This window comes from Methylobacterium phyllosphaerae, assembly GCF_001936175.1.
Taxonomy (GTDB): domain Bacteria; phylum Pseudomonadota; class Alphaproteobacteria; order Rhizobiales; family Beijerinckiaceae; genus Methylobacterium; species Methylobacterium fujisawaense.
Map to the genome: position 1 here is coordinate 334193 of NZ_CP015367.1, position 55026 is coordinate 389218.

Sequence of the window (55026 nt, forward strand, 5' to 3'; positions counted from 1 at the left end):
CGCGCAGGCGCTGGAACACGATGAAGTCGTCGACGCCCGCGATCACGATCTGCGACCCGCGCAGCCGCACCGCCTTTCCGAGTCGGGCCTCCACGAAGGCGCTCATGCTTTCGGGCGTCACGGTGGTGCGGCGCCGGAACTCCGCCTTGGCGGCCGCGAAGGCGTCGACCACCGGATCGTCCTCGATGTCGGGCAGGGGCTCCATGTCGATCGCGGCCTTGCGGGCCCGCGGCGCCTGGAGATGCGCGTGCCCGATGGGCGGCCGCAGCAGCGAGACGTCGCCCGGCACGTCGGGGGCGATCTCCGACCCGCCGACGGCGCGCAGCATCGCGGCCACGCGCTCGACGCCGCTCGGATCCGGGCGGTCCATCACGTGCAGGGCGGAGGCGATCCGGCGCTCCAGACGCGCCACCACGGCGTCGACGGCATCGAGATGGTTGTCGAGCCCCTCGAACACCGCGAGAATCTGGGCGAGATCCGTCCGGACGGCCCGCTGCGCCGCCTCGAGATCGGCGCTCCGCCCCTCCCGGATGAGGCCCTCGGCCAGGGCCCGGACGGTGAGGGCGTCGCGCAGCGCCCGGCCGGCCTCGCGCACCACGCTGGCGCGGAAGCGGAACGGGTTGAAGCGGGTGTGGAGCGTCCGGTAGTCGCTGATCAGGTGGCGCTCGACGAAATCCTCGAAGAACAGCCGGAAGGTCTTGGCGCGGTCGGGCTCGCGCAGGATGCGCTCCTCGACCTTGCGCATGCCGGCCGCGAGCCCGCGCACGTGCGACAGGAAGGCGGCCGCGCCCCGGGCGGCGTTGGAGAGAGCCTCGGAGCGGTTCGCCGGATCCGACAGGGCGCTCTCGAGGCCACCCAGAACCTCCAGCACGGCCCCGCCGTAGGAGCGGGTCTCGCCCCGTTCCAGCCGGGACAGCTCCTCCAGGAGGAGCCGCGCCTCGGGGTCGAACTCCGCGACCGGAACGTAGCGCTCGCGGCGCTCGATCAGCCAGCCGGTGTCGAGGAGGCGCCGGTAAAGCGCCGTGCGGCGCTCGGTCGGATCGGCGGAGATCGGCTCGTCGCCGCTGACCTCGGGATCGCTCCAGCCGGCGGCGAAGTCGCCGATCTCGGCCAGAAGCTCGGCCTTGCGCACCGGCTCGGCCCCGAGGACGCGCCGGTGCAGATGCAGGAGCAGGGCCGCGTTGAAGCTGCGGCTCGGCGAAGCCAGCGGCTTGAACAGCTCGTCGGACAGCTGCGCGAACAGCATGGTTCTGGAAACTCTCGCCGTCGCGCAGCCGTGCCGCTTACTTCGCGCCGAGGAGTTCGACGTCGAAGATCAGGGTGGCGTTCGGCGGGATCACGCCGCCGGCGCCCCGGGCGCCGTAGCCGAGCTGCGGCGGGATGATCAGGGTGCGCTTGCCGCCGGTCTTCATGGTGGCGACGCCCTCGTCCCAGCCCTTGATCACCTGGCCGGCGCCGAGGGGGAAGCTGAAGGGCTGGTTGCGGTCGCGGGACGAATCGAACTTCTTGCCCTTCTTGCCGCCCTCGTCGAGCCAGCCGGTGTACTGGACGGTGACCTGCTGGCCGGCCTTCGGCTCAGGCCCGGTGCCGACGACCTCGTCCTGATACTTGAGGCCGGAGGGCGTGGTCACGGTCTCGGCATTGGCGGCTGTGGTCATGGCGATCAACGCGGCTCCGAAGAGGGGGGACAGGCGAGGCATGGTTTCTCCCTGGAGCCGGCGCCGTGCGCGCCGGCCATCGGGAGGCCTTCTATCGCCTCGGACCCGTCCAGGCCAGGGAGCCCGGTCGCCCGAGCCTCCGGGACCGTTCAGGCGGCGCGGACGCTGTCCAGGAACCGGTCGACCTCGGCGGTCAGATGCGCGGACTGGGCCGACAGGGCAGCGGCCGCGGCCAGAACTTCCCCCGCCGCCGCCTCGGTCGCGCTCGAGGCTTCAGCGACGCCGGCGATATGGCCGGTGACCGCGGCCGCGCCCTGCGCCGCCTGTCCGACGTTGCGGACGATCTCCTGAGTGGCCGCGCCCTGCTGCTCCACCGCCGCGGCGATCGAGGTCGCCACGCCGTCGATCTCGCGGATCCGGGCCGTGATCGTCCCGATCGCCGCGACGGCCTCGCCCGTCGAGGCCTGAACCCGCCCGATCTGGCCCGAGATCTCGTCCGTAGCGCGGGCGGTCTGAACGGCCAGCGCCTTCACTTCGGCGGCGACGACCGCGAAGCCGCGACCGGCGGCGCCCGCCCGCGCCGCCTCGATCGTGGCGTTCAACGCCAGCAGGTTCGTCTGGCCCGCGATGGTCGCGATCAGCCCGACGACGTCGCCGATCCGCGACACGGCCTCGCTCAGGTCCCGGACCAGCGCGCCGGTTTGATCGGCCTCCGCGACGGCCGCACGCGCGAGATTGGCCGAGCCGTCGACCTGCCGGCCGATTTCCTGCACGGAGGTGCCGAGTTCCTCGGCAGCCGCCGCCACGGTGTTGACGTTGCTCGCCGCCTGCTCGGCGGCGGCAGCGACGGTTGTCGACTGCCCGGCACTCTCGGCCGCGGTCTCCGTCATGCTCCCGGCCGTGGCCTGCAGGGCCGTGGCCGAGGCCGAGACCTGGGCGATGACGCCGCCGACCGCCCGCTCGAAGCGCTCGGCCATCGCGCGCAGTCCGCTGCGGCGCCGCGCCTCGGCGGCCTGCCGGGCCTCTTCGGCCTCGGCTTCGAGGCGACGGGACCGGATCAAATTGTCCTTGAAGACCTGCACGGCCCGGACCATGGCGCCGATCTCGTTGCGCCGGTCCAGGCTTGGGACCACGACGTCGGCATCGCCGGCCGCCAGGGCCTCCATCGTCGCGGTGATCGCCCGGATCGGCCGCAGCACCCCGCGGAAGAGCACGATCAGGGCGAGCGCGACCAGGAGCAGGGTTGCCAGCAGGGCCGCCCCGTCGCGCAGCAGGACGCGCCGGGCCGCGCCGGACAGGGTCTCGGCCCGCGCGATCATCTCGTCGAGGCAGACGAAGGCGAGGTCGACGAGAGTGACCTGCTCGGGCGTATCGAGCTTGCGCGCCTGCGCGAGCGTCAGACCCGGCGGCGTGCCGCGGCTCAGCGCGGTCGCCACTGCGGACCGGCGGGCCAGGGATGGGCCCTCGAAATTGTTCTCCCGGGCCCGGCGGAACGCCGCGCGAACCGTCTCGGACATCTCCGAAGCGGCCTCGATGGCCGATCTCCAGGCCGCGTCGAGACGTCCCCGCTCCTCGGCAGCCGCCACGGTCTCGTCCAGCGACCAGGCCGTCCCGGCCGCCAGGGACGTCTGCACCCGCAGGGCGACGGCTCCGTTGGCCATGCGCGTCGACCAGGCCGCCCGCTTGAGGGCGAGATCGCGTCGGAGGATCCCGTCGGACAGCGGGATCGCGGCATCCACGGCATCGCTCGTGGCGATCAGGGCATCGAGCATCTCCTGGAAGGCGGCCTTCGCCTCGGTCGTCACCGCGCCATCCCGCTGGGATCTCGACAGCTTCAGGGCCGCGTCGACCCGCGGCCGGAGGCGTTCGACGCGTCCGCCGGCAGCCCGCAGGGGGCCGAGGGTCGCAGTCACGGCGGGGAGACCCAGCCCGTCGAGGAGGGGCTGTGCTTCGGCCAGCCCGGCGATCACCCGCTGCCGGTCCGCGTAGAGCGACGCGCGGGTTTCGGCCTCGACGGGCTCGGCGGCGGCGAGGAATTGCAGCGTCGCCCCCCGTTCGAACCGGGCCACGTTCAGGGTCTGGAGAAGGGCGCGGCTCGCCCGCACCAGGGTGATGACCTGCTCGGCCTCCGCCGCCTGCTCCTGCGCCTCCCGCACGGCGCCCGTCGCGAAGGCCAGCATGATCGTCGCCATGGCGACGAGGACGAGACACATGGTCGTCCGGATCGACAGGTCCCGCACCCGCATCATGCTTCACCTCCGACGGCCCGACAGATCGAGCGTATCGCAGGATCATAACAAGTTTTTCTCAAGCACAATCAAAAAATCTGATGTATTTCTATGGTCGTTCGACCGCGTATAGCCTCATTCGAAATGTGATTTGAGGAAATTTCCGGCATTTACCGAATGACACCGCGAATAATCGCGAAAATCACCTCCTCCAAAATACAAATATCTCAGGACCGTCTCTCACCCGTCTGCGCGCGATCGACGTCACCGCCGGGGTGCGGGCCGACGAAGCACCTTCGAAGCACCTTCGCGGGGCAGGGAGGCGGGCTCGCAGCGGCCCCGTCGCGTCAGCCGGTCAGAAGCCCCGCGACATGGGCCACGAGCCGCCGGGCGACTTCCTCCTTGCCGAGGCGCGGCCAGGTTTCCACCGCACCGTCCCGTCGGATCAGGTGAACCGTATTGTCGGTACCGCCCATGACGCCGCCCTCGGCCGACACGTCGTTGGCCACGATCAGGTCGCAGCCCTTCCGGGCAATCTTCGCCCGGGCGTGCTCGACGACCGTGTCGGTCTCGGCGGCGAACCCGACCACGAGGGGCGGGCGTCCCACCGGCAGGCGCGCGATCGTGGCGAGGATGTCGGGATTCTCCACCAGCGGCATCGGCGCCGGGCCGGTGCCGTCCTTCTTGATCTTCTTGCTGCCGGCCTCCTGCTCCGGACGCCAGTCGGCGACCGCGGCGGCGAAGACCGCGATGTCGGCTGGCAGCGCCGCCTCGACGGCTTCCAGCATCTGCCGGGCGGTCTCGACCCGGACGACGGCGACGCCCGGCGGATCGGGGAGCGCCACGGGCCCGGAGACCAGGGTCACGGCGGCACCGGCCGCAGCGGCGGCCGCCGCGATGGCGTGGCCCTGGCGGCCGGAGGAGCGGTTGGCGATGTAGCGGACCGGATCGATCGGCTCGTGGGTGGGACCGGAGGTCACGAGCACGCGCCGACCGGCCAGGGGCCTGTCCCCGGCCTGCTGGCCGAGCATCCGTTCCAGCGCATCGGCGATCTCGTTGGGCTCGGCCATGCGGCCGGGGCCGGATTCGGGCTCCGCCATCCGGCCAGCATTCGGCCCCACGATCCGGACGCCGTCGCCCTCCAGGACCGCGCGGTTCCGGCGGGTGGCCGGATGCGCCCACATCTGGACGTTCATGGCCGGCGCGATCAGGATCGGAAGGGTCGTCGCCAGCAGGACCGTGGTCGCGAGGTCGGCCGCGTGACCGCCGGCCATGCGGGCCATCAGGTTGGCGGTCGCGGGCGCCACCACCACGGCATCCGCCTGACGGGCGAGCTTGATGTGGCCGATCTCGGCCTCGGAAGCCCGGTCGAACAGGTCGGTATGGGCCCGCTCGCCGGCGAGCGCGGCGGCGGCAAGGGGCGTCACGAATTCCTGCGCCCCCGCGGTCAGCACCGGGCAGACGCTGGCGCCGCGCTCGCGCAGGCGCCGGATCAGGTCGAGGGCCTTGTAGGCCGCGATGCCGCCGCCGATGACGAGAAGGACGCGGCGCTGGGCGAGGGTCTCGGTCATGCCGAGAACCCTCTGCGCGCCGGTGCGCGCCCGTCAAGCGGCCTCAGGCCGCGGCCGGGACTGCCGGAGCCTTCAGCCCGCCGAACCGGCGCTCGCGGCGGCCGAACTCGGCGACCGCCTCGGCCAGGTCCTCGGGACCGAACTCGGGCCACATCCGCTCTGTGAAATGCAACTCGGCATAGGCCGCCTCCCACAGCATGAAGTCGGAGAGACGCCGCTCGCCGCCGGTGCGGATCAGCAGGTCGACATCGACGGGGGAGCCGTGCATCGGGCCGGCCACCAGCTTGCCGAAGCTCTCGCGGGTCGGATCTTCGCCCTGGAGGCGCTGCGCCGCGGCGATGATCGCGTCGCGGGCCGAGTAGTCGACGCAGATCCGGAGATGCAGCCGGGTCCCCGCCGCCGTGGCGGCTTCCGCCGCGGCGATCGCCTCGGGGATGCCGTCCGGCAGACGGTCGCGCCGGCCGACGACGCTGAGGCGCGTGCCGGTCCGGGCGAGGCGCTGGGTCTCGTTGCGCAGGTAGGAGCGCAGGAGCCGCATCAGGCCGCCGACCTCTTCGGCGGGGCGCTGCCAGTTATCCGCCGAGAAGGCGTAGAGCGTGAGCGTGCCGATGCCGAGATCCGGACAGGCCTCGGCGGTGCGCCGGATCGACTCCACGCCGCGGTGGTGGCCGGCCAGCCGCGGCAGGCCGCGCTGCGTGGCCCAGCGCCCGTTACCGTCCATGATGATCGCGGCGTGCAGGGGACCCGGCACCGCTTCGCTTTGCATCGTAAAGTCTCCCGGCATGGGCGTGGCGTTCAGGTCTATCGAGACGGGATTAACATTCCCGGCGGGACGGGGCGGTCTCACGCCGTTTTCGTGGCCGGATCGAGGCCGCGGACACCGGATTCGGGGCCGCGCTCGGCGGCCTGCGCGGCGTCGCGCACCACCTGCTCGAGCACGCCGAGATAGCCGATGAAGCGCTGGCGCCCGGTGACGGTGAGGCGGCAGACTGTCTGCGACCGGTTGTGCGCGAAGCCCTTCTCGAGGCTCACCAGATCGGCCTCGCTCAGCACGGCGAGGTGGCGGCTCAGGTTGCCGTCGGTGAGCCCGCACAGGCGCTTGAGATCCGGGAAGGGCAGGCCCTTCGGATGCGCCACCAGGGAGGTCAGCACGCTGAGGCGCGCCCGCTCGTGGATGATCCTGTCGAGCCCCTCGTAAGAAAAGCGCCCGTCGGAACGGTCAGCGGTCGTCATCGAAGGCCCGGGCCGCGTGATGGATGATCCCGGCCAGCCACGCTTGACCGAGCAGGAAGGGCAGGCCCATCGTCCAGGGAGACAGGGCCCGGGTCTCGGCCGAGACCGCCAGCACGGCGAGCCCGGCGAGCAGGTACCAGGCGCCGACGCCCTGGACAGCCCGCGGCAGGATCCGGGACGAGGCGAACAGGCCGAGGCCGACCAGCACCTGCCAGAGACCCGGCAGCATCCAGACCTCGTCGGGTGCGAAGCGGGCGACGACCAGGGCGAGGCAGGCCCCCGCGCCCGCGGCCGGCAGGAACACCTCGATGGCGTTCCAAACCATGGCGTCGGCGAGGCCGGAATGCAGGCGCCGGCTGCGCCGGACCGCCTCGACGCCGATCATCATGAAAGCCGCGAGGGCGGCCGCGATCCAGAGGCCGAAGAACAGGCCCGGCCGCGCCGCGGGATCGCCAAGCCAAAGGGCCTGCCCCGCCGCGCAGGCCAGCGCGAGGAAGCCGGTGCCGGCGACCGTCGCCGCCCCCAAACCCCGGAACGCCGTGTCGCGGGCGATCTGCGAGCGGATCGCCACGATGTCGGCCAGCGCCTTGTCCAGGTCCTGCATGTGCCTCAAGCCCCCGGCTGCAGCATGCTTCGCACCGCGCTTTGCATCGCAAAGTATCGACAGGATGGGCTTTCCGCAAGCCGCCTGTCCCACTCCGCGGATGCGGATCTTCTCAGCATCCGAGCCCGAGGTCGAGATCGGCACCCCGTGAATTCTACTTAATGGCTGTATTCGCTACGCCTTCTCCAGTGGAAAGGGGTCTCGCCCACCCGCCGGTCCGAGGCGCGGGCGGCCTCCCACGGAAGTTGTCAAACTGCACCCGTGCAGGGTTCCTCGGAGCGGGGTCCAGGCCCATATTGTTCTCATGCCAGCACCGAAGAAACCGCGCGCCGCTTCCGTTTCGGCGTCGTCCGCCAAGGCGTCGAAGCCCGAGCTCAAGCCGCTCGACACCTATCTGGCCGAGCTCCTGAACCCGGCACTCAACCGGAACCGGCCGGCCGCCGTCGAGCCGCCCCCCGAGCCGCCCGCGCGGCCGGGCAAGCCGAAAGGACGAGCCGGCAAGGACGGCACCAAGGCCGCCGCGCGCCGGGGCGCGATCGCCCGCGACGGCTTCGCGGAGGCTCCGCAGGCCGGCTACGCCCTCGGCGACGCGGCCGATGTCGATCCGCGCCTCGCCCAAGCGCTCGGCCTGACGCCGCCGGAGGACGGTCCGGTGCCCGAGGGCGCCGACCTGCCGGATCCCGGCGACGACGGCGGCGCCTCCGCGACGGTGTCGGCCCTGGAGCGGCTGCTCACCGAGGGCAACCCGCTGTTCAAGGACGGCCAGACCTGGGTCCCGCACCGCCCGGAGCGACCGAAGAAATCCGAGGGTGGCGTCCGGTTCACGCTGAAATCCGAGTTCAAGCCCGCCGGTGACCAGCCGAAAGCGATCGCCGAACTCGTCGGCGGCGTGCAGGGACTCGAGCGCGATCAGGTGCTGCTCGGCGTCACCGGCTCGGGCAAGACCTTCACGATGGCCAAGATCATCGAGGAGACCCAGCGCCCGGCCCTGATCCTGGCGCCCAACAAGACGCTGGCCGCGCAGCTCTACGGGGAGTTCAAGGCGTTCTTCCCGGACAACGCCGTCGAGTACTTCGTCTCCTACTACGACTATTACCAGCCCGAGGCTTACGTCCCGCGCTCCGACACGTTCATCGAGAAGGAATCCTCGATCAACGAGCAGATCGACCGGATGCGCCACGCCGCCACCCGCGCCCTGCTGGAGCGGGACGACGTCATCATCGTCGCCTCGGTCTCGTGCATCTACGGCATCGGCTCGGTCGAGACCTACACGGCGATGTCCTTCACCGTCTCGCTCGGCGAGCGGATCGAGCAGCGCCAGCTCATCGCCGACCTCGTGGCCCTGCAGTACAAGCGGATCCAGTCGGATTTCGCCCGCGGCACCTTCCGGGTGCGCGGCGATTCCATCGAGCTGTGGCCCGCCCACTTGGAAGACCGCGGCTGGCGCATCGGCCTGTTCGGCGACGAGGTCGAGAGCATCGTCGAGTTCGATCCGCTCACCGGCAAGACGATCTCCGAACTGAAGTTCGTGAAGGTCTACGCCAACTCGCACTACGTGACGCCGCGCCCGACGCTGCAGCAGGCGATCAAGGGCATCAAGAACGAGCTGAACGGCCGGATCGAGGAGCTTACCAAGATGGGCCGCCTCATCGAGGCGCAGCGCATCGACCAGCGCTGCACCTTCGACATCGAGATGATCGAGGCCACCGGCGCCTGCAACGGCATCGAGAACTATTCCCGCTACCTCACCGGCCGGAAGCCCGGCGAGCCGCCGCCGACCCTGTTCGAGTACCTGCCCGACAACGCCCTGGTCTTCACCGACGAGAGCCACGTCACGGTGCCGCAGATCGGCGGCATGTACCGGGGCGACTTCCGCCGGAAGGCGACGCTCGCCGAATACGGCTTCCGGCTGCCTTCCTGCCTCGACAACCGCCCCCTGCGCTTCGAGGAATGGGACGCGATGCGCCCGCAGACGGTCCACGTCTCGGCGACGCCGGGCAAGTGGGAGATGGAGCAGACGGGGGGCGTCTTCGCCGAGCAGGTGATCCGCCCGACGGGGCTCGTGGATCCGGTGATCGAGATCCGCCCGGCCCGCAGCCAAGTGGACGACCTGCTGGGCGAGGTCCGCGAAGTCGCGCAGGCCGGCTACCGGACTCTCGTGACCACGCTCACCAAGCGCATGGCCGAGGACCTCACCGAGTATCTCCACGAGAACAGCGTGCGGGTGCGCTACATGCACTCCGACATCGACACGCTGGAGCGCATCGAGATCATCCGCGACCTGCGGCTCGGTGCCTTCGACGTGCTGATCGGCATCAACCTCCTGCGCGAGGGCCTCGACATCCCGGAATGCGCCCTGGTGGCGATCCTCGACGCCGACAAGGAGGGCTTCCTCCGCTCGGAGACCTCTCTGATCCAGACCATCGGCCGCGCCGCCCGCAACGCCGACGCGCGCTGCATCCTGTACGCGGACAACATCACCGGCTCGATGGAGCGGGCGATGGCCGAGACCGAGCGGCGCCGCACCAAGCAGCTCGCCTACAACGAAGAGCACGGGATCACGCCGCAGAGCGTGAAGCGCGGCATCGCCGACATCCTGAGCAGCGTGTTCGAGCGCGACCACGTCCAGGTCGATACCGGGCTGGCCAAGGACGCGATCACGGTGGGCCACAACCTCAAGGCCGTGATGGCGGATCTGGAGAAGCGCATGCGCGCCGCCGCCGCCGATCTCGACTTCGAGGAGGCAGCCCGCCTGCGCGACGAGCTGAAGCGGCTCCAGGCCACCGAGCTTCTGGTCTCGGACGACCCGATGGCACGACAGAGCGACGTGGAGCGCGAGGCCGGAAAGTTCGGCCGGAAGGCGCCGCGCGGGGCAGGGGGCGCAGGCGGAGGCGGCAGCCGCATCGCCAAGCCCGACCTCGACAATATGGGCCCCGGCACGGACCGGGAGCTTCCGGTGGGCGGCCTCGCGCCGGCTTGGCAGGAGCGGCCGAAGCCGCGCTCGACGCAGGGGCTCGGCGGGCAGAAGCCCAAATACAAGGGCGGCGGCGGACGGCGGCGGGGCTGACCGGCCGCCGCTGGCTCAGGCGGCCTCGTGATCCCGGCCATGCGCCGTCGCGGCCTCGCCGGCATCGACGATGGCCTGGGCGATCCGGACGGCGAGGGCGTTGCAGGCCTCGTCGTAGGCGTGGGGATCGGCCTGTACGGCCGCCTGTGCGACCGCGCCTGCGCGCTCCCGGACGATGTCGCGCGCGGTGCGCAAGGCGTCGGCGAAGGGCTCGAAGGGTCGGGGCATCGGCGCGCTCCGGAAGCGTCGGGCCTTTGGCCCGGATTGGCGGCTGGAACGAGCAGCGCCCCGAAACTGTTCCCGCCGCCGCTGGACGTGGACGCCGGACCGGCCCAGATCAGCGGCCAGAAGAGACGAGCACGCGATGGCCTCAGAGACGAACACGCCCCCGACCCTCGATGACGAAACCCTGGCCTTCGCCGCCCGCGTCTTCCAGTACGCGCGGATGGGCCATGCGGAGGATCTCGCCGACCTGTTCGGGCAGGGGCTGCCGGCGAACCTGCGCAACGACAAGGGCGACAGCCTGCTGATGCTGGCCGCCTATAACGGCCAGGCGGACGCCACGCGGGTGATCCTGGAGGCCGGCGGCGACCCGGAACTCGCGAATGACCGTGGCCAGACGCCCCTCGCCGGCGCGGCCTTCAAGAACGATCTCGCGATCGCGCAACTCCTGCTCCAGCACGGGGCCAAGGTGGACGGGACCGGCGACGGCACCCGCACGGCCCTGATGACGGCGGCGATGTTCGACCGCACCGAGATGGTCGACCTGCTCCTCCGCCACGGCGCCGACCCGGACCGGCGCGACGCCTCCGGACAGAGCGCCGCCGACATGGCCCGGTCAATGGGTGCCCAGGCGACGCCGGCGCAGCTCGACGGGGCGCCCCGGAGGCAGGCTTAGGCCCACTTTCAGAAACGGATCCAAGCGGGCGCGACTGTCGCCGCACAAGGGAGCACAGCTTTGGCGCGATGGATTGGGGCGGTCCTGCTGGCCTGCTTTGCGGGACCGGCGTCCCTCGGGTCGACCTCCGCCGCTGAATCGCCCTGGCCGGCCTTCGGACACGATCCGAGCAACCGCAACTTCTCCGACCTGACCCAGATCGACCGCGACACTGTCGGTCGGCTGCGCCCCGCCTGGATCTTCCAGACCGGAATCACCGGATACTTCCAGGCCCAGCCCGTGATGGTGGACGGCACCCTCTTCGTCTCCACGACGCAGAACAACGTCGCGGCCCTCGACGCGAAGACCGGCAAGCCCGTCTGGACCTACACCCACAAGCCGCGCACCGAGAAGATCTTCGGACCGCCCTCGAACCGCGGGGTCGCGGTGTCGGGGGGGCTCGTCTTCGAGGCGACCATGGACGGGCGGCTGATCGCCCTCGACGCGAAAACCGGCAGGATCGTCTGGGACAAGGAGGCGGTCCGCCCCGAGGAGGGCGAGAGCGAGACCGCTTCGGGCCTCGCCGCGACGCTCGGCGGCAAGCCCGTCCAGGGCTCGAGCCGCCTCGGCTTCAAGATGCCGCCGCTGGTTGCCGACGGGCTCGTGATCGTCGGCGTCACCGGCGCCGGATACGGCCTCCACATCGAGGACGAGGCGGGCGGCCTCGACGGCGGCGCCGTCGTCGGCATCGAGGGCGGGTACGGGCGACGCGGCTGGCTCGCGGCCTACGACGCGAAGACCGGCGAGGAACGCTGGCGCTGGTACGTCACGCCGTCCGAGGGTTGGGAGGGGGGCTTCGTCGCCCAGACCGCCGACGGCACGCCGCTCCACCGGGACATCGCCGCCGAGAAGGCCGCCGCTCCGGCCAACCGCGACGCTTGGCGCGTCGGCGGCGGCTCCCTCTGGATGACGCCGGCCTATGATCCGGATCTCGGCCTGATCTTCCTCGGCACCGGCAACCCGGCCCCGCAGAATTTCGGCCTCTCGCGTCCGGGCGACAATCTCTACACGATGTGCCTCGTGGCCCTCGACGTGAAGACCGGCGCGCTGCGCTGGTACTACCAGCAGGTGCCGCACGACGAATGGGGCTACGACGTCGCCGCGCCGCCCTTCCTGCTCGACATGCCCGGTGGCGCGAAGGCGGTGGCTTCGGCAAGCAAGACCGGCTGGATCTACGTCCACGACCGCGCCACGGGGACGCTCCTGGCGCGGTCCGCGCCGCTCGTCGATCAGAAGAACCTGTTCGCGCCGCCGACGCAGCAGGGCACCGTGGTGGCGCCCGGTCCCCTCGGCGCGGTCTCGTGGCCGCCCACCGCCTATGACGGCCGGCGCGCCTACCTTCAGGTCCGCCACGGGGCGACGACCTACACGGTGAAGACCGTTCCGGCGGCCGCTGGGCGTCCGGAGATCCGCTACACGGAGACGGGCGAGGCGAAGGGCGAGGCGTCCTTCAGCACGCTGACGGCGGTCGACCTCGTGGAGGGCGGCAGGATCGCCTGGTCGGTCCGCGGGGGGAGCCGTCTCTCCGGAGGGACCCTGGCGACGGCCGGCGGCCTCGTCTTCTCGGGAGAGGAGGATGGCCATCTCGACGCCCACGATGCGAAGGACGGCCGGATTCTCTGGCGCTTCCAGTGCGGGGCCGGCATCAGCGGCCCGGCGATGACCTACGCGCTGGACGGCAAGCAATACCTCGCGGTGGCGGCGGGCGGCGCCTCCTTCACCAAGGCATCCGGGTTCGGCACCGGCGACGCATTGCTGGTCTTCGCGCTGCCCGATTGACCGCGACCGAGCTTGGCCGGATGTCTCCCGTCCGTTCGGGGGACGGATGGCCATGGCGGATCTGTGCGAGGACATCGGGGGCGGGGCGACGGTCCAGCCGACGGATCGCGGTCCGCCGGTCATCCGCTCCATCGCGATGCCCGCCGACACCAACCCCGCCGGCGACATCTTCGGCGGCTGGCTCATGGCACAGATGGATCTCGCGGCCGGCAACGTCGCGGCCCGTCGGGCACGGGGCCGGTGCGCCACCCTCGCGGTCGACGCGATCACCTTCCACCACCCGGTCTTCGTGGGCGACGAGGTGAGCCTCTATGCGTGGCTCCTGAAGGTCGGGCGCTCCTCCCTGCGCATCCAGGTCGAGGTCTGGCGGCGCGAACGGGCAAGCGAGGTCACCATGAAGGTGACCGAGGCGACCTTCACCTTCGTGGCGATCGGCGAGGACCGGCGCCCGCGGCCTGTGCCACCGGCCGAATCCGGGCTCTGATCCGGTTTCGAGGACGGGATCGGGGCGACCTTCAGCGACGCGGCGGGATCCACGGCGCCTGAGAGGACCGGCGCGGATCCGGACCGGTGGCGTGCGCCCGAGGGTCAGCGCTATATGCGCGCGGGCGGTTTTGCCGATCCGGGACCGTATCGGATCGGTGCCGGACGGCCGCAGCCCTGTCATCGCGGGCCGTGAGACCGTGGCGACCGTTGAAGCGCCGGGAAACATGCGCCTCGGTGGCGAAGCCGCACCGATACGCCAAGGCGCCGATCGACATGTGGAGGCAGGCCGGGTCGGATCGACGTCCCTCTCCGGGCGCGAGAGAGGCAGTTCCAGGAACCGTCCGGGCTGTCGGCGTCCGACGCGACGCCGCCAGCCCGTCGATCCGGCAGGACGATCCCGCCCGGAGCCTGAACCGAGCGCCGGTCGGCAGGGCGAGCCACATCCATCCTGTGCCGATCCCGCAGGGCGGTCGCCAAGCGGCTGGATCTCGGTCGCGAGGACGGCATTCCGCGCGCGTCCCGCGTCCGGCGGCGATACGCGTGGGATGGCCAAGCGCCGAGGGTCGGGGACGATCGGGCGGCGGATCCGCCTCAGCGCGCCAGGACGGCGTAGCGGGTGCGCAGGCGCAGGCCGAACACCGCGATCATGAACATGCAGCAGGTGGCGTTGTTACCGTTGTAGAGCACCGTCTCGAAGGAGGCCGAGACCAGCCCGAGAAACCACAGCCGCAGGAACAGCATGGTCTCCGCGTCGAGGCGCATTCCGCCGGCCACGCGCTGCAGGTCGCGCACCGGGGCGAGGACGAAGGCCACCACGGTGAGCGCGAGGAACGGCAGGCCGCCGATCAGCGCGGTGTCGAGATAGGCGTTGTGGGCATGGTCGACGGTGGTGACCCAGGTGAGCTCCTCGGAACCGGCGTACATGGTGCGTTCGGTCATCCAGAAGGCGCCGATGCCCCAGCCGCGCCAGGGCCGGATCATGATGTTGTCGATGGCGAACTGCCAGATCTCGCTGCGGCCCGTGAAGGTCGCGTCGGTGAGCAGCGCCCCCACCGCATCCTGGATCGGCGGCGCGAGCACGGAGCCGATGGAGATCAGCGAGAACCCGATCACGGGGCCGAGGAGCAGCAGGCGCCGCAGGAACCCGCCGGTGAGGACCTGGCACAGGCCGGTGACGGCGAGGATCACCGGAAGGAGCAGGATCGCGGTCTTCGAGCCGCTCGCCACCAGGAAGCCGGCCGCCAGGAGCACGATCGCCCAGCCGAGCAGACGGCTCGCGACGGTGGCGACGTAGAGGCCGACGATCACCAGGATCACCATGGCTGCCCCAGCCTCGTTCTTCTGCGGGAAGATTCCGCGCCAGAGACCGGGATGGCTGGGATCGGAATTGACGTCGAAGGCCGAGTGGATCGCGAGATTGGGCACGAGGGCGACCGCGAGGTAGGAGCCGAGCACGATCACCAGGGCGGATCCGGCCATGGTCAGCGCCAACTGCCGGGGGGATCGGGCCACGATCAGCACGCCTGCCGAGAGCATCGCCGCGATGGCGAAGAGGACGAGCCGCCGCAGCGACAGGCTGGGCTCGATCGACAGGAGCGCCGTCGCCCCGAGCCAGACGGCACAGAGGACGAGGGGGCGCGTCAGCAGCGGATGAAGGTGCCGGACGCCAATCCGGTGGATCGCCGCGGCCATGGCGGCACCGGCGCCGAGAAACAGGACCTGCGTCAGCAGGCTTCCATCCTCGGAGGCCGCGAGCATCGACCGATCCGACAGATCCTTCAGCCAGACGTGGTTCCAGAGCAGGACGAAGACGAACCCGTTCAGGAGCACGCGCAGCACGTCGGGCATGTCCCGGCCCGCGACGCCGCGCTGCCGCCCGTCGGCCGGGATCCCGATCGCCGCGTCCGCAGAAGCCATGCCGTCCCACCGCGAGGCCGCGCCGTGCGGCCGAGACCATTCTAGCGGCCCGCGGGTCCGGGGCGATGGAAAATCAGACGTTCCGGCCGACGATCGCGCGATAACCTTGACGTAAGCCCGAAGCGATCAGCGCCGCATCGTGTACTGCGAGCGGCCGGCGGATTGCCGCATCAGGAACGAGGCCATCTCGGCGAGTTCCGGGGCCTTGGAGCGGAAGGTGACGGACAGCGCCAGCAACGTGTCCTTGTGATCGAGCCCCGCATAGATCCGCTCCTGGACCGGGACGTGCTCGGCCCGCAGCTTGGCGGCGAGGCTGACCGTGTGCCGCGGCTTCACCACCGTGTCGGCGTCGCCGGTCGCCAGGAAGGCGGGGGGCGAGAGCGGGCCCGCGAAGGCCACCGGCTGCGTTGCCTCCGGATCGGGAGCCTTCCCGAACACCTTCACGGTGGTGTCCTGATCGAACGGCAGGAAATCGTAGGGTCCGGACAGGCCCGCGACCGCCTTGATGACCTTGGGATCGATTCCGGCCGCGATCACGTAGCGCGGGTCGAGGCCGAGCATCACCGCGTTGTAGGCCCCGGCCGAGTGGCCGGCGAGCACGATCCGGCGCGGATCGCCGCCATAGCCCGCGATGTTGTCGCGCACCCAGGCGATGGCCGCCGCACCATCCTCCAGGAAGCCGGGAAACGGTGCCTCCGGGTAGAGCCGGTAGTCGGGCAGCACCGTGACGAAGCCCTGCGCGGCGAGCGCGTGCCCGACGAAGGCGTAATCGTCCTTGGAGCCGCTCTGCCAGGAGCCGCCGTAGAAGAACACGAGGACCGGCGCATTCTCGGCGGCCGCCGTCGGGACGTAGACATCGAGGTGCCGCCGCGGCCCTTCGCCGAAGGGCTGGTCCTTCGCGGCGAGGCGCCCCCCCGGATCGCGCGGGCCGATCGCGTCGAACAGGGCGAGCGGCGAGGCAGCGGTGAAGCCGAACGCGGCGAGCCCGAGACAGAGGAGGCTAGCAAACGCGGTGAGGAGGCGTGTCATATCCCATCCGGTTATCCCGACCGGCTCATACCGCACCGCCCTCGGGGCGGATTGATGACGGTCCCGCGGCGGATCGTGAAAAATCAGGTCCGCAGGACGATGCAGGCGCCCCCGACCTTGCGGATGCGGCCGCACAGGTCGTCGGCCGCCTGCCGGCTCTGCGCCGGGATGCGGATTCGGTAGAAGGCGCGGGTGCCGCGGTTGCGCAGGCGTGTACCGATGATCATCGGCCGCACCTCGCCGATCACCCCCGCATAGGCGCTCCGCGCCCGGTTGAAGCTTTGGAGCGCCAGCGCCTTGGAGAAGTTGCCCGCGAGCTGGATCCCCCAGGGAGCGGCCGGTCCCTCGTTGAGGCCGAGGGCGAAGCGGTCGCCGCGGGACGGGACGCGCAGGCTGGCGGTCACCTGCAGGCAGGTCTGCGGTGCCTCCGGATGGGCCTCCTTCGCGTCCTTCGGGTCCTTGCCCTCGGGCTTGGCGGGTGCACCGCCCTCCGGGTACTCGATCGCCTTGGCGGGCCCGGTCCGCCAATCGTCCACCGGCCGGCCCGTGATGACCGCCACGTAGGTCCGGGTCTCGGCGGGCAGGCCGCCATCGCCGGCGATCCATTTGCTGACCCGCGCGGCGCCACCGTTATAGGCCGCGGCGGCGAGCCCAAGATTGCCGAACTGTCTGTTCAGGTCGGCGAGCAGATGGGCTGCATGCGGGATCGCCTGCTCGGGATCGAACGGGTCGAGGAGGCCGCGCTCCCGTGCCGTTCCCGGCATGAATTGCGCGATGCCCTGCGCCCCGGCCGGGCTCACGACCCCCACGCGAAAGCTGCTCTCGCGCCAGATCAGGCGCGTCAGGAACGGCACCGGCAGGCCACGGGCCTTGGCGGATTCGTCGATCAGGCGGCACAGGGCCTGCTCGACGGTCTCGGTCGCCCCTTCGGACGGGGCGGCCGCGGCCGGATGCGCGCAGGCGAGGGCGAGGAGCAGGGCGCCGAGGCGCAGGGGCGGGGCAATCACGCCGCGCATGTAGCGACCTGCGGGTGCGGATCAATCCAGACCGTCAACCTTCCCGTGCGGTTCGGACGATGCACCTTTGCGCTATGGCGCTTCCGGGCCGGTCCGTCGTAGCGTCCCGACATTCGAGCGCCCCACCAAGGCGGCGCCATGGGAGATGCGCCGATGTCCGATCTGGCAACCCTGCGCGGCCTGTCCGGCCTGAGCCCCGCGCCGGCCCCGCTCACGGGCTCCGCTCTGGTGATGATCGACCTGCAGCAGACCTATCGCGAGGGCGTCATGCGGCTCGAGGGCGTCGAGCCTGCGCTCCGCGAGGCCGCGGGCCTGCTGAAGCGGGCGCGCGACGCGGGGATCCCGGTGATCCATGTCCGCCACAATGCCGGGCCGGGAACGCCCTACGATGTGACCGCGCCGATCGGCCAGATCAGCCCGGAGGTGGCGCCGCAGGGCGACGAGCCGGTGATCACCAAGGCCTATCCGAGTTCCTTCGTGGGCACGGACCTGCAGGCACGCCTCCAGGAAGCCGGCGTGCAGGACGTCATCCTGGCGGGATTCATGACGCATATGTGCGTCAATTCCACCGCCCGGAGCGCCTTCAACCTCGGGTTCCGTCCCACCGTCGTGGCCGCCGCCACGGCGACGCGGGATCTTCCCGGGCTGGACGGACACGTGGTGCCGGCAGCCCAGCTCCAGGCCGCGAGCCTCGCCGCCCTCGGCGATCTGTTCGCCGTGATCGCGCGCGGGCAGGGCGACATCCCGGACTGACGCCGTGGGAACAAGGCTCCCGCTCCGCACAGCCCGCGCGGTATCCGCCTGAAGCGGCGGCACGGTCGAATCCGACGGGATCAGGACTGGAGCCGGTCGATCTCGGCGATCACCGCGTCGAGCGCCGGCCGCCCGTCGGGATCCGGCTGCATACAGGCCTGCGCCAGAGCCCGCAGAGTCTCCGGCGGCGTCGCGCAACGATCGAGCAGCTCATCGATCAGGATGCCGACGGCGCGCACCTCGACCCGCGCCAGCACCGCGCCGCCCCGTCCGTCCGGGAGCGCCGAGGCGGCACCGAAATCGCTGAGCACGGCGGCGCCGGTTGCGGCATCCCACAGGGTGTTGTGGGCATACACGTCGCCGTGGAGCAGCCCGCGCCCGTGCAGATGGGTCACCGCCTCCGCGACCGAGCGGGCGATCCGCAGGGCCTTGGCCGGCTCCAGCCGCAGGCTCGGATCGTAGACGTCGCGGCTGCAACTCGCGAGGCTCGGCGGGCCGGCGAGCACCCGCCAGTGCGACGGGAGAAGCCGGAGCAGCAGCCCCTGGACGCCGGCGGGATGATCGTGGAGCCGGCCCAGCGCACCGGTAAGCGCCGGATGCGTGCCGGCAGCGAGACAGGCCTCCATCTCCCGCTCGGGCAGGCCGTCGCTGGTCATGGCGCCCTTGAACAGCTTCAGGGCGACATCCTGCGCGGCGATGGGACCGCGCCAGGCCGCGCGGAAGACGCGGCCCGACGCACCCTCACCGAGCTGATCGCCGACGTCCAGGTCCGCCCACGGCACGCGCGGCGCGTCCGCGGGCTCGGAGGCCGGCTCGGCGGGATTGCCCGCGTAGGCGACCCAGGCGAGGCGCGGAAGGGTGCCGAGCCAGGGCGGCAGCGCTTCGAGCCGGTTGCAGGAGAGCCGGATCAGTTCGAGACGCGCCGCGCCCGCGAAGCTGTCCGGCAGCGCCGCGATCCGGTTCCCCGACAGCATCAGCTTCTGGAGCAGCGGACGCTCGCCGAGGGCGGCGGGCAGCTCCGCGATCGCGTTGTCGGTCAGCGTCAGCCAGCGCAGGTCGCGCGGCAGCGACTCCGCCGGGACCTCGCGGATGCCGCAGCCGCGGAAGCCCAACTGGCTGAGCGCGGGGCAGGCGCCGAGCACCGGCGGCAGGCGCGGGAACGGATTGCCGGAGCAGAACAGCACGCGCAGGCGGTGGAGGCGGCCGAAATCGTCCGGCAGGTCGGCGAGGTCGCCCCGGCCGAGATCCAGCACCTCCAGCGTGTCGGCGAGGGCGAAAACCTCGCGCGGCACCGCCGTCAGCCCGTCGGGCAGCCGCAGCTCCCGCGCGCCGCCGAGATCGCCGCGCCGCAGGGCCGCGAGGGTTTCGCTGCGGTCCAAGCTTTAGCTCCGCTTGAAGAAAGCGTCGGCCGCGCCCTGCGCCGCCTGCTTGGCGGCCCGCGCCGCCTCGAGCCGGGCGATCTCGGCGCGCAGGAGCGCGACGCGCGCGTCGAGATCCCCGAGGGAGAGCGTGTCGAGGGGCTGCCCGATCTCGTGGGCAACGGCCTTGCGCGGCCGGTCGTCGTCGTCCCGCACGTCGTGTCCTCCCTAATCCAGGAACGAAGTTCCGGCCCCGTCCCAGGCCAGCCCGAGATGGGCCGCCACGGTGGCGCCGATATCCGCGAAGGTCTCCCGCCGGCCGATCGACCGGGCGGCCACGCCGGGGCCGAAGGCCAGGACCGGGACCTGCTCGCGGGTGTGGTCGGTCCCGGTCCAGGTCGGATCGTTGCCGTGATCGGCGGTGATCACGGCGAGGTCGCCCGGCGCCAGCGCCGCCAGGATCTCGGGGATCCGGGCGTCGAACGCCTCCAGCTCCGCGGCATAGCCCGGCACGTCGCGGCGGTGGCCGTGCTCCGTGTCGAAATCCACCAGGTTGACGAAGATCAGGCCGCCCGCCGGCAGGGTCGCCAGCGCGGCGAGTCCCGCCGTCACGCAGGCCGCATTCGGGCCCGGCTTGATCTCGCGGCCGGTGGCGCGGTGGGCGAAGATGTCGCCGATCTTGCCGACGCTCACCACCGCGCGGCCGGCCGACTCGGCCCGGTCGAGCAGGGTGCGCCCGGGCGGCGCGACCGCGAAATCCTTGCGGTTGCCGGTCCGGCGGAAGCCCGCCTCCGCCGAGCCCACGAAGGGCCGGGCGATCACCCGGCAGACGCGGTAGGGGTCGCACAGCCGGCGCGCCACGCGGCACAGGTCGTAGAGCCGCTCCAGCCCGAACGCCTCCTCGTGGGCGGCGATCTGGAACACGCTGTCGGCCGAGGTGTAGCAGATCGGCTGGCCGGTCCGGACATGCGCGGCGCCCAGCGCGTCGATGATCGCGACGCCCGGCGCGTGGCAATCGCCCAGGATGCCCGGGATGCCGCCTTCCGTGATCAGCGCGCGGGTCAGCTCCGGCGGGAAGGCCGGCCGGGTGTCGGGGAAATGCTCCCAGGGCTCGGTCAGGGGAAGCCCGGCGATCTCCCAGTGACCGGAGGGCGTGTCCTTGCCGGCGGCCTTCTCCACCGCGTGGCCGTAGGCGCCCCGCGGCGGCCCGGCCGGCGCGAGGTTCGGCGGGATGCGGCCCGAGGCGCCGCCGGCCGCCAGTCCGAGCCCGAGTCCGGCGAGATGGGGCAGACGCAGCGGACCCGCGCGCAGCCCCGCCCGATCGCCGCTTCCCTCCGCGCAGCGCTCGGCGATATGCCCCAGCGTGTCGGAGCCGGCATCGCCGTAGCTCTCCGCATCCGGGGCCCCGCCCACGCCCACGGAATCGAGGACGATGATGAGGGCGCGCGCCATGGTCAGGCGGATTCCAGCTCGGCGGGCGCGTCGCTCTCGAGGGCGAAGGCGGCCTTGAACAGGGCGCGGGTGTAGGGGGTCTGAGGATTCGCGAAGATCGACTCCGCAGGGCCTTCCTCGACCACGTGGCCGTTCTGCATGACGATCACGTAGTTGGCGAGGGCCCGCACCACCTTCAGGTCGTGGCTGATGAACAGGTAGGCGAGGCCGCGCTCGCGCTGGAGGTCGCGAAGCAGGGTCACGATCTGCGCCTGGACCGAGCGGTCGAGGGCCGAGGTCGGCTCGTCGAGGACGACGAAGCGGGGATTGAGGACCATGGCCCGCGCGATGGCGATGCGCTGGCGCTGGCCGCCGGAGAACTCGTGCGGGTAGCGGTCCATGGCGGCCGGATCGAGCCCGACATCGGTCAGGGCCTTGGCGACCACGGCGCGGCGCTCCGCCCGGGAACGCGCCGCGCCCTGCACCACCAGCCCCTCGGCGACGATGTCGGCCACCGACATGCGCGGCGAGAGAGAGCCGTAGGGATCCTGGAAGACCACCTGCATGTCCTTCCGCAGCGGGCGCATCTGCGCCACGCCGAAGCCGTCGATCGCCTGTCCGAGGAAGACGATCGGCCCTTCCGAGCGCGTGAGCCGCAGAAGGGCGAGGCCGAGGGTCGTCTTGCCGGAGCCGGACTCGCCGACGACGCCGACGGTCTCGCCGGTCCGGACCCGCAGGGACACGCCGTCCACGGCCCTGACATGGCCGGTGACGCGCCGGAGCAGACCCGATTTCAGCGGGAACCAGACCTTCAGGGGCCCGGCCTCCAGCAGCGGCGCGGCATCGGCCGGGACGGGGTTGGCCCGGCCCTTCGGCTCGGAGGCGATCAGGCGGCGCGTGTACTCGTGCTGCGGATCCGCGAAGACGGCCTTGGTCGCACCGGCCTCCACGATGCGGCCCTTGAGCATCACGCAGACGCGGTCGGCGATCCGCTCGACGATGCCGAGATCGTGGGTGATGAACAGCATCGCCATGCCGAGGCGCTTCTGCAGGTCGGCGAGCAGCGCCAGGATCTGCGCCTGCACGGTGACGTCCAGGGCCGTGGTCGGCTCGTCGGCGACCAGAAGGTCCGGCTCGCAGGCGAGCGCCATGGCGATCATCACGCGCTGGCGCTGGCCGCCGGAGAGTTCGTGCGGGTAGGCGCCCATGCGCCGCTCCGCATCGCGCAGGCCCACGAGGTCCAGAAGCTCCAGGATCCGCCGGCGGGCCGCCTTGCCGGAGAGTCCGCGATGCAGGCCGAGCACCTCGCCGATCTGCCGCTCGATCGTGTGGAGCGGGTTCAACGAGGTCATCGGCTCCTGGAACACCATGGTGATGTCGGCGCCGCGGACGTCGCGCATCGCCCGCTCGGGCAGCTGCGCGAGGTCGCGGTCCTTGAACAGGATCCGGCCGTCCTGCCGGGCCGATCCATCGAGGAGGCGTAGGATCGCCAGCGCCGTCACCGACTTGCCCGATCCCGATTCGCCCACGAGGGCGAGGGTCTCGCCCCGGCGGATGGCGAAGGAGACGCCGTCGACCGCCACGGTCTCGCCCTCCCGCGCGCGGAACGCCACGGACAGGTCCTCGACGGCGAGGAGCGGCTGGGGATCGGCCTCTGACATGAGCCCCTTATAGCGCGCCCGGCCCCGGACCCTAGCCCGTACGGGTGCCGCATGACGCCCACCCGACATATGCGACGGCAGGCTCCGGGAAGTCGCGCGGCCGCCCGCGCTGCGCCGCGTTCCTAGCGCGCCGGCGCCCCGGGATCGATCGCCGGCAACTCGTTGGCGGGCAGCCCCATCCCGGCCTGGGCCTGCGGCCCTCCGGCGCCGCGGGCGCGGTTGGCGAGGGCCACGGTCAGGCGCTCGGCGGTCTCGGGCTGCATCACCGCCAGGACCTCGGACATCTTGCGGGGATTCATGGCCAGCACGATCGGGACCAGTACGTCGAGCCCGAGCCGGTCGAACACCCGGGCGGCGTCCTTGGGCTTCATCGCCTCGTACATCGTGACGATGTTCTTCAGGCCCTGCTTCTCGGCGTCCTCCTTCGCCTTCGCGACGGCGTCGACCTTGTCCTCGGCCTTCTTGAGGTCGCCGAGGCCGGTCTCGAGCTTGCGCTCGGCCTCCCCCAGCATCTTCTCGCGCAGCTCCAGCTCCTCGCTCTTCTGGCGCAGGGCGTCGCGCCGGGCGCCGAGCTTCTCCAGGAGCAGGCGCTCGGTGGGCGAGGCCGGGTTCCCGGCCGCGGGCGGTGCGGGCCGCGCCGGGGGCGGCTCCGGCGACTTCTCGGTCGCGGCGGCCGGCGCCTGCTTGGCGCCCACCGATCCGGTCGTCACCGGGTCGTAGGGCTCGTAGCCGGTGCGCGCCCGGGCGACCGCGCGCCCGTATTCCGGAAGCTCGGCGCTCTCCGGCAGGCCGGCCTGCAGCAGGCTGAGCAGCTTGAGCACGAGCAGCCCGCCCGCCGCCAGCGCCACGGCGTCGATGAGGCGCAGCCGGAACTGCCGGACGGGCTTCCGGCGCGCGCGCCGCTGCGGCGTCGCGGCGCGGCGTATCCGCTCCTCGGGATCCGGCTTCGGCGGCGGGATCTTCGGGGCCTTTACGCCGGTCACGCGGCGCGCGCCCGGACGCGGGCGAGGGCGCGCTCGCTCATGGCGAGGGCCGCCGCGGCCGCCACCCCGAGGCGCTCCCCGTTCGGACCGGCCTGCTCCGGCCTGCGCTCGGGCGGGATCTCCGGCGCGGGCCTCGGCTCAGGGGCCGGCTCGGGACGGATCGGGACGGCGCGCATCTGCGCCACGATGGCGCCGATGCGCGTGATCACGCCCTCGCCGGCTTCGACCTGCAGCTTCAGCTCGGCGGCGCGGATGGTGGCGGTTTCCAGGCTGGCGTTCAGCGTGCGGTCGCCCTCGTCGATCGTCGCCCGCAGACCGGCGATGGCCCGCTCGGCCGTGCCGGTCGCCACCATCAGGTCGCCGATGGTCTGGCGCAGGGCGGCCTCGTCGCCCTTCATCTGGCCGATGCGGCGCGAGAGACGGAGGGACGTGACGATGGTCGCTGCCAGGAGGACGGCAACCAGGATGTCGGCGGCGAGGGTGACGAAGAGACTCATGTTGGGACCCTCATCGGCCCTAATTGTCCGACCGGTTGTTCATCGAGGCCTCGTAGGCCTGGATCGTCGTGCGCGAGCGGCGCAGGGGCCGCGTGACCTGGACGGCGATGTGCCCGTCGACGCGGCCCATCCGCCCCTGGGTGAGCGCCCAGTCGCCGCAGCGCACGGTGATGAGATCCGACGGCTTGGCGTCGAACATCAGCGTCTCGCCGACCTTCAGGCTCATGACCTGTTTGAGCGGCAGCATCATCTCGTGCAGCACCGCCTCCATGGTCACGTCGGCCTGCCAGATCTCGGTGGCGAGGTGGCCTTCCCAGACGTGATCGCGGCCGAGCTTCTCACCCATGAAGCTCTGGGTCAGGAGCTCCCGGATCGGCTCGATCGTCGCGTAGGGGAACAGGATCTGCAGCATGCCGCCGCGCCCGTCGACGTCCAGGCGCAGGCTGATCAGGATCGCGGCGTTGCCCGGCCTCGTGATCGTGGCGAAGCGCGGGTTGGTCTCGATCCGGTCGATGCCGAAGGTCACGGGCGACAGCGGCTGGAACGACAGCTCGAGATCGCCCAGCACGATCTCCACGAGGCGGCGCACCAGCGTCATCTCGATGGCGGTGAACGGGCGACCGTCCAGACGGCTCGACAAGCCGCCGCGCTTGCCGCCGAGCAGCAGGTCAAAGGTCGCGTAGGCGAGGTTCGAATCGACCGTGACGAGGCCGGAATTCTCCCATTGCTCGGCCCGGAACACGCCGAGCAGGGTCGGCAGCGGGATCGCGTTGAGATAGTCGCCGAAGCGCACCGAGGTGATGTTGTCCAGCGTCACCTCGACGTTGTCCTGGAACAGGTTGCGCAGGGAGGTCGACAGCAACCGGATCATCCGGTCGAAGACGATCTCCAGCATCGGCAGGCGTTCGTACTGGACGACGCCCGAATCGACGATGGCCTGAACGCCCCCGGCCCCCGAGGCCGAGAGCTCGCGCATGGAGAAGCCGAGGACGCCGTCGATCTCGTCCTGGTTCAGCACCCGGTCGTTGCCGGCGAGTTCGGGGAGGTTGTCGCTCTCCCCGTCCTCGATCATCGTCGCCCATTCGGCGGCGACGTCGCTCGCGTTGCGCGTGGTGCCCTGCTCGGCGAGGGCCGCGCCCCATTCCTCGGCGAGGGACGAGTCGCCGCCCTCGGCGCCCTGCTCCAGAAGGGCTGCCGACCAATCGTCCTCGGGGAGTTCGTCCTCGGGTTCCATCAGGCGTGCTCGATCGGGGGCCGGCCCGGCGCGGGGTTGGAGGCGATGGGGGTGGTCGCAGGCGCGCTCATTGGACGATCACGTCCTTGAAGAGCACGGCATCGACCTTGGCGGGATACAGGGCGATGTTGACCCGCCGCAGCAATTCCTCGCGCAGCCGGAACAGGCCCACCGAGTTCGTGATGTCGCTGGCGCGCAGCTCGCGCATGTAGACCTGCAGCGCGTCCTCCACCCGCGGCATCAGCGGCTTGACCTCCTCCTCGGCCTTCGCGTCCTTAAGCTCCAGGGCGATCCGGACCTTCGCGTACCGGGCCTTGTCCTGCGGCTGGTCCGGACTGAGGTTGAGGAGCATCTCGCGCACGTCCACGAAGACCACGGGCTTCTTGCCGTCCGGGCCGGCACCCTTGCCGTCTGCGCCGTGCCCTCCGCCGTGGCCGCCGTCCTGTGCGGCCTCCTTGCCGCCGCCGCCGCCCATCATCAGGAAGGCGCCCGCGCCGCCGCCCACGAGCAGGACCGCGACGGCCACCATGATCATGAGCTTCTTCTTGCCCTTCGGGGCGCTTTCGGCTCCGGCCCCGCCTTCCTCGGCGGAGGCCTTCTTCGGCTTCTTGGCCATGGAATAATGCTCTCTCGCGGGAGACTGCGCGCTAGGTACACCCGGATATCGGAGCATCACGGTTAACGTGCCGTTAAGCAGGCAATTCCTGCCGGGCCAGGTTTGCCGCAACGCAGACCCGGCGCCGGCGCGACGACCGCGCAATTCCCGTCAAGCCTTTGTCAGAACGATGGAATTTTCTTTCGTTGGGTTTGGCACAGCGGATGCTGAATGGATCGTTGCCGCCTCCGCGGCCCGCGAGTCCCAGAGTCCACGATGCAGAATGCCCTCTTCGTCGGCGTGTCGAGCCAGATGGCGCTCCAGCGCGAGCTGGACGTGATCGCCAACAACATGGCGAACGTCTCGACCACCGGGTTCAAGGCTCGCAACACCCGCTTCCAGGAATACCTGATGCCGGTGGCCAGCGCGGATTCGTTCGCCCGGCCCGACCGGCGTCTCTCCTACGTCATCGACCAGGGCACCACCCTCGATCTCGGGCAGGGCCCGGTCGAGCGGACCGGCAACCCGCTCAACGTGGCGATCAAGGGCGCGGCCTTCATCGCCGTGCAGTCCCCCCAGGGCGAGCGCTACACCCGAAACGGCGCCTTCGAGATCGACCCGCAGGGCGCCCTCGTCACCAGCGACGGCTACAAGGTGGCGGGCGAGGGCGGACCGATCACCATCAACCCGCAGGAGACCGGCCTCGCCATCGGCCCCGACGGTACCGTGTCGACCAATCTCGGCATCCGCGGGCGCATCAAGCTCGTCACCTTCGCCAACCCGCAGCGGCTGACCAACGAGGGGGGCAACCTCTACGCCTCGCCGGAGCCGGCACGCCCCGCCGGCATCGACGGACGCCTGGAATCCGAAGCGCTGGAACGCTCGAACGTCCGCCCGGTGATCGAGATGACCCGGCTGATGGACGTGAACCGGTCCTACGCCATGGTGTCGAGCATGATCTCGCGCCTCGACGACCTGCGGGGCACGGCGATCCGCCGCCTCGCCGACGTCGCCTAAGGGGAGCTCGGCCGATGCGCGCCCTCTACTCCGCCGCCACCGGCATGGCGGCCCAGGAACTCAACGTCCAGGTCATCTCGAACAACATCGCGAACCTGCGCACCACCGGCTACAAGCGCCAGCAGGTGCACTTCCAGGATCTGCTCTACCAGAACCTGCGACGGGCCGGCGCCTCGACCTCGCAGCAGAACACCCAGCTTCCGGCCGGCCTCGCCCTCGGCTCGGGCGTGAAGACGACCTCGACAGCCCGCGTGATGTCACAGGGCACGCTCTCGTCCACCGAGAAGGATTACGACGTCGCGATCCGCGGCGAGGGGTTCTTCCGGGTGACGCTCCCGGACGGCCGCACCGCCTATTCCCGGGACGGCTCCTTCGACCTCTCGGCCTCGGGCCAGCTCGTCACCCGCGACGGCTACCTGCTCGATCCGGCGATCACCGTGCCGCAGAACGCGACGTCGGTGACGATCAGCGCGACGGGCGTCGTGCAGGCGAGCATTCCGGGCCAGACGGCGCCGCAGGCGCTCGGCCAGTTCCAGCTCTCGCGCTTCGTCAACAAGGTCGGCCTCGAATCGATCGGCGACAACCTGTTCGTCGAGACCGCGGCCTCCGGGCAGGCGATCAGCGGCCTGCCGGGCGCCGACGGCTTCGGCAACCTCCAGCAGAGCTACCTGGAAGAGGCGAACGTGAACGCCGTCACCGAGATCTCGTCCCTGATCGCCGCGCAGCGCGCCTACGAGATGAACTCGAAGGTCGTCACCGCGGCCGACCAGATGCTCTCCACCACCACGCAGATGTTCCGCAGCTAACCGCGCGACCCGCACCCGCTTCAGGTCCCTGAACATGTATGCCGGCATGCATCCCGCTCATCCCACCCGTCCCGATCCCGACTTCGAGACCCTCGATCTGCCCCGTATCGGCATGGCGGACGGAAGTGACATCAGCCCGATCATCCGCCGTCCCCGTCCGCGGGTCTCCCCCCTCGGCTCGGCCGTGATCCTGCGCGCGGTGCTGGCCTTCCTGACCTTCGCGGTCCTCGGCGCCCTGGCGATCCCCGCCATGGCCCAGGCTGAAGGTCTGCGGCTGCGCGGCGACGTCACAGCCCGCGGAGACATCCTGACGCTGGCCGACCTGGTCGAGGGCGTGCCGGAGCGCCTGGCCGCGCGTCCGCTGTTCCGCGCACCCACCCTGGGTGCCACCGGGACGATCCAGACCCGCCGCATCCTCGACGCCGCCGCCGCCCTGGGTCTCGCCAACCTGGAGACCGGGGGCCGGCTGCAGATCGCCGTGCAGCGCGCCGCACGCCGCCTCGGGCCGCCGGAGATCGAAGCCGCGCTCAAGCGCGGCCTCGAGACCAGCTACGGGCTCGACCCCCGCAGCGTCACGATCCGCTTCGACGGCGACGGCCCGACCCTGCTCGCTCCGGTGGACCTCGAAGGGCAGGCCGCGGCCCTCGACGTCACCTACGACCTGCGCTCCCGCCGCGTCGCGGGGCTGGTCAGCCTCGGCGAGCGGCAGGCCTCCCTGCGGGTATCCGGCGTGGTCGTCGAACTGCGCGAAGTGGCGGTGCTCACCCGGACGCTCAACCGCGGCGAACCGGTGAAGGAGGGCGACGTCGTGGCGGAGCGGCGTCCGCGCGAGACCGTCGCCTCCGACGCGCAGGGAAGCGCCACGGCGGTCATCGGCGAGGTCGCCCAGAACACGCTCACCGCCGGGACCGTGCTGCGGATGACCGACACCGCCCCGCCCGAGCTGGTCGCGCGCGGCGAGAACGTGACCATCGTGTACGAGACGCCGAACGTCAGCCTGTCGATGCGCGGCCTGTCGAACGATTCCGGCCGCATGGGCGCCGTCGTCAACGTCGTCAACGTCGCCTCCAAGAAGATCCTGCAGGCCACCGTGATCGGCCCCGGCCGGGTCTCGGTGAGCCCCAGCCCCGCGGCTCAGCAGGCCGCCGGCGCCGCCCCCGTCCAGGCGACCGCCTCCCTGCGCTGACCGCCCGTCCTGCACGCGTCGAAGAGTGATTGCCCGATGGCCCGCCGCATCGTCCTGAACCCGCTCGCCGCCGCTCTGATCGCCGGCGCGCTCGGTGCCTGCAACACCGCCGACCGCCTCTCGCAGGTGGGCGCGACCCCGGCCTTGTCGGCGATCGAGGATCCCACCACCCAGCCGGGCTACAAGCCGGTGCGGATGCCGATGCCCGACGTCCAGCCGGTTTCGTACGCCCCGAACTCGCTGTGGCGGACGGGCTCCCGCGCCTTCTTCAAGGATCAGCGCGCCGCCCGGCTCGGCGACCTCCTGACCGTGAAGGTCAACGTCACCGATCAGGCCAACATCAGCAACGAGACCAAGCGCTCCCGGGCCAACACCGAGAGCTTCGGCCTGCCGAACGCCCTGGGACTGGAGAACAACGCGGTCGGCAAGTCCTTCGGCGTCGGCAGCACCGCGCTGCTGTCCGCCACCTCGGCCACCGCCAATGACGGTGCCGGCTCGGTCCAGCGCGCCGAGACCGTGACGACGAACGTCGCCGCGGTGGTCACCCAGGTTCTGCCCAACGGCAACCTCGTGGTCGAAGGCAAGCAGGAGATCCGCGTCAACTTCGAAGTGCGCGAGATGGTGGTCGCGGGCGTCGTCCGGCCGGAGGATATCGAGTCGGACAACACCATCGACTCGACCAAGATCGCCCAGGCCCGGATCGCCTATGGCGGGCGGGGCCAGATCACCGACGTGCAGCAGCCGCGCTACGGCCAGCAGATCGTCGACATCCTGCTGCCGTTCTGAGGCCCTTCAGCCCGGCTCCTCCGGCTCCGGCCCACGGGTGACGTCGAGGCCGGACCCGGCGCCGGGGGGCGGCCCGACCTTGACCGGAGCGCCGGTCCGCGCGGCCTCGTAGATCGCCTCCATCAGCACCTGATCCTGCAGCCCCTCCTCTCCGGGGGTGCGGGGGCGCAGATCCTCCTGGATGCAGCGCGCGAAGTGGTCGAGTTCCAGGGCGAACTGGTTCTTGGGGCTCAGGACCTTCTCGTCCCGCGCGGCGTTCTTGCCGTCGCGGTGGCCGATGATGAGCCGCTGGCCCTGGTAGGCGAAGGCGTTCTGGAGGTCGATGGCGGCGGTTCCGGTGTGCAGGGTCAGGCTTCGCGCCTCGTAGACCCCGTAGCTCGACAGGCACTGGGCGATCACGCCGGACGGGAAGTGCAGGGTGAAGCTCGCCGTCTCCTCGACCTCGCGGTACTTGTGATCGTCCGGCGGCGAGTGGATCTGGGCCTGGATCAGGTTCGGCTCCTCGCCGAGAACCGCGCGGGTGGTGTTCAGGCAGTAGAGCCCGATATCCGGCAGCGACCCGCCCCCTGCCAGCGCCTTCCGCAGGCGCCACTGCTCCGGCAGTCCCGTGGTCTGGCCGTTGAAGGCCTGGATCAGCCGGGGCCGGCCGAACTCGCCCGAACGGGCGAGCTTGATCACGGCCCGGTTGTGCGGCTCGTACTGGCACCGATAGGCGATCATCAGCTTGACGCCGGCCTTGGCGCAGGCCGCGATCATCTCGCGGCACTCGTCCGAGGAGACCGCCATCGGCTTCTCGCAGAGCACCTGCTTGCCCGCCGCCGCGGCCGCCACGACGTTGTCCCGGTGCACGCCGTTCGGCGTGACGATGTAGACCGCCTGGACGTTCGGGTTGGCCTTCAGCCGATCCCACCCGTCGTAGCCGTACACGGCATCGTCCGGCAGCCCGTATTGCCGGGCCACGAGCTTCGCCTTGTCGGGGGAGCCCGACATCACCGCCGCCAGGCGGGCGCGCTTGGCCTCGCCGAAAGCCGGGAGAATCTCGTCGAGGCTCAGGCGCCCCAGACCGACGACGCAGTAGCCGACCCGCTGGCCCGGTGGCTGAGGCGCCGGGCTCGGGGCGGGCGGCCTGTCGCCGGCACCGCGCCAGTTCGGGAACATCACCCGTCCGCCCTGCACGGCGCCGGTATCGGCCGGAACCGAGGGCGCCGGTGGAGTGCCCGCCGGGGCGGCCTGGGCGCCGCCGCCCATCGCGGCGCCGGCCAGGGCGCCCCCGGCCGCGAGAAGATTGCGTCGTGAGAGCCGGGTGTCGTCTGCCATGGGCCTCGCCGTGTCGCCGGGACGGAATGGAGGCGCCTTGGGCGCCGCGTGGTGTGGAAGCCGCCGAGGGCGGGACCGCGCTCTCAGTGAACGCGACCCGGCGGCGTGCCGTTTCCGTCGAGAAGCGCGGCGCGCAGACGCGCCACCTCCGCCTCGCTGGCGGCGAGCCGGCGCGCGATCGCCGCCGGCTGCGTCGCGGCCCCCGTCTCGGCGAAACCGAGACCGACGCTCTCGCCCGCCCGCCAAGCTATGAAGGCCCGCCGGGTCTCGCCACGGCAGGGGATGAACAGCTCGATGCAATCGGGCAGCGTGGCGTCGGCAGGGACCCGGATCCGTGCCCCGTCCAGGGACACGTCGCGGACCGTGCAGTCGAGATCCGGCAGAAAGGCCGCGACGCGGAGTCGGCCGCCCAGGCAGACGCGGCGTCGGGCAGTACGGCGTCGGTCGACCACGAGCGCTTCATCCTGATGGGTGCGGATGTCGGGACAACCGCCATTGAGCCCGAAGCGGACCGGCCCGTCTCCTTTAACCGTCAGTTTACCTTAACGTTGGCCTCAGGCGGGCGGCGGCGGATCGGGCGCCTCGACCTCGCCGCGACGCTGCAGCTGCAGGGCGACGAACCAGCACAGGGATGCCCAGGCCGCGCCGATGCACCAGCCGGCCAGCACGTCGCTCGGCCAGTGCACGCCGAGATAGATGCGGCTGATGCCCACCAGCAGCGTCACGCTGACTCCGAGGGCCAGGACCAGTGCCTTCGCGCGGCGGTTGCGCTCGACCCGGGCGATGAGGGTCGCCAGGGTCAGATATGCGATGGCCGACATGGTGGCGTGGCCGCTCGGAAAACTCGCCGTGAACACTTCCATGCCGTGAGGGACGAGGTCCGGTCGCGGCCGGTGGTAGAGCATCTTCAGCAAGGTCGAGACCAGCTCGCCGCTGCCCACCGCGGCCAGGACGTAGAGGCCGATGCGCCGCCGCCCGGACACGGCGAGATAGCCCGCCACCGCGCAGGTGAGGAACAGCACCGTGAAGACGCTGCCGAGCCCGGTGATGTCGCGCATCGTCTCCTCGAGCCAGGGCGGCCCGATCGGATCGGCGAGATCGGCGGGGTTGCGCAGGGCGAGCAGGATCCGGCGGTCGAGGGCCGCGGTGGAGCCCTCGCCGACCTCGTGGGCGAGGTAGAAGAACCCATAGCCGAGGGTGCTCAGGCAGAGCAGGGCGACGAGGGGACCGACTTCGTTCAGGCGCAACCGCAGCCACACCGCCAGGGCGGGCTCGATCAGGCGATTGTTGCGGATCTGGCTCGGGGCCTTCATGCGGCGGGATCCGGGTCGGGGACGTGCGTCATCAGTCGTTCTCTCCGAAGGGCAGGCGGGCCACCGCATCCCAGGGACCGCCACGGTAGCGCCAGAGCAGCGTCGCCGGCGCGGCGAAGCGGAACGGCGCGAAACCGGCCGACAGGTCGGCGTGGAGCGCCCGGGCCTTGTCCGGAGCCACCTTGTTCTGGACCGTAACGTGGGGGCGCCAGCCCTGCCGATCCTGGGCGGTGAGATGAGGCGCGAAGCCCTGCGCAAGGCGGGCCCGGAAGTTCGACAGCGCGTCGGATTCGAGCACGTAGGCGACGCCCCGGCCGGTGAAGCGCAGGCCCGTCACGGCGACCTCCGGCCTCGGAACGGTGCGGGCGAGGGCGGTGATGGCCTCGATCACGCCCCGCTCCCGGTCGCCCGGAAGGTGGTGGAACAGGGTCGCATGGGCGGGAATCCGATTCAGCGCTTCGGGGAAGTAGCGACGCCGCTCGCCGTCGAACCGGGCGAAGGTCGGCTCATCGAAGGCGAGCGTCAGGATCAGGGGGTCCGCGTCCATCATGCGGGCCAGATGGCGCCCGAAGCCGCTCAGGTCCAGTACAGAATCCGCGCCGTCGGCAGGTCTCGGGCGAGGCACGCGGTGAGGTGGCTGCGCATCGCCTGCATCAGGAGCTTCGGGAAGACATACTTCACGGAGCCGAACTTGGTGCGCTTCTCGACGCGCTCGGCCTCGTCGAGGGGCAGGTCCGAGCCGGGATACCAGCCGCGCAGCACCGCCTTCGAGCCGGGGGTGAAGCGATGGGTGATGAGTTCGGCGGTGAGGTCGAGATCCGGCACATCGGCGAGGGCGTCGGCGGCGGCGCGGATCAGCCCGGCATAGGCCGCCTCCCAGTCCGGGACCGGCAGGATCGGCGCGACGGTCAGGCCGACCGGATAACCGGCCCGGGCCACCTCGGCCATGGCGGCGAGCCGGGCGGGGAGGGGATCGGTGCCGCCCTCGTAACGCGCGGCGGCCCGCGGGTTGACCGAGAAGCGGATCCGCGTGCGCCGGTTGTGCGGCAGGTCGAGGAGCGGTGCCACCGCGGCGAACTTGGTGGTGAAGCGCAACTGAACCGGCGCGTCCCAGGCGCCGAAATGCCGGATCGCCGCCGAGAGCGAGCCGGTCAGGTGCTCGATGCCGAGGGGATCGGTGTAGCAGGACGCCTCGAAGGTGGTTCCCTCGTGCGCCCGCTCCCGGGACGCCGAGGTCACTGCCCCGCGCCCGGCATAGGCCGTGAGGTTGCCGAGGATCGCCTCGAGATTGGCATAGGCGCGCGTCACCGGCGGCCCGGCGAGCGAGCCGGCGAGGTAGCAGTATTGACAATGGGCGGGGCAACCCTCGGCAAGGTCGAAGCGCCAGTCGGCCGAGGGCGGGATCGGCTGCAGCCGCAGCTTGGTCGGCGGGGCGCTCGTCAGGACGAGGGTCGCCTTCGCGGCCGCGTAGGCCCGGCGGGGATCCGCCTCGCGCGGGCTCGGCAGGCGGTTGGACGGCAGGCGCTCCACCGGCAGGCCCAGGGCCTCGGCGCGGGCCAGCATGGCCCGGCCATGGGGATGCTCCAGAGCGGACGGCATCACCAGCACCCGGCGCGGGCGCCACGGCCGCCCCGGGCGGACGGGCTCCGGGCCATCGGGGGGCTGAACGGCCGGGAGGGACGAAGGCGGCATGCCTGAGGAACGCCTCGTCCCGGCACCGGGTCCGGCCTAGTCGCCCGCTCACGGTGCGGCTAAAGCACCGTCATGTCTTCAGGCAGGGAGAGCGTCCATGTCGGCCGCGACGGCTGGTTATTTCTCACCGGAGGAACCAACCGGGTCATGGACCGGTATCGCGGCGGTCTGCGGCACTGGCTGCTGCTGCGCGGCTGGACGCGGCTGATCAAGGCCCGTGCGCGGCGGGCCGAGGACCTCGGCATGCGCTGCCTCCACGTGATCGTGCCGGAGAAGCTGTCGGTCTACGACGACAAGACCGACGGCCTGCGCTACGCGCCGGGCAAGGCTTCGACCCGGCGACTGGCCCGACGCCTCGCGCGACACCCGGCCTATCTCGACCTTCTCGCGCCGCTTCGCGCCGCCCGCAACGGAGCGACGCCGCTCTACCTGCGCACCGACACCCACTGGACCGCGCAGGGGTGCCTGCTGGCCTATCGCGAGATCATGCGGGCACTCGGGGCGGTTCCGCCCGCCGATATCGGCGGGCGTCCCGGTACCGTCTCGGAACAGATCATGGATCTCGGCGAGAAGCTGCCCGAGCGGCCGCGCGAGCGGCTGGAGCGATTCATGCTGCAGCGCGATGCGATGCGGGTGGAGACCGGGCCGCTACTGGCCGCCTACGAGGCGCAGGGACGCGACCGCGAGGTGCATGTCGGCGCGCATGTCGTCTATCGAAACCCGTCCCCGGGGGCCGATCCGCGACGGCTCGTCCTGTTCGGCGATTCCTGCGCCCATTTCGACCCGTTCCTGCTGACCGGGCTGCTCGCCGAGAGTTTCAGCGAGGTTCACTTCATCTGGTCCTCGAGCCTCGACTGGCCCTACATCGAGCGCGTGCGTCCGGACATCCTGCTGTTCGAGATCGCCGAGCGCTTCCTGGCCAAGCTGCCGAAGGACGATTTCGACGTGGCCGTCGCCGGTCAGCGCGGGACGGGCGGTCGCCTCGCGCGGCTCGGGAGCGACGGCCTGGGACGTGCCGTGGCGCCTCAGTAGATGGCCGGATCCAGGCGGGCGAAGTCGGTGACGCTGGCGGCCTGATACTTGGCGACGGATTCCGGCGCGCAGGCGATCCCGATCATCAGGACGAGGAGTGTCGCGAGGCACGCGAGCGTTGCCGTGACCACGTCGGCATGGCGCCGCAGAGCATGGATCACCAAGCATCCGAACGTGAACAGGGCCGCCTCGGCGACGGGCACCAGCGCGAACGACATCACTTCACCTCCATCGATCTCCCCACGCGATCGGGCCGCTGCGGCACGTGCGCGGCGACGGGTGGGTGCCCGAGAGATGGCTCAGTTTGCTGCACCGCAACAGAAGGATCGGCGCAGCCCTGCCTTGCGCAGAACTCGCGGGCCGGCGGGACCGGGCGCACCGGTCGCGCGGTTGGCGCTCCTCGGATGCAGACCGGCATCCGTCTTCACAGACGCCGCGCGAGGCCCATCTGGGTCGGATCGCTTATGGGACCGGAGACGACGATGGGCCTCCTCGTGGACGGCATCTGGCGCGACCAGTGGTACGACACCGCCGCGACGGGCGGCCGCTTCGAGCGCAAGGCCTCCGCCTTCCGCAACTGGGTGACCGCCGACGGATCACCGGGCCCGTCCGGATCGGGCGGCTTCCGGGCCGAGCCGGGCCGCTACCATCTCTACGTCTCCCTGGCCTGTCCCTGGGCGCACCGCACGCTGATCGGGCGCGCGCTCAAAGGGCTGGAAGACGCGATCTCCGTCTCGGTGGTCGATCCGCATATGGGCGCCGAGGGCTGGGTGTTCGGTGACACGCCGGGCGCGACACCGGACCCGATCCACGGCGCACGGCGCCTCTACGAGGTCTACCTGGCGGCCGACCCGTCCTACAGCGGCCGCGTCACCGTGCCGGTGCTGTGGGACCGGGAACGCGGCACCATCGTGTCGAACGAATCCGCCGAGATCCTGCGGATGCTGAACGACGCCTTCGGGGGCACGGGTCCGGACCTCTACCCGGCGGACCTGCGTCCCGAGATCGACGCGGTGAACGCTCGGGTCTACGACCGGGTGAACAACGGTGTCTACAAGGCGGGCTTCGCCACCACCCAGGACGCCTATGCCCAAGCCTTCGAGGCCCTGTTCGCCGAGCTCGATGCGCTCGAAGCGCGGCTCGACCGGAGCCGTTACCTCTGCGGCGACCGCGTGACCGAGGCGGATATCCGCCTGTTCACCACCCTGGTGCGATTCGACGCGGTCTATGTCGGGCACTTCAAGTGCAACAGGCGCCGGATCGCCGACTATCCGAACCTGTCGAACTATCTCCGCGATCTCTATGCCATGCCCGGCATCGCGCCGACCGTCGATCTGACGCATATCAAGCGGCATTATTACGAGAGCCATCCGACCATCAATCCGACGGGGATCGTGCCCCTCGGACCGGAGCTGGATTTCGCCGCCCCGAACGACCGCGCCCTGCGGTTTGCGGGCTAGCCGGCTGCGGCTGGGGTTCGGCCCGTGGTGAGCCCGACGCCGGCCCCGTCCCGATGCCGCCCCCTCGACGGCGGGCGCCGTGCGCCTAGTTCGGCTCTCAACCGGAGGATGCCCGACCCGCCATGACCAATCGCCTGCGCCTCGCGCTGCTCTGCGCTCTCGTCAGTCTTCCCTCCGCGGCACGCGCCCAGGCCGCGTTGCGGCTGGACGGCACCTGCGAGAAGCTCGTGATCGGCACGCAGGATCTGAGCAGCTCCTGCAGCAACGTCCTGACGAACGCGGTGAGTCGCAATCGCACCAGCTTCGACTTCACCACCTCCGACGGTCAGGCGCTCAGCTTCAGCGGTAACGGCGCCCAGCAGGAAGCCACCGAGGAGACCGATCCGCTGCAGCCGATCAACGTGGTCACCACCGGAAAGGATGGCGCCCCGGTCCTGGCGATCGGCGCCTGCCGCTTCTCCACACCGGAACCGGGCCGCACCGCGATCACCTGCGAGGCCAGCACGGCCGACGGACGCCCGTTTGCCGGAACGTTCGTGACTGCGGCCAAGGCGCCTGCCGGTGCGCCGGCCGCCGCACCGGCCCGCTGAGCGTCCCTGTCTTTGGGCTGGTCAGATCATGGCGGAAGCCCCATTTAGGGAACTTCACGAAAAAGGTTCCGAAGCCAGACCGATGCTCAACGACACCCTCGCCGGGGGCGGTGCCCCGGCCGGCGACACCGGCACCCTCATCAAGGACACGACCACTGCGAGCTTCCGGCAGGACGTGCTCGCCGAGTCGATGCACCGGCCTGTGCTGGTCGACTTCTGGGCGCCCTGGTGCGGGCCCTGCAAGCAGCTCACGCCGGTGCTGGAGAAGGTGGTCCGGGAAGCCGCCGGCGCGGTCGCCCTGGTGAAGATGAACATCGACGAGCATCCCTCGATCGCGGGTCAGCTCGGCATCCAGTCGATTCCGGCGGTCATCGTCTTCCAGAAGGGCCAGCCGGTCGACGGCTTCATGGGCGCGGTCCCCGAGAGCCAGATCAAGGAGCTGATTGGGCGCGTGGCCGGTCCTCAGCAGGATCCGCTCGAGGCCGCGCTCGCGGACGCCGCCGCCCTCATCGAGGAGGGCGACCTCGCCGGTGCTGCGGAAATCTACGCGGCGGTCCTGGAGCAGCAGCCCGACAACGTCACGGCGCTGGCCGGCCTCGCCAAGATGCAGCTCGACGCGGGCGAGATCGAGAACGCCAAGCGGGTTCTGGCCATGGTGCCGGAGGCGAAGGCTGGCGATCCGGCGCTCGCCGGCATCCGCGCCGCCCTCGAACTCGCCGAGCAGGCCGCCTCGCTCGGCGATCTCGCGGGCATGCAGCGGGAAGTGGAGGCCAACCCGGACGCCCATCAGGCGCGGTTCGACCTCGCGCTGGGCCTCGCCGCCCGAGGCGAGCGCGGCCAGGCGGTCGACCACCTGATCGAACTGCGCCGGCGCGACAAGGACTGGAACGACGACGGGGCGCGCAAGCAGCTGCTGCAGTTCTTCGAGGCCTGGGGCGTGATGGATCCGGATACGATCCGCGGACGGCGCAAGCTCTCGGCGCTTTTGTTCTCGTGAGGTTCCGGCTCGCGCTTCGGACCACCAATCGGCCCCCCCGGGAGGCGCCATGAGCACCCATGCGAGCTACAAGGGCCCGGCGGATTGTCCCGCGGTCATCCCGGTCTTCCCCCTCTCCGGGGCGCTGCTGCTGCCCCGCGGGCAGATGCCGTTGAACATCTTCGAGCCGCGCTATCTCGCCATGGTCGACGATGCCATGCGCACGGACCGGATCATCGGCATGATCCAGCCGGATCCAGAAGGATCGGGCGGGGCCAATCCGAAACTCTACCGCGTCGGCTGCGCGGGGCGGGTGACCCAGTACGCGGAGACCGGCGACGGACGATACCTGATCTCGCTCACCGGCATCACGCGCTTCCGGGTCGAGAGCGAATTGGCCTCGATCGGCCCCTATCGCCGCTGCCACGTCTCCTATGACGACTTCGCTGTGGACTTCGAGCCCCGGGCGGGCGAGGAGCAGGTCGACCGCGCGGGCGTGCTCAAGGCGTTGCGCGACTTCGTGGAGTCGAACGACCTCAAGGTGGACTGGGCCGGAATCGACGAGGCGCCCGACGAGGCGCTGGTCAACGCTCTCTGCATGATGAGTCCGTTCGGTGTGCGCGAGAAACAGGCGATGCTCGAGGCCCCCGACCTGAAGACGCGGGCCGAGATCCTGATCGCGGTCACGCAGATGGAACTGGTTCGCGGCTCGGGCCCCGAGTCGACGATGCAATAGGCTGCACGAACGATGACCAACGACCTCACCGCCCCCGTCGAAGCGACCCGCGTGGACCCGAAGCTTTTGGAGATCCTGGTCTGCCCGCTGACCAAAGGGACACTGGAATACGATTCCGTCCGCCAGGAACTGATCAGCCGTTCCGCCAAGCTCGCTTATCCGATCCGCGACGGGATCCCGATCATGCTGCCGGAAGAAGCCCGGCCGCTGACGGACTGATCGCCCGGGCCGCTCGTTTGCGCGCGGGGCAGCCCGCGTCGCTTCGCATCCCGAGCGCCCACGCTTGCGGGCCTCGCCCCCTCCGGTCGGGCTGGGCTCGCTCCGGGCCGGCCCTCCTGCAAATCCTCAGGATGACGGCGAGACTTGGCATCAGGTCTTCCGATCGGAGAGCAGATTCGACCCTATCGAGCTTGACTATTACTCCGCCCTTCGCCGACCCTGATCTATCTTGAGCTAACGCGTGGCGGCCATACTCTTGCCGCTTCGATCGTTCAGCGTCGAGTCATCCCCGATCGATGATTCTGACCGTGCATCCCGCCTCAGGCGGCATCCACTTCGCTGAGAGATCGCACCGCATGATCAAGCTGACCGCCGTCGCGGCCCTCGCCGCCGGCCTGTTCCTTCCCCTTTGCGCGCCCGCCAGCGCGGAGCCCGGCACGCATAACGGACGCTGGTCGGTGGAACTGGTCACGGAAACCGGTCTGTGCAGCGCCCGCTACACCTACGCGCTCGCCATTCGCGAGGGTCACGTGCAGCTGATCTCCGGCGCCGCCGGCGCGCAGGTGAACGGGCATGTCGGGGCCGATGGCAGCGTCGGGCTCACCGTCAACAACGGCACCGCGAGCGGCACGGGAACGGGGCGGCTCCGGGCCGGGAGCGGCGCGGGGACCTGGAAGGTCTCGTCCCTCTGCTCCGGCCACTGGACCGCGCGGCGCAGCGATACCCGCACCGCGCAGGCCGACTGAAACCGCTCAGACGGCGGCTGCGAGCCAGGTGCGCGCCTCGTCGATGCGGGCCCGCTCGAACACCTTGATCTGGGTCGGCGAGACGAAATTGAAGGTTTCGGCCAGCGCCTTGAGCCAGGGTGCGTCCGTCACCAGGGCGACGTGGCTGACGCTCTTCATCATCGAGAAGCCGAAGCGCGGATCCTTGAAGAAGGCGGCCGGCTCCATGCCCTCGAAGGCGCGGATGTCCTCGAGCAGCTTGATCTTGCCGCCCTTGTCGAGGTCGGCCTTCATCGCCGTCATCATGGCGTTCATCTCTTCGTCGGTGATCTTCCCGTCGACCACGATCTCGGCGACGTTGGAATCCGGCGTCTTGGTATAAGTCAGCACTGATCGCTCCTCCGGGAACCGCATGCGTCCCGGCCAATCTCCGGCCGGGATCCGCCGCCCGTCGCCCGAGTGTCCTACAAAAAGCTCTGCGGGTCGACATCGATGGCGACCCGGACGTTGCCGCGCACCTTCGGACCCCGGGCGATCCAGGCGCGCAGGTAGGCCTGCAGATCGACGTTGCGCTCGGTCTTCACAAGCAGGCGGAAGCGGTATCGGCCGCGCACCAGGGCCAGTGGTGCCTCGGCGGGACCCAGCACCATCACGCCCTCCGGCGGCTCGGCCGCGCGGGCCAGCGCCTGGCCGTGGGCCTCCGCCACCTCGCGCTCGGTCGCCGAGACGATCAGCGCGGCGAGCCGCCCGAACGGCGGAAGGCCCGCCGCCTCGCGGGCCTGGATCTCCTCCGCGTAGAAGCGCTCGGCATCCCCGGACAGGAGGGCCGCGATCACGGGATGGTCCGGCTGGTAGGTCTGGACGAGGGCGCGGCCGGGCTTCTCTCCGCGGCCGGCACGGCCGGTGACCTGCTGCAGCAGCTGGAACGTCCGTTCCGCGGCCCGCGGATCGCCCGAGGTCAGGCCGATATCGGCGTCGAGCACGCCGACCAGGGTCAGGAACGGGAAATTGTGGCCCTTCGCCACGAGTTGCGTCCCGATCACGATATCGCATTCGCCGGCTGCCACGGCATCGAGTTCCTGCCGCAGGCGCTCCGCGCCGCCGGGGAAGTCGCTCGACAGGACGACGACGCGCCGGTCCGGAAACAAGGCCGTGGCCTCCTCGGCGATCCGTTCGACGCCGGGGCCGCAGGCGGTGAGATTGTCGAATGTGCCGCACTCGGTGCAGGCCTCCGGCCGGCGCTCGGCATAGCCGCATTGATGGCAGACCAGCGCCCGGCGGAACCGGTGCTCCACCAGCCAGGTCGAGCAGTTCTTGCACTGGTAGCGGTGGCCGCAGGCCCGGCAGAGGGTCAGGGGCGCGTAGCCCCGGCGGTTGAGGAACAGCAGCGCCTGCTCGCCGCGCTCCAGGGTGCTCTTCACGGCGTTGACCAGCGGCGGGCTCAGGAAGCGGCCGCGCTCGGGCTGGTCGAGGCGCATGTCGATCGCCGCGATGTCGGGCAGGCGCCGCCCGCCGAAGCGCTCGGGGAGCAGGATGTGCCGGTAGCGCCCCCTTGCGGCGTTGACGCGGGTCTCGATGGCGGGCGTCGCCGAGGTCAGCACCACCGGGCAGGACTCGAGACGCCCGCGCACCACCGCCATGTCGCGGGCATGGTAATGGACGCCGTCCTCCTGCTTGTAGGCGGTCTCGTGCTCCTCATCGACCACGATCAGCCCCAGCCGCGCGAAGGGCAGGAACAGGGCCGAGCGCGCGCCGACCACCACCAGCGCCTCGCCCTCGGCCACCGCGGCCCGCAGGCGCTCGCGACGCCTGCCGCCGATTCCGGAATGCCACGCCGCCGGCCGAACCCCGAACCGGGCGGCGAAGCGGTCCAGGAACTGGGCCGTCAGCGCGATTTCCGGCATCAGGATCAGCGCTTGGCGGCCCGCCCGGATGCAGGCGGCCACGGCCTCGAAATAGACCTCGGTCTTGCCCGAGCCGGTGACCCCCTCCAGCAGGACGGGCCTGAGATCGGCCGAATCCTCGGCCGGCGGCCGGTCCCACGGAAAGGGCGCGACCAGAGCCGCCACGGCCTCGGCCTGGGCGGGCGAGAGCGGCGAGCGCGGGAAGTCCGGATCGGGCCGCGGCGCGACCGGCTCGGGCGCGACCGCCACGGTCTCCAGGGCACCGTCGTCGATGAGCCCGTCGACCACCGAGAGCGAGACCCCGGCCTCCTTGGCCAGGGCGCTCTTGCCCCGCAGACCGCCGTCGGCGGCCGCGGCGAGGACCTTGGTGCGAGCCGGGGTCGGCCGGGCCGGGGGCTTGTCGGTGATGCGCACGGCGACCCGGGCGGTCTCGCCGGCCGCCGCCTCGTCGGGCAGGCGCAACACCATGGCCAGCGCCGAGCCTTTCGGCGCCAGCGTGTAGCGGGCGATCCAGTCGACGAGGCTGCGCAGCGGATCCGACAGGGGCGGGAAGGGCAGGCGGTCGGTCACAGGCCGCAGGTTCGAGCCGCCGGGGCTCTCGGCCACGCCCCAGACGACCCCGACGATCTCGCGCGGTCCGAGGGGCACCTGCACCACGTCGCCGGCGGCGAGGTCGAGCCCGGCCGGCGCCACGTAGCTGTAGGGTGTATCGAGGGCCAGCGGGATCAGGATCTCGGCGACGACGGGCATGCTGGGCTTTTCGGGCGGGTCCGTTCCGGGTCCGTACCACAGGCCCGGGAAAAGAACCCGCCGCTTCAGCGGTCCCGCAGCCCCGGCACCAGCGGCAGGGCCGCGAGACTCAGGGCCGCCATCGCCCAGAAGGCGGAAGCCCCGAACGACCCGTAGAGCGCCCCGGAGGCCAGGGTCGCGGCGACGCCGGACAGGCCGAGGCCCAGGGTGCCGTAGAGGGCCAGCGCGGTCGTCCGGAGGTCGGCCGGCGTGGTGGCTTCGATGAGCCCGAGGCAGGCGAGGTGCAGGAGGGCGAAGCTCACCCCGTGCAGGGCCTCGACGGCGGCGAGCCACGGGATCGCGGTCGTGGAGCCCAGCACCGCCCAGCGTACGGCCCCCGCGCAGGCCGCGGCCGCGACGCCTGCCGCAGGGCCGATCCGCGCCAGCAGGGGCGGCCCGACCAGCAGGAAGACCAGAACCTCGGCGGCCACCGACACCGACCAGAGGAGGCCCGCGGTGGCCGGCGCGATCCCGGCGGAGCGCCACAGGATCATGGCGAAGCCGTCGTGCATCGCGTGGGCGCCGATCACCAGGGCGGCGACCAGCACCGTGCGGCGGAAACGCGGCAGCGCGATCAGGGCAGCGAAACCGTGCCACGGCGCCCCGGCCCGGGTCGCTCGGGCCCGATCCGCCGGCAGCGCCAGGGCCGACGCACCGGCGGCGAGGAACAGGCCGCCGCTCGCGACGAGGGCGGCGGCGAGGCCGAAGATCCCGATCGACCAGCCCGCGGCGGCGGTGCCCGCGATGAAAGCGGCCGAGCCCGCGCCACGGATCCAGCCGTACTGGAACGCCGCCCCACCCCGTGCGGCGGCCAGGGCCAGCGCGTCGGCGAGCGGCGCCGGAGCCGCGGTGCCCACCGCGTAGAGCAGAGCCGGGGCGATCAACTGCGCCAACCCGACGCCCGGCAGATGCGCCAGGGTGCTGAGCCCCGCCAGCGCGAGACTCGCCGCAAGAATGGATCTGCCGGCGCGATGGCGGTCGGCGAAGGCGCCGGCCAGCGGCCCGATCCCGAGGCGCAGCGCACCCGCGGCAGCGAGAAGAAGGCCGATCTCAGCCGGCGTCAGGCCACGGGCCGCCAGGAAGCCCGGCAGGATCGGCGACAGAACGCCATAGGCACCGTAGAGGGCCGCATACAGGACGAGGAACCGGGGGAGCCCGCCACGTCGTTCCGCCCCTGGCGCCCGCTTCTGCATGGGCGGAACGTAGTCCGGCAGGCCTCCCGAAGTCAGGTCAGCAGGGGCGACGGACGGCGTAGCGGTAGCGCCGCCCTTGCGCGTCGAGCAGCTCGCTGTCGGGACCTTCCTGCCAGACGACCTCGTCCTCGGGCCCCGCCGCGTTGGTCAGGGTCGCCCCACGGACGATGTCGAGGCTGAGGCCGAACCCGTAATTGGTGGCGGTCGCGTCGGTGATCGCGGCCGTGATGTCGGCCTCGTCGGGCAGGCAGGCGAACAAGACGCCGTCGGCGATGGCGAGGGTGTAGGTTTGCACGGATGGGCTCCAACAGGCTCGAAGAGCGTGGACCGGCACGGGAGCGCCCAAACCTAGGCATCGCCACCGGGATGTGAAGGCTTCCCACCGAATTGCTGCATTGCACCATTTCGTGAGGACAAGCCCCGCGCAAGCCCGCCGCGCCGCGTCTCACCGCCCCAGATGGCTATCGAAGAACCGCGCCATCTCGCCGAACACCTCCTTGGTCTCCGGGGCGTCCGGAGTGAAGAGGTACTGGGCGTGGGACATGCCCTCGAACACCTGGAGGGACGCCTCGATCCCGGCGGCGCGCAGCTTCCGATGGGTGCGCACGGTGTTCGACAGGAACAGGTCGCGGGTGCCGGTGATCAGGATCGCGGGCGGCAGGCCGGCGAAATCGCCATAGATCGGCGAGAGCTGCGGGTCCTTCAGGTCCCGACCGGCGGCGTAGAGCTTGGCGGCCGGCGTCAGGTAGCCGGAATAGCTGACGAGGACGTTGTCCAGCCACTCGTTGGTCCGGTAGCTGTCGCCGGTCTCGGTCATGTCGGACCAGGGCGTGCCGAGGCCGATCGCCGCCGGCAGCGCCAGTCCCTCGGCCTTGGCGCGGAGCATCAGAGCCAGGGTCATGCCGCCGCCCGTGGAGGTGCCGAACACCGCCATGTTCTGAGGCTTCTGCATGGTCAGCATGGCGCGCCACACGGCGGTCGCGTCGTCCATGGCGGCGGGGTAGGGGGCATCCGGCGGCATGCGGTAATCCACCGCGATGACCTTGTAGCCGCCGAGGCCGGCCATCAGGATCGCCTCCAGCGTGCCGGACTCGCCGGGATTGTAGACGTAGCCGCCCCCGTGGATGTGCAGGAGCAGGCGGTTGCGGTTGGCTTCGGGCATCTGCCGGGGCTGGATCACGAAGGCCTTCACGCCGCCGATCACGGCGGCCTCGCTGGTGACGCCGAGCTTCTCACGCAGGGCGGGGAGGGCGGCGGCGCCGGCGGCGGCCAGCCGGTCGACCAGGGCCTTCCAGGCCGCGGCGTCCGGCGGGTTCGCGTTCCAGGCCGGCACGCGGTAGGGCGCCGCCACAGCCGTGCGGAATTGCGGACTCGTCGTGTCGGCGGGCACCGGCACGACCTTGGCCGGTACCGTCCGTGGCCCCGGCGCGGCATTGGCCGCTCCGATCTCGGCCTCGAGCTGCTCGAAACGGGGAACTGGCCTCTCGGCGGGTGCGGCCTGCCCGAGGGCGGCGTGGGTTCCGCAGGCGATCATCAGCAGCGCGGACAGGCTCAGGCGCATCTCGGTTCCTCCTGGGCAGCCCGGTCTGCGGACCCGTCTCGGCGGGGGCCGGCTGCGTGGATCCATGAAGTATCGGACGGGGCGGACCGCGACAGCGGCCCCGGTTACGATCACGGCCTTGCGTTCACGCTTCGAGGCGCGGCAGCGCAGCCGGGGTGGCCGGCTCGACCACCAGGGTCGCCGGCACGGCGCCGTCACCGGCCAGCGCCTCGGCGATCGCCTCGGGGGCGATCGGGTCCTCGGCGGCAGAACCGGCGAGATCCGGCGTGATCCGGGCGGCCTCCCGCCGTGTATCGGTCTCCGCCGCGGCATGCTCGTCGGCGACGCCGGCCACCGCCTCGGGGGCGATCAACCCGATGGCCGCCGCATGCTCGGCCATCGCGACACTGTCGCCGGCCAGCACCAGGCTCGATCCGGCCCGGGCGACGGCGCCGGCGAGGCGGACGATCTCCTCGACCCGGGCCGAGTCGCGGGACACGTTGCGGATGTAGACTGCCAGCACCCGCCCGGGATTCTCCTCGACGATCTGCGCGTAGACCTCCGGATCGTGCTGGCCGCTGTCGCCGATCAGCACGAAGGGCAGATCCCGGTAGAGGGCGAGCATGTGGCGGATCAGCGCCTGCTTGTGGTCGGTGGCCCGGCGCGGCAGCGGATGCGTCCAGGACAGGCCCCATTCCCTCAGGAACAGCACCGGCCCCGCCGGAATGCCGTGGCGCTGGAAGAATTCCGACAGCATTTCGTAGAGGCCCCAGGGGGCCCGGGAGACGTAGAGCATCGGGTTGCCCTCGCCGCCGCCGGCGCCCGCATGCAGGGCCCGGTAGAGGGCGGCCACACCCGGGAAGGCGACCCGGCTCTCGGCATCCTCCACGAACAGGCGCCAGAGCATCGTCAGCTTGTTGGCGACACCGGTGCGCATGACCGTGTCGTCGATGTCACTGACGACGACGACACGGCACTGGTCGGGCGGGATGAACACCGCGCCCTCGGCGGGGATCGGCGGGTCGGCGTCGAGAAGGAGATCGACCGCGTGCCACTCCCCCGGCGCAGCCGGTCGCGTGCGCGGGTGCAGGTGCAGACGGAAATAACCGTCGCGGTCGGTCTCGACCCGGACGGCGTCGTCGCCGAACCGGGCGGTCACGGCGGCTCCGGCAATCGCCCGCCGGGCGATGCGGCGCCGCAGGTCGCGCCATTGCGCCCGCAGGGAATCGGGATCCTCGCCGGGGATCCCGGGCGATTGCCGGAAGACGCGACCGATCAGGAATACCTCATCGCGTGAGCCGTAGCCGCGGTACGGCTCGACCACGAGGCCGCCCGGTCCCTTGCCGCCTCGGCCCTGCGCCCGGCGGACCGGCCGGGTGAGGACCCGCAGCGCCTTGGTGGCGCCCTTGCGCACGCGTGAGGCCATGGACCGGCCGCTCCCGGGCGCTCAGGCCTGCGGCAGTTCGGGGCTGAGCCCCATCGCGTCGAGGCCCTCCTCCAGCAGATCCCCGGCGTCGGGCGAGCCCAGCAGCTCCCGCACGGCGCCCTCGCCAGCGGCCTCGCGCTCGCGGGCGAAGCGCACGGCCTCGCTCCACTCCTCGGGCTCCATGTCGCCGCGTCCGATATAGAGAAGGGCGAGCAGCTCGGCCCGGGAATCGTCGTCGAGCCCGGCGATCAGGCCCCGGACCTCGGATTCCGTGGCGTCGTCGGTGCCGGAGGTCAGGACGTCGGTGGACCCGTCGTCGATCGGGTTCGAGCCCGAATCCGGATCGGTGTTGCCCTCCTTCACCTCGATGGCGCGCAGCCGCATGACGATGTCGGTGACGGTTTCGACGGCGATATCCATGCGCTGATCTCCGAACGCTGACAGGAGCGGCCAAGCGGGGCCCTCAAGCCGCGACAACGGACGAGCGGGCCCGGGGTTCGCCCCATCCCCATCGAAGGCGCGGTGCGTGGTCCGCGCCACTTCCCGGTTGGACCACCGTAGGATAGAGCCTGCGAGACTATTTCGATAACCGGGTCAACATCGGCGATAGACGTGGTTTCTATAGAGTCTGCTGGAACATCCTTCGCCGATACCACCGTCTCCTGCGTACGCGACTCAAGGTCTCGGCGCTCGGCCGGGCGCCGCTGGCACGTCGGCGCCCTCGCGGGGCTCTGCGGAGTGGCCGGATCCGTGCTGCTTGGACCGGACCCCGCCGAGGCCAGGCCCGCGAGCTACGAGGGCAGCGCGCCGAGCTGCTTCCTCACGGGCGGCGGCGCCCTCGAGATCTGCCGGGATGGCTCGGAGGCCGAGGGCGTCCTGATCGCGCCGGCGCCCTGCGCGTTCGTACGCGGCGTTCAGCTCCTGCGGCTTGCCCGTTCCGAGGCACCGGGCCCGATCCAGGCCCTGTTCCAGGGGCAGACCCCGGTGGCATCCCGACGGGACGAGCCCTGCCCGGAGCGCCGCGCCACGGACAGCCGGGATGGCGGCGCCCTGCGCACCGGGCGGACCTTCGAGGCCTTGGTCACGACGCTGCCGCCCACGGCCGACCGGTTCTGGGTCGACCTGCCAGAGCAGAGCACGCGGGCGCGCGGCTGGTCCGAACCGACACCGACGGCCGAGGGGATCGGCCCGCGCGACCCGATCGCGGTGACGGGCCGCACCTGGGCCGGGGAGGCCTACAGCTACGTCTTCCTGCTCGGGCAGGAGCGCGTGGGCGTCACCGGCGGGGACGATGCCGAGACCGAGCGCCGGGGCCGCCGTGGGCGCCGGCGAGCGGAGCAGGACGCGCCGGCGTCCGGCCCGGCCGATGTCCGCCGCCGCGTGCAGATCGAGGCAAGGACCCTCGATTTCCAGACCTTCGAGATCCGCACCCGCACCGCGGACGGGTACGGCCTGGCCTGGACGCCGTTCGAGGCGGGCGCGGGCCGCGGGCGGCGCAGCGACCCGCCTGCCCCCGCCGCGGTGATCGACGAGGCGGGCAAGCCGGTGACCTCGGCCTGCACGGCCCCGGCCTTCGAGACCCACGGGCTCGCCGGTTCGATCAGCGTCGTGGATCGCACCTATCACTACGTCTATACCGACGTGCTGCCCGAGGATTGCGGCCTCGCCCCCGAGAAGCGCCGCACCGGGCTCTTCCTGCGCACCGCGCAGGACCTGTCCGGTGCGAAGGTCTGGTCGACGGCCCGCAAGCTCGCCGGGCCGCTGCCGCCCGGGTCCCTCGTGCGGGTGGCCCGGGCCAAGGGCTTGCAGCGCTGGGCGGTCTCCTACACGTGCCAGCGGCCCGCCAACGCGCCGGGCGGCCCCGTGGCGGACATCTGCCTCCAGTACACCGCCGACATGAACCTCGATGGCATCGGCGCCCTCAAGCTCTACGCCGATCCGGTCGAAGCCGGCCGCTCGCCGGCCTATCTCGGACTGCGCTCGGGGGGCGACGGCAGCGGCCGGTACGATCGGAGCGCGCATTTCTGGATGACGGACGCGGAAGGCAACCTCGACACGCCGGCGATCTATCCGAACAAGGCCGGGTTCCTGACTTGGCTCGACCGGCTCGCTCCGACCGCCTCCGGCCGCGACACGTCGAGCCTCTACGGAAGGCCCGTCTACTGGGCGACGTGGACGGTGCGCCAGATCGGCGCGCAATAAGTCGCGGGAGGCGCTATATGGGCGGCCGACAAGCCGCGCGCGGCGTGCCTGACGGACCCGATGGAAACCCATATCGACCTGTGGTTCGCCGCGAGCATCGTGGCGATCTCGTTGCTCCTCTCGGCTTTCTTCGCGGGCGCGGAGACGGCCTTCACGGCCGCGTCGCGGGCGCGGATGCACGCCCTCGAACAGGCGGGCGATCCGCGGGCCGCGATCGTCAACCGCATCCTGGCGATCCGCGAGCGCTTCATCGGCGCCATGCTGATCGGCTACAACATCGTGGCGATCGGCGCCTCGGCCTTCACCACCAGCGTGCTCACCGCGCTGTTCGGCAAGAGCGGCGTGATCTACGCCACGGTCGGCATGTCGGTGCTGGTCATCGTGTTCGCCGAGGTGCTGCCGAAGACCCTCGCCATCTCCAAGCCCGACAAGGCGGCGCTGCTCACCGCCCGGCCGGTGGCCTTCGCGGTGGCGCTGATGGGCCCGCTGGCCATCGCCATCGAGCATCTCGTGCGGCTGATGCTGAAGCCGTTCGGCGTCACCATCGGCGAGCACCAGTCGATCCTCACCGCCGCCGAGGAGCTGCGCGGGCAGGTGGCGCTGATGCACCGGGAGGGGGGCGTCGCAAAGGCCGAGCGCGACATGCTGGGCGGCCTCCTCGACCTCTCGGACCTGTCGGTCTCCGACGTCATGGTCCACCGCACCAAGATGCGGGCGATCGACGCCGACCAGCCCTCCGAGGACATCGTCCGCGCCGTCCTGTCCTCGCCCTATACGCGCATGCCCCTGTGGCGCGGCACGCCGGAGAACATCGTCGGCGTGCTCCACGCCAAGGACCTTCTGCGGGCGCTCGACGCGGCGGGGGGCGACGCCTCGGGCCTCAAGGTCGAGGCGCTCGCCCTGGAGACGTGGTTCGTGCCGGGCACCACGTCCCTGCGCGCCCAGCTCAAGGCCTTCCTCACCAAGAAGACCCACTTCGCCCTGGTGGTCGACGAGTACGGCGAGGTGATGGGCCTCGTGACTCTGGAAGACATCCTGGAGGAGATCGTCGGCGACATCGCCGACGAGCACGACGTCACGGTCTCGGGGGTGCGCCCGCAGGGGGACGGGTCGGTGAACGTCGATGGCGGCGTGCCGATCCGCGACCTGAATCGCGCGATGGACTGGAAACTCCCCGACGAGGAGGCGACCACGATCGCGGGCCTCGTCATCCACGAGGCCCGGACCATCCCGGATCAGGGGACGGCCTTCAACTTCCACGGCTTCCGCTTCCAGGTGCTGCGGAAGGCCAAGAACCGGATCACCACGCTGCGCATCACGCCGCTGACGGCGACCGGGCTCCAGGCCACCGCTCAGCCGGACGCGCAGCGCGACGCGGTGTGATGCCGCGTCCGGGCGGCGGCTTCGACGTCGCCGCGTCCGCGCGCACAGCGCCGCCTTTTGGAGGCGCGATGCTGATGGACCTCGCGGCATGCCGGGTCACGTCGCGCCACGCAAAATGACGGGGCGCGCGTCTTCGACCGGAATGCGGGTGCGGCACCGGGTCCGGACGACGGTTTTCCCGCCGTCCGTCTGAGGTCCATCCGCGACCGGCCGCGCGCCTCAGCCCGGCATCGCCTCCAGCCCCTCGGCACGGATCCAGTCCCGGGTGCGGTCGAGCGCCCGGCCGAGCCGGTCGAACAGGGCATCGATCTCATCCGGCGCGATGATCAGCGGCGGGCAGACCGCGACGCGGTCGCCGGCAAGCGCCCGCACGATCAGCCCTTCGCCCTGCGCGAAGGCGACGCAGCGCGCAGCGACGCCGGTCTTGGGGTCGTATTGCCGCTTGGTGGCCTTGTCGGCGACGATCTCCAGGCCGCCGATCAGCCCGATGCCCCCGGCCTCGCCCACGAGGTCGTGCCCGGCCAGCGCCGAGAGGCGACGCTGGAACTGGGGTGCCTTCTCGGCCGCCCCCTCGATGATGCGGTCGCGGCGATAGATCTCGATGGCCTTCAGCGCCACGGCCGCAGCCACCGGGTGTCCGGAATAGGTGGTGCCGTGGCCGAAGGTGCCGATCTTCTCGCTCTGGCCGACAAGGGCTTCGTAGAGCGGTTCGTCGATGCTCACGCCGCCGAGCGGCATGTAGGCCGAGGTCAGGGCCTTGGCGAAGGAGATCGAATCGGGCCGGGCACCCAGCGCCTCGCTGCCGAACCACGTGCCGAGCCGTCCGAAGCCGCAGATCACCTCATCGGCGATGAAGCGGACCTCGTATTTCGCCAGCACCGCCTGGATCGCGGAAAAATAGCCCCGCGGCGGCACGATCGCGCCGCCCGCGCCCATGACCGGCTCGGCGATGAAGGCCGCCACCGTGTCCGGCCCCTCCCGCAGGATGGTCTCCTCCAGTTCGGCGGCGAGGCGCGCGGAATAGGCCTCCTCGCTCTCGCCCGGCTCGGCGCCCCGGTAATGGTGGGCGGCGGAGACGTGCAGGAAGCCCGGAAGCGGCAGGTCCCAGTCGGCGTGATTCGCGGCGAGCCCGGTCATCGACGCACTGGCGACCGTCACGCCATGGTAGCCCTTCTGGCGGGCGATGATCTTCTTTTTATTCCGGCGCCCGAGGGCGTTGTTGTAATACCACGTGAGCTTGACCTGCGTGTCGTTGGCCTCGGATCCCGAAGACGTGAAAAAGATCTTCGAGGTCGGAACCGGCATCAGCTCCTTGAGCGTCTCGGCGAGTTCGATACCCGGATCGTGGCTGCGGCCGGAGAACAGGTGCGTGAAGGGCAGGCGCGCCATCTGCGCCCGGGCCGCCTCCACCAGCTCGGCGTTGGAATAGCCCAAGGCCGTGCACCACAGGCCGGACATGCCCTCGATATAGGGACGCCCCTCGGTGTCGTAGACGTGCACACCCTCGCCGCGCTCCAGAACCAGCGGACCGATCTGTCGGTGCGTCGACAGGTTGGTGTAGGGGTGGAGAACGGTTTCGACGTCGCGGGTCGCGAGATTCGAGAGCATGGTTCGCAAGGTCCTCGTGCGAGGGTCACCGCCGCCACACTACCGACCCGATGCCCCGGCAGGTAGCCCGAAGGACCCGCGGCCGGCCGTTACCGGACGCATGCCGCCCGCGACCGCCTCTGTTGACGCCCGACCGATGCTCAATCCGGAAACGTTCGTCGCACAACCCGCCCCCGGCCGCGCCTGCGGCGCCTGCACGCTCTGCTGCAAGGTCTACGACGTGCCCGCGGTGGAGAGCGTGGCCGGACAATGGTGCCGGCACACCAGGGCCGGCCAGGGCTGCGCCATTCACGCCACCCGGCCCGACCATTGCCGGGCATTCCACTGCCTCTGGATGACGGAAGGCTGGCTCGGACCGGAATGGAAGCCGGATCGCGCCAAGATGGTGCTGAGCCTCGACCCGCTCACCCGCAACATGAACGTCCAGGTCGATCCCGGCCAAGCGGGCGCGTGGCGGCGCGAACCCTATTACGGGCAGCTCAAACGCTGGGCCGTCGCCTCGGTGCCGCTGCGGCGGCACGTGCTGGTCCACGTCAACAAGAGCACCACCGTCGTCCTGCCGGACCGCGATGTCAGTCTCGGAGTGGTCGGCGCCGACGAACGCATCGTCACCACCGACCGCATGACCCCGCAGGGCCCGAGCTTCGACGTCCGGAAAGTCCCGGCCTGAGCCCATCGGCCCGGACCGGAGGAGCCCACTCTCAGGGGCTCATGAACACGTGACCGCTCCATTTCAGCACTCCGGGTCGGACGCCCGTCAGCCGGGCGGATTGCCTGTCCCGCAATCCGGTGCCCGGCGCCTCCGGCACCGTGGATGCGCCCCGGACGAGGAAGCGACAGCGCGGCATCCCCACATCCCGGTCGGGCGCGGAGGGGAGGCGGGCTCCACGCGCCGCCGGCGCCGCCGCGGCGCGGTCGCGATGAGATGATGCGCGCGTCTTGCGGAACCGGCCGGTTTGCTCAAGTGATCGGGCATGACGACAGTTCACGATCTCAGCGTGTCCGCGGCCGACGGCACGCCTTACCCGCTCGCGCAGCATCGCGGACAGGTGCTGCTCATCGTCAACACGGCCTCCCGCTGCGGCTTCACCCCGCAATATGAGGGCCTGGAGGCGCTCTGGCGCCGATACCGGGAGGAAGGTCTGACGATCCTGGGCTTCCCCTGCAACCAGTTCGGCGCCCAGGAGCCGGGCGACGCCACCGAAATCGCGCAGTTCTGCTCGCTGCGCTACGACGTGAGTTTCCCGGTCCTCGCCAAGATCGCGGTGAACGGGCCGGATGCCGATCCGCTCTACGCCCATCTTACCCAGGCCCGACCGGGGCTGTTCGGCACGCGGGTGGTCAAGTGGAACTTCACCAAGTTTCTGGTGGGTCGTGACGGCCGGGTCATCGCCCGTTTCGCGCCCGGGACGAAGCCCGCGGCCCTGGAGGCGAAGATCCAGGCGGCCCTGGCCGCACCAGCCTGAGCCGCGTCGGCTTGACCTTGGCGTCAGACCGCGTCGAGATCCGCCGCCTCGGAGGCGGGAACGCGGCGTCGATCGACCCGCTCGCGAGCCCGCAGCACAGTCCGCAGGGACGCGACCGGGAAGGGGCGCACCGACTCGCGCAGGATACCCGTCAGGAAGCGGATCTCGGCGATCTTGCGCAAGGTCAGGTCGGGGGCACCGGCGCTCTTTGCCCTGCGTTCGAGGTCCGCAAGAGCGTCGAAGAGCGCGTATCGCGCGGGTAGATCCCGGAACGATTGCTTCGAGGCAATCAGCGTCGCCAGTTCGCCTTCAAATCTGCATCGGACAGGCTGATCGGAACGCATTGTCGACTCGAACACAATGTGCGCCGACCTTAAAACAGTGTTCGCAGCTTGTCAGCCGCTGAAGCCGACCGGGCGCCGCGAATGCCGGATTGTTGCCCAATTGCATCTGCGCGACGGATCACACTTCGGGTCTCGGCTCAGCCTTCGACGCCGACGAACGCGGCCGCCGCCTCGAACTCGATCCGGCGCGCCGCGAGGCGTGCTTCCGCCTCCGCGTCGCGCCCCCAGACGGCAGCCTGGTAGGTCTCGTCGACGTGAGCGGCGTCCCAGGCTTCCGCCGGGGCCAGGCGGCCACGCAGCACCGCCAGCGCGATCAGAAGGGAGCCGGTCAGGGTGGTCAGGGTGTGCAATCCGGCCAACCGAAACGGATCCGTCACCGCATTCACCGCCGTGGAGAGGGTCTGGATCGTGTCGGCGGGCTGCTCGACATGCATGACGCCCTCGCTCAGGATCACCCGCGCACCGAACTCGTCCCGCGCCCAGGCGAGGATCGGGTCCCAGGCCGCCGCCTGCGCCGCCACGAGGCGCTCCGGATCACCAGCGCGGTAGGCCACGAGATCGGTGCCGGCATAGGCGCAGAGATCGGCTGCCACCGCACCCAAGCGGGGCCTGACGCCGTCGATCGCCGTGTTGGCGAGCCGCGTCAGCGGCATATGTGCCGGGTCGATCGCAGTGTCCTGGGCCGCCCATTCCGCCGCGACCCGCTCGGCCAGGGCGCGGCTCGGGAGCCGCAGCGGGTTGCGGGCCGGCGTGTTGGCCGGACGTCCGTCCAGGGTCAGCCGGAAGCCCTCGGCCTCCTCGGAGAAGCCGGCCTCCGTGTAGAACCGCCGGGGCAGGGCGGGCTTGGAATGGCCCCGGGCCGCACGGATCGGGTCGGGCCGCGCGCCGTCGCCCGGTTCGCCGAGCCAGTCTGTCGTCTGATCGCTCATGGACGCGAGATAGGCGTTTCCGGCCCGGCGCGCGAGCCTTTCGCCATCAGCCGCCCGTTGCGAGGCCCTCGAGAAGCAGCACCTCCAGCGCAGCGGCCGTCGGGACGACCGTCACGGCCCCGGCCCCGTAGAGCGCGTCCGGCGGATGATACCCCCAGGCGACCCCGATGGCCGTGGCACCGGCCGCCACGCCCATGGCGATGTCGAAGGTCGTGTCGCCCACCATCACGGTCGCCTCCGGCGCGCAACCGGCCTCGCTGATCGCCTGCCGCAGCATGGTCGGGTCCGGCTTGGACGGCGCGTCGTCGGCGCTCTGGGTCGTGGCGAACCACTCCGCCCAGCCGTGGTGC

56 protein-coding genes (2 of these 56 only partly in view) are annotated in these 55026 nt (G+C 71.1%); 20 read left to right on the forward strand and 36 right to left on the reverse strand.

Features of this window, described 5'->3' with window-relative positions; all coding sequences use genetic code 11:
* The 7 genes from MCBMB27_RS01625 to MCBMB27_RS01655 all read right to left on the reverse strand — a co-directional run.
* Positions 1-1246, reverse strand: the 5' portion of a protein-coding gene (locus MCBMB27_RS01625) for a Wadjet anti-phage system protein JetA family protein (protein ID WP_075379712.1). The gene continues 125 nt to the left of window position 1, outside the view; the window shows 1246 of its 1371 coding nt (coding positions 1-1246); it begins with the start codon at positions 1244-1246; its stop codon lies beyond the left edge, outside the window.
* Positions 1247-1283: 37 nt separating this feature from the next.
* Positions 1284-1700 carry an FKBP-type peptidyl-prolyl cis-trans isomerase gene (locus tag MCBMB27_RS01630; protein ID WP_053610948.1) on the reverse strand — a complete coding sequence of 139 codons (417 nt, stop codon included), beginning with the start codon at positions 1698-1700 and terminating at the stop codon, positions 1284-1286.
* Positions 1701-1807: 107 nt separating this feature from the next.
* Positions 1808-3904 carry a methyl-accepting chemotaxis protein gene (locus MCBMB27_RS01635; RefSeq protein WP_083683777.1) on the reverse strand — a complete coding sequence of 699 codons (2097 nt, stop codon included), beginning with the start codon at positions 3902-3904 and terminating at the stop codon, positions 1808-1810.
* Between the two features lie 329 nt (positions 3905-4233).
* Positions 4234-5457 (reverse strand): bifunctional phosphopantothenoylcysteine decarboxylase/phosphopantothenate--cysteine ligase CoaBC, encoded by a 1224-nt coding sequence (coaBC, locus tag MCBMB27_RS01640; RefSeq protein WP_075379714.1) that lies wholly within the window; start codon positions 5455-5457, stop codon positions 4234-4236.
* 43 nt (positions 5458-5500) lie between these two features.
* The gene (locus MCBMB27_RS01645; protein WP_043345488.1) at positions 5501-6223 is read right to left on the reverse strand and encodes a di-trans,poly-cis-decaprenylcistransferase; all 723 of its coding nucleotides are present in this window, start codon (positions 6221-6223) and stop codon (positions 5501-5503) included.
* 77 nt (positions 6224-6300) lie between these two features.
* Positions 6301-6690 (reverse strand): transcriptional regulator, encoded by a 390-nt coding sequence (locus tag MCBMB27_RS01650; RefSeq protein ID WP_043345490.1) that lies wholly within the window; start codon positions 6688-6690, stop codon positions 6301-6303.
* Positions 6677-7294, reverse strand: a complete 618-nt coding sequence (locus MCBMB27_RS01655) for a hypothetical protein (RefSeq protein ID WP_043345491.1) — start codon at positions 7292-7294, stop codon at positions 6677-6679. Before MCBMB27_RS01655 ends, MCBMB27_RS01650 begins: the two co-directional genes overlap by 14 nt.
* Before the next feature lie 304 nt (positions 7295-7598).
* Here MCBMB27_RS01655 and uvrB point away from each other — a divergent pair, with 304 nt between their 5' ends.
* Complete coding sequence (gene uvrB, locus MCBMB27_RS01660) at positions 7599-10361, forward strand: excinuclease ABC subunit UvrB (protein ID WP_075379715.1); 2763 nt, start codon at positions 7599-7601, stop codon at positions 10359-10361.
* Between the two features lie 15 nt (positions 10362-10376).
* On the opposite strand, the gene MCBMB27_RS01665 is transcribed toward uvrB, so the two are convergent.
* Complete coding sequence (locus tag MCBMB27_RS01665; RefSeq protein WP_043388686.1) at positions 10377-10589, reverse strand: hypothetical protein; 213 nt, start codon at positions 10587-10589, stop codon at positions 10377-10379.
* A 136-nt stretch (positions 10590-10725) separates the two neighbouring features.
* Between MCBMB27_RS01665 and MCBMB27_RS01670 the strand changes: the two genes are divergently transcribed.
* Genes MCBMB27_RS01670 through MCBMB27_RS01680 form a run of 3 tightly spaced genes read left to right on the forward strand, consistent with a single transcriptional unit; the run spans position 10726 to position 13561 of the window.
* Positions 10726-11259, forward strand: a complete 534-nt coding sequence (locus MCBMB27_RS01670; RefSeq protein WP_075379716.1) for an ankyrin repeat domain-containing protein — start codon at positions 10726-10728, stop codon at positions 11257-11259.
* 60 nt (positions 11260-11319) lie between these two features.
* The gene (locus tag MCBMB27_RS01675; protein ID WP_091955109.1) at positions 11320-13077 is read left to right on the forward strand and encodes a pyrroloquinoline quinone-dependent dehydrogenase; all 1758 of its coding nucleotides are present in this window, start codon (positions 11320-11322) and stop codon (positions 13075-13077) included.
* Positions 13078-13129: 52 nt separating this feature from the next.
* On the forward strand, positions 13130-13561 hold the full coding sequence (locus MCBMB27_RS01680; protein WP_075381845.1) for an acyl-CoA thioesterase: 432 nt from the start codon (positions 13130-13132) through the stop codon (positions 13559-13561).
* Positions 13562-14154: 593 nt separating this feature from the next.
* Here MCBMB27_RS01680 and MCBMB27_RS01685 read toward each other — a convergent pair.
* From MCBMB27_RS01685 to MCBMB27_RS01695, 3 genes are all read right to left on the reverse strand, one after another.
* Positions 14155-15480, reverse strand: coding sequence for an O-antigen ligase family protein (locus MCBMB27_RS01685; RefSeq protein WP_075379718.1), 1326 nt, complete (start codon positions 15478-15480; stop codon positions 14155-14157).
* Positions 15481-15606: 126 nt separating this feature from the next.
* Positions 15607-16509, reverse strand: a complete 903-nt coding sequence (locus MCBMB27_RS01690; protein ID WP_043346765.1) for an alpha/beta hydrolase — start codon at positions 16507-16509, stop codon at positions 15607-15609.
* Positions 16510-16592: 83 nt separating this feature from the next.
* Positions 16593-17525 carry a lytic transglycosylase domain-containing protein gene (locus tag MCBMB27_RS01695; RefSeq protein ID WP_075379719.1) on the reverse strand — a complete coding sequence of 311 codons (933 nt, stop codon included), beginning with the start codon at positions 17523-17525 and terminating at the stop codon, positions 16593-16595.
* 153 nt (positions 17526-17678) lie between these two features.
* Here MCBMB27_RS01695 and MCBMB27_RS01700 point away from each other — a divergent pair, with 153 nt between their 5' ends.
* A complete protein-coding gene (locus MCBMB27_RS01700; RefSeq protein ID WP_043755932.1) occupies positions 17679-18278 on the forward strand; it encodes a cysteine hydrolase family protein in 600 nt (199 codons plus the stop codon).
* Positions 18279-18358: 80 nt separating this feature from the next.
* Here the strand turns inward: MCBMB27_RS01700 and MCBMB27_RS01705 are convergent, their stop codons facing one another.
* The 8 genes from MCBMB27_RS01705 to fliL form a co-directional block, all read right to left on the reverse strand.
* On the reverse strand, positions 18359-19657 hold the full coding sequence (locus tag MCBMB27_RS01705; protein ID WP_075379720.1) for a leucine-rich repeat-containing protein kinase family protein: 1299 nt from the start codon (positions 19655-19657) through the stop codon (positions 18359-18361).
* A 3-nt stretch (positions 19658-19660) separates the two neighbouring features.
* Complete coding sequence (locus MCBMB27_RS01710) at positions 19661-19852, reverse strand: DUF1192 domain-containing protein (protein WP_043388707.1); 192 nt, start codon at positions 19850-19852, stop codon at positions 19661-19663.
* Between the two features lie 12 nt (positions 19853-19864).
* Entirely contained in the window at positions 19865-21088 is a 1224-nt protein-coding gene (locus tag MCBMB27_RS01715) for a phosphopentomutase (RefSeq protein WP_075379721.1), read from the reverse strand.
* Positions 21089-21090: 2 nt separating this feature from the next.
* A complete protein-coding gene (locus MCBMB27_RS01720) occupies positions 21091-22728 on the reverse strand; it encodes an ABC transporter ATP-binding protein (protein ID WP_053610940.1) in 1638 nt (545 codons plus the stop codon).
* Positions 22729-22850: 122 nt separating this feature from the next.
* A complete protein-coding gene (locus MCBMB27_RS01725; protein WP_236952865.1) occupies positions 22851-23711 on the reverse strand; it encodes a MotE family protein in 861 nt (286 codons plus the stop codon).
* Positions 23708-24208 (reverse strand): DUF6468 domain-containing protein, encoded by a 501-nt coding sequence (locus MCBMB27_RS01730; protein WP_053610939.1) that lies wholly within the window; start codon positions 24206-24208, stop codon positions 23708-23710. Before MCBMB27_RS01730 ends, MCBMB27_RS01725 begins: the two co-directional genes overlap by 4 nt.
* Positions 24209-24227: 19 nt before the next feature.
* Positions 24228-25445 carry a flagellar motor switch protein FliM gene (gene fliM, locus MCBMB27_RS01735; RefSeq protein ID WP_085987666.1) on the reverse strand — a complete coding sequence of 406 codons (1218 nt, stop codon included), beginning with the start codon at positions 25443-25445 and terminating at the stop codon, positions 24228-24230.
* 64 nt (positions 25446-25509) lie between these two features.
* The gene (gene fliL, locus MCBMB27_RS01740) at positions 25510-26058 is read right to left on the reverse strand and encodes a flagellar basal body-associated protein FliL (RefSeq protein WP_075379722.1); all 549 of its coding nucleotides are present in this window, start codon (positions 26056-26058) and stop codon (positions 25510-25512) included.
* Between the two features lie 255 nt (positions 26059-26313).
* On the opposite strand from fliL, the gene flgF reads away from it, so the two are divergent.
* From flgF to flgH, 4 genes are read left to right on the forward strand one after another with little or no spacing between them, the layout of a single operon-like run.
* Positions 26314-27054: a flagellar basal-body rod protein FlgF gene (gene flgF / locus MCBMB27_RS01745; RefSeq protein ID WP_043388715.1), complete on the forward strand. Its 741-nt coding sequence runs from the start codon at positions 26314-26316 to the stop codon at positions 27052-27054.
* Between the two features lie 14 nt (positions 27055-27068).
* The gene (flgG, locus tag MCBMB27_RS01750; RefSeq protein ID WP_043388717.1) at positions 27069-27860 is read left to right on the forward strand and encodes a flagellar basal-body rod protein FlgG; all 792 of its coding nucleotides are present in this window, start codon (positions 27069-27071) and stop codon (positions 27858-27860) included.
* A gap of 34 nt (positions 27861-27894) precedes the next feature.
* A complete protein-coding gene (gene flgA / locus MCBMB27_RS01755) occupies positions 27895-29046 on the forward strand; it encodes a flagellar basal body P-ring formation chaperone FlgA (RefSeq protein WP_083683311.1) in 1152 nt (383 codons plus the stop codon).
* A 36-nt stretch (positions 29047-29082) separates the two neighbouring features.
* Positions 29083-29832 carry a flagellar basal body L-ring protein FlgH gene (flgH, locus tag MCBMB27_RS01760; protein ID WP_043352094.1) on the forward strand — a complete coding sequence of 250 codons (750 nt, stop codon included), beginning with the start codon at positions 29083-29085 and terminating at the stop codon, positions 29830-29832.
* Positions 29833-29838: 6 nt separating this feature from the next.
* Here the strand turns inward: flgH and MCBMB27_RS01765 are convergent, their stop codons facing one another.
* The 5 genes from MCBMB27_RS01765 to MCBMB27_RS01785 all read right to left on the reverse strand — a co-directional run bounded on the left by MCBMB27_RS01765 (position 29839) and on the right by MCBMB27_RS01785 (position 34154).
* Entirely contained in the window at positions 29839-31149 is a 1311-nt protein-coding gene (locus MCBMB27_RS01765) for a Gfo/Idh/MocA family protein (RefSeq protein ID WP_075379723.1), read from the reverse strand.
* 83 nt (positions 31150-31232) lie between these two features.
* A complete protein-coding gene (locus MCBMB27_RS01770) occupies positions 31233-31601 on the reverse strand; it encodes a PilZ domain-containing protein (protein WP_043388725.1) in 369 nt (122 codons plus the stop codon).
* A 102-nt stretch (positions 31602-31703) separates the two neighbouring features.
* Positions 31704-32462, reverse strand: a complete 759-nt coding sequence (locus MCBMB27_RS01775; RefSeq protein ID WP_043356220.1) for a phosphatase PAP2 family protein — start codon at positions 32460-32462, stop codon at positions 31704-31706.
* A gap of 31 nt (positions 32463-32493) precedes the next feature.
* Entirely contained in the window at positions 32494-33012 is a 519-nt protein-coding gene (locus MCBMB27_RS01780; RefSeq protein ID WP_075379724.1) for a 2'-5' RNA ligase family protein, read from the reverse strand.
* A 26-nt stretch (positions 33013-33038) separates the two neighbouring features.
* Positions 33039-34154 carry an SPL family radical SAM protein gene (locus MCBMB27_RS01785; protein WP_075379725.1) on the reverse strand — a complete coding sequence of 372 codons (1116 nt, stop codon included), beginning with the start codon at positions 34152-34154 and terminating at the stop codon, positions 33039-33041.
* 72 nt (positions 34155-34226) lie between these two features.
* On the opposite strand from MCBMB27_RS01785, the gene MCBMB27_RS01790 reads away from it, so the two are divergent.
* Positions 34227-35186, forward strand: a complete 960-nt coding sequence (locus MCBMB27_RS01790) for an alginate O-acetyltransferase AlgX-related protein (protein WP_075379726.1) — start codon at positions 34227-34229, stop codon at positions 35184-35186.
* Here the strand turns inward: MCBMB27_RS01790 and MCBMB27_RS01795 are convergent.
* Positions 35180-35404, reverse strand: a complete 225-nt coding sequence (locus MCBMB27_RS01795; protein WP_043352033.1) for a hypothetical protein — start codon at positions 35402-35404, stop codon at positions 35180-35182. The genes MCBMB27_RS01790 and MCBMB27_RS01795 overlap by 7 nt on opposite strands.
* A gap of 264 nt (positions 35405-35668) precedes the next feature.
* On the opposite strand from MCBMB27_RS01795, the gene MCBMB27_RS01800 reads away from it, so the two are divergent.
* The 6 genes from MCBMB27_RS01800 to MCBMB27_RS01825 all read left to right on the forward strand — a co-directional run bounded on the left by MCBMB27_RS01800 (position 35669) and on the right by MCBMB27_RS01825 (position 39913).
* Complete coding sequence (locus MCBMB27_RS01800; protein ID WP_075381847.1) at positions 35669-36646, forward strand: glutathione S-transferase family protein; 978 nt, start codon at positions 35669-35671, stop codon at positions 36644-36646.
* 122 nt (positions 36647-36768) lie between these two features.
* A complete protein-coding gene (locus MCBMB27_RS01805) occupies positions 36769-37236 on the forward strand; it encodes a hypothetical protein (protein WP_075379727.1) in 468 nt (155 codons plus the stop codon).
* Positions 37237-37318: 82 nt separating this feature from the next.
* The gene (trxA, locus tag MCBMB27_RS01810) at positions 37319-38233 is read left to right on the forward strand and encodes a thioredoxin (RefSeq protein WP_075379728.1); all 915 of its coding nucleotides are present in this window, start codon (positions 37319-37321) and stop codon (positions 38231-38233) included.
* A 49-nt stretch (positions 38234-38282) separates the two neighbouring features.
* Positions 38283-38948 carry an LON peptidase substrate-binding domain-containing protein gene (locus tag MCBMB27_RS01815; protein ID WP_043352038.1) on the forward strand — a complete coding sequence of 222 codons (666 nt, stop codon included), beginning with the start codon at positions 38283-38285 and terminating at the stop codon, positions 38946-38948.
* Positions 38949-38960: 12 nt separating this feature from the next.
* Positions 38961-39167: a Trm112 family protein gene (locus tag MCBMB27_RS01820; RefSeq protein ID WP_043352039.1), complete on the forward strand. Its 207-nt coding sequence runs from the start codon at positions 38961-38963 to the stop codon at positions 39165-39167.
* Between the two features lie 356 nt (positions 39168-39523).
* On the forward strand, positions 39524-39913 hold the full coding sequence (locus MCBMB27_RS01825; protein ID WP_043352078.1) for a hypothetical protein: 390 nt from the start codon (positions 39524-39526) through the stop codon (positions 39911-39913).
* Positions 39914-39919: 6 nt separating this feature from the next.
* Here the strand turns inward: MCBMB27_RS01825 and MCBMB27_RS01830 are convergent, their stop codons facing one another.
* The 7 genes from MCBMB27_RS01830 to MCBMB27_RS01860 form a co-directional block, all read right to left on the reverse strand.
* On the reverse strand, positions 39920-40282 hold the full coding sequence (locus MCBMB27_RS01830) for a SpoIIAA family protein (RefSeq protein WP_043352080.1): 363 nt from the start codon (positions 40280-40282) through the stop codon (positions 39920-39922).
* 74 nt (positions 40283-40356) lie between these two features.
* A complete protein-coding gene (locus tag MCBMB27_RS01835; protein ID WP_053610932.1) occupies positions 40357-42546 on the reverse strand; it encodes a primosomal protein N' in 2190 nt (729 codons plus the stop codon).
* 65 nt (positions 42547-42611) lie between these two features.
* Positions 42612-43778, reverse strand: a complete 1167-nt coding sequence (locus MCBMB27_RS01840; RefSeq protein WP_075379729.1) for an MFS transporter — start codon at positions 43776-43778, stop codon at positions 42612-42614.
* 37 nt (positions 43779-43815) lie between these two features.
* On the reverse strand, positions 43816-44073 hold the full coding sequence (locus MCBMB27_RS01845; RefSeq protein WP_043352044.1) for a hypothetical protein: 258 nt from the start codon (positions 44071-44073) through the stop codon (positions 43816-43818).
* Between the two features lie 150 nt (positions 44074-44223).
* On the reverse strand, positions 44224-45339 hold the full coding sequence (locus tag MCBMB27_RS01850) for an alpha/beta hydrolase (RefSeq protein ID WP_043352045.1): 1116 nt from the start codon (positions 45337-45339) through the stop codon (positions 44224-44226).
* A gap of 124 nt (positions 45340-45463) precedes the next feature.
* Positions 45464-46744: an App1 family protein gene (locus MCBMB27_RS01855; protein ID WP_075379730.1), complete on the reverse strand. Its 1281-nt coding sequence runs from the start codon at positions 46742-46744 to the stop codon at positions 45464-45466.
* 21 nt (positions 46745-46765) lie between these two features.
* Positions 46766-47164: a DUF3775 domain-containing protein gene (locus MCBMB27_RS01860; protein WP_043352051.1), complete on the reverse strand. Its 399-nt coding sequence runs from the start codon at positions 47162-47164 to the stop codon at positions 46766-46768.
* Positions 47165-47494: 330 nt separating this feature from the next.
* On the opposite strand from MCBMB27_RS01860, the gene MCBMB27_RS01865 reads away from it, so the two are divergent.
* Both MCBMB27_RS01865 and MCBMB27_RS01870 read left to right on the forward strand, forming a co-directional pair.
* On the forward strand, positions 47495-48946 hold the full coding sequence (locus MCBMB27_RS01865) for a hypothetical protein (protein WP_236952866.1): 1452 nt from the start codon (positions 47495-47497) through the stop codon (positions 48944-48946).
* Between the two features lie 60 nt (positions 48947-49006).
* Positions 49007-50329 carry an HlyC/CorC family transporter gene (locus tag MCBMB27_RS01870; RefSeq protein ID WP_043388750.1) on the forward strand — a complete coding sequence of 441 codons (1323 nt, stop codon included), beginning with the start codon at positions 49007-49009 and terminating at the stop codon, positions 50327-50329.
* A 219-nt stretch (positions 50330-50548) separates the two neighbouring features.
* Here MCBMB27_RS01870 and MCBMB27_RS01875 read toward each other — a convergent pair whose 3' ends face one another.
* Positions 50549-51937: an aminotransferase gene (locus MCBMB27_RS01875; protein ID WP_043755953.1), complete on the reverse strand. Its 1389-nt coding sequence runs from the start codon at positions 51935-51937 to the stop codon at positions 50549-50551.
* A 136-nt stretch (positions 51938-52073) separates the two neighbouring features.
* On the opposite strand from MCBMB27_RS01875, the gene MCBMB27_RS01880 reads away from it, so the two are divergent.
* Both MCBMB27_RS01880 and MCBMB27_RS01885 read left to right on the forward strand, forming a co-directional pair.
* Positions 52074-52607 (forward strand): hypothetical protein, encoded by a 534-nt coding sequence (locus MCBMB27_RS01880; protein WP_043352059.1) that lies wholly within the window; start codon positions 52074-52076, stop codon positions 52605-52607.
* A 304-nt stretch (positions 52608-52911) separates the two neighbouring features.
* On the forward strand, positions 52912-53403 hold the full coding sequence (locus MCBMB27_RS01885) for a glutathione peroxidase (RefSeq protein ID WP_043755956.1): 492 nt from the start codon (positions 52912-52914) through the stop codon (positions 53401-53403).
* Positions 53404-53426: 23 nt separating this feature from the next.
* Here the strand turns inward: MCBMB27_RS01885 and MCBMB27_RS30380 are convergent, their stop codons facing one another.
* The 3 genes from MCBMB27_RS30380 to MCBMB27_RS01900 all read right to left on the reverse strand — a co-directional run.
* Positions 53427-53747 carry a hypothetical protein gene (locus MCBMB27_RS30380; RefSeq protein WP_075379732.1) on the reverse strand — a complete coding sequence of 107 codons (321 nt, stop codon included), beginning with the start codon at positions 53745-53747 and terminating at the stop codon, positions 53427-53429.
* A gap of 137 nt (positions 53748-53884) precedes the next feature.
* Positions 53885-54676, reverse strand: coding sequence for an ATP12 family chaperone protein (locus MCBMB27_RS01895; RefSeq protein WP_075379733.1), 792 nt, complete (start codon positions 54674-54676; stop codon positions 53885-53887).
* A gap of 46 nt (positions 54677-54722) precedes the next feature.
* On the reverse strand, positions 54723-55026 hold the final stretch of the coding sequence (locus MCBMB27_RS01900; protein WP_043352067.1) for an HAD-IA family hydrolase. 362 nt of this gene lie beyond the right edge of the window; only the last 304 of its 666 coding nucleotides appear in the window; the start codon falls outside the window, past its right edge — the gene reads right to left on this strand; it ends in the stop codon at positions 54723-54725.

What these genes read in the sequence shown, in the direction of transcription:
- MCBMB27_RS01630 (WP_053610948.1), bottom strand. Translation starts at nt 1,700, where the DNA reads ATGCCTCGCCTGTCCCCCCTCTTCGGAGCCGCGTTGATCGCCATGACC.
- MCBMB27_RS01635 (WP_083683777.1), bottom strand. Translation starts at nt 3,904, where the DNA reads ATGCGGGTGCGGGACCTGTCGATCCGGACGACCATGTGTCTCGTCCTC.
- coaBC (WP_075379714.1), bottom strand. Translation starts at nt 5,457, where the DNA reads ATGACCGAGACCCTCGCCCAGCGCCGCGTCCTTCTCGTCATCGGCGGC.
- MCBMB27_RS01645 (WP_043345488.1), bottom strand. Translation starts at nt 6,223, where the DNA reads ATGCAAAGCGAAGCGGTGCCGGGTCCCCTGCACGCCGCGATCATCATG.
- MCBMB27_RS01650 (WP_043345490.1), bottom strand. Translation starts at nt 6,690, where the DNA reads ATGACGACCGCTGACCGTTCCGACGGGCGCTTTTCTTACGAGGGGCTC.
- MCBMB27_RS01655 (WP_043345491.1), bottom strand. Translation starts at nt 7,294, where the DNA reads ATGCAGGACCTGGACAAGGCGCTGGCCGACATCGTGGCGATCCGCTCG.
- uvrB (WP_075379715.1), top strand. Translation starts at nt 7,599, where the DNA reads ATGCCAGCACCGAAGAAACCGCGCGCCGCTTCCGTTTCGGCGTCGTCC.
- MCBMB27_RS01665 (WP_043388686.1), bottom strand. Translation starts at nt 10,589, where the DNA reads ATGCCCCGACCCTTCGAGCCCTTCGCCGACGCCTTGCGCACCGCGCGC.
- MCBMB27_RS01670 (WP_075379716.1), top strand. Translation starts at nt 10,726, where the DNA reads ATGGCCTCAGAGACGAACACGCCCCCGACCCTCGATGACGAAACCCTG.
- MCBMB27_RS01680 (WP_075381845.1), top strand. Translation starts at nt 13,130, where the DNA reads ATGGCGGATCTGTGCGAGGACATCGGGGGCGGGGCGACGGTCCAGCCG.
- MCBMB27_RS01685 (WP_075379718.1), bottom strand. Translation starts at nt 15,480, where the DNA reads ATGGCTTCTGCGGACGCGGCGATCGGGATCCCGGCCGACGGGCGGCAG.
- MCBMB27_RS01690 (WP_043346765.1), bottom strand. Translation starts at nt 16,509, where the DNA reads ATGACACGCCTCCTCACCGCGTTTGCTAGCCTCCTCTGTCTCGGGCTC.
- MCBMB27_RS01695 (WP_075379719.1), bottom strand. Translation starts at nt 17,525, where the DNA reads ATGCGCGGCGTGATTGCCCCGCCCCTGCGCCTCGGCGCCCTGCTCCTC.
- MCBMB27_RS01700 (WP_043755932.1), top strand. Translation starts at nt 17,679, where the DNA reads ATGTCCGATCTGGCAACCCTGCGCGGCCTGTCCGGCCTGAGCCCCGCG.
- MCBMB27_RS01715 (WP_075379721.1), bottom strand. Translation starts at nt 21,088, where the DNA reads ATGGCGCGCGCCCTCATCATCGTCCTCGATTCCGTGGGCGTGGGCGGG.
- MCBMB27_RS01720 (WP_053610940.1), bottom strand. Translation starts at nt 22,728, where the DNA reads ATGTCAGAGGCCGATCCCCAGCCGCTCCTCGCCGTCGAGGACCTGTCC.
- MCBMB27_RS01730 (WP_053610939.1), bottom strand. Translation starts at nt 24,208, where the DNA reads ATGAGTCTCTTCGTCACCCTCGCCGCCGACATCCTGGTTGCCGTCCTC.
- fliL (WP_075379722.1), bottom strand. Translation starts at nt 26,058, where the DNA reads ATGGCCAAGAAGCCGAAGAAGGCCTCCGCCGAGGAAGGCGGGGCCGGA.
- flgF (WP_043388715.1), top strand. Translation starts at nt 26,314, where the DNA reads ATGCAGAATGCCCTCTTCGTCGGCGTGTCGAGCCAGATGGCGCTCCAG.
- flgG (WP_043388717.1), top strand. Translation starts at nt 27,069, where the DNA reads ATGCGCGCCCTCTACTCCGCCGCCACCGGCATGGCGGCCCAGGAACTC.
- flgA (WP_083683311.1), top strand. Translation starts at nt 27,895, where the DNA reads ATGTATGCCGGCATGCATCCCGCTCATCCCACCCGTCCCGATCCCGAC.
- flgH (WP_043352094.1), top strand. Translation starts at nt 29,083, where the DNA reads ATGGCCCGCCGCATCGTCCTGAACCCGCTCGCCGCCGCTCTGATCGCC.
- MCBMB27_RS01765 (WP_075379723.1), bottom strand. Translation starts at nt 31,149, where the DNA reads ATGGCAGACGACACCCGGCTCTCACGACGCAATCTTCTCGCGGCCGGG.
- MCBMB27_RS01775 (WP_043356220.1), bottom strand. Translation starts at nt 32,462, where the DNA reads ATGAAGGCCCCGAGCCAGATCCGCAACAATCGCCTGATCGAGCCCGCC.
- MCBMB27_RS01780 (WP_075379724.1), bottom strand. Translation starts at nt 33,012, where the DNA reads ATGATGGACGCGGACCCCCTGATCCTGACGCTCGCCTTCGATGAGCCG.
- MCBMB27_RS01785 (WP_075379725.1), bottom strand. Translation starts at nt 34,154, where the DNA reads ATGCCGCCTTCGTCCCTCCCGGCCGTTCAGCCCCCCGATGGCCCGGAG.
- MCBMB27_RS01790 (WP_075379726.1), top strand. Translation starts at nt 34,227, where the DNA reads ATGTCTTCAGGCAGGGAGAGCGTCCATGTCGGCCGCGACGGCTGGTTA.
- MCBMB27_RS01795 (WP_043352033.1), bottom strand. Translation starts at nt 35,404, where the DNA reads ATGTCGTTCGCGCTGGTGCCCGTCGCCGAGGCGGCCCTGTTCACGTTC.
- MCBMB27_RS01800 (WP_075381847.1), top strand. Translation starts at nt 35,669, where the DNA reads ATGGGCCTCCTCGTGGACGGCATCTGGCGCGACCAGTGGTACGACACC.
- MCBMB27_RS01805 (WP_075379727.1), top strand. Translation starts at nt 36,769, where the DNA reads ATGACCAATCGCCTGCGCCTCGCGCTGCTCTGCGCTCTCGTCAGTCTT.
- trxA (WP_075379728.1), top strand. Translation starts at nt 37,319, where the DNA reads ATGCTCAACGACACCCTCGCCGGGGGCGGTGCCCCGGCCGGCGACACC.
- MCBMB27_RS01815 (WP_043352038.1), top strand. Translation starts at nt 38,283, where the DNA reads ATGAGCACCCATGCGAGCTACAAGGGCCCGGCGGATTGTCCCGCGGTC.
- MCBMB27_RS01820 (WP_043352039.1), top strand. Translation starts at nt 38,961, where the DNA reads ATGACCAACGACCTCACCGCCCCCGTCGAAGCGACCCGCGTGGACCCG.
- MCBMB27_RS01825 (WP_043352078.1), top strand. Translation starts at nt 39,524, where the DNA reads ATGATCAAGCTGACCGCCGTCGCGGCCCTCGCCGCCGGCCTGTTCCTT.
- MCBMB27_RS01835 (WP_053610932.1), bottom strand. Translation starts at nt 42,546, where the DNA reads ATGCCCGTCGTCGCCGAGATCCTGATCCCGCTGGCCCTCGATACACCC.
- MCBMB27_RS01840 (WP_075379729.1), bottom strand. Translation starts at nt 43,778, where the DNA reads ATGCAGAAGCGGGCGCCAGGGGCGGAACGACGTGGCGGGCTCCCCCGG.
- MCBMB27_RS01850 (WP_043352045.1), bottom strand. Translation starts at nt 45,339, where the DNA reads ATGCGCCTGAGCCTGTCCGCGCTGCTGATGATCGCCTGCGGAACCCAC.
- MCBMB27_RS01855 (WP_075379730.1), bottom strand. Translation starts at nt 46,744, where the DNA reads ATGGCCTCACGCGTGCGCAAGGGCGCCACCAAGGCGCTGCGGGTCCTC.
- MCBMB27_RS01860 (WP_043352051.1), bottom strand. Translation starts at nt 47,164, where the DNA reads ATGGATATCGCCGTCGAAACCGTCACCGACATCGTCATGCGGCTGCGC.
- MCBMB27_RS01870 (WP_043388750.1), top strand. Translation starts at nt 49,007, where the DNA reads ATGGAAACCCATATCGACCTGTGGTTCGCCGCGAGCATCGTGGCGATC.
- MCBMB27_RS01875 (WP_043755953.1), bottom strand. Translation starts at nt 51,937, where the DNA reads ATGCTCTCGAATCTCGCGACCCGCGACGTCGAAACCGTTCTCCACCCC.
- MCBMB27_RS01880 (WP_043352059.1), top strand. Translation starts at nt 52,074, where the DNA reads ATGCTCAATCCGGAAACGTTCGTCGCACAACCCGCCCCCGGCCGCGCC.
- MCBMB27_RS01885 (WP_043755956.1), top strand. Translation starts at nt 52,912, where the DNA reads ATGACGACAGTTCACGATCTCAGCGTGTCCGCGGCCGACGGCACGCCT.
- MCBMB27_RS30380 (WP_075379732.1), bottom strand. Translation starts at nt 53,747, where the DNA reads ATGCGTTCCGATCAGCCTGTCCGATGCAGATTTGAAGGCGAACTGGCG.
- MCBMB27_RS01895 (WP_075379733.1), bottom strand. Translation starts at nt 54,676, where the DNA reads ATGAGCGATCAGACGACAGACTGGCTCGGCGAACCGGGCGACGGCGCG.